Genomic DNA, 55,384 nt, shown 5'->3' on the forward strand with positions numbered 1-55,384 from the left:
TACGAACCCCAGCCCGCCCCATCAGCTTGACGAAACCCATAGGGGCACCCCCCCCACGAAGCGCCGCCGCGCGAAATGACCTGGCGCGCAACGACGTCGGACGCAATGACCCTGAACGCGACGAACGAATGGCGGATGCTCACGTGCCCGGACAGTCCTCTACGCCGCCCGCCGACGTCGCCGCACCCGCGGCGGCCCGGACACCGCATCGCATGAAGGCCTGGACGACCCGGGGCGACGGCATCGACCGGCTGCTCGCCGCCGAGGTTCCGGTTCCGGCGCCCGGTCCGACCGAGGTGCTGGTGAGGATCTCGGCGGTGTCGCTCAACTACCGCGACCTGCTGGTCGTGGGCGGTGTCGACCACTGGTCGCCGACGCGGGACGTGGTCCCCGTCTCCGACGGCGTGGGCGACGTCGTCGCGATCGGCGCCCAGGTGACCCGCTGGCGTCCGGGCGACCGGGTCTCGGCGGGATACCTGCCCCGATGGCGGTCGGGCCGCCTCACCGACGACACCTATGTGTCACCGGTGGGCGGGCCGGTCAACCGCGGCATGCTCGCCGAGTACGTCCTCGTCGAGCAGGACGAGGCGGTGCGGACCGCCGAGAGTCTCGACGACGTCCACGCGGCCACGCTGCCCGTCGCCGGGGTGACCGCCTGGCATGCCGTCGGGCGGCGCAGCCGGGTCCGGCCGGGCGAGACCGTGCTCATCCACGGCACCGGCGGAGTCGCCCTGTTCGCCGCGCAGTTGACCCTCGCGCTGGGCGCCACCCCGATCGTCACCTCCAGCAGCGACGAGAAGCTCGGCAGGCTTCGCGCGCTCGGCGTCAGCCGCACGATCAACTACCGCGCCACCGCGGACCTCGCGGCCGAGGTGCTGCGGACGACCGGCGGCGAGGGCGTGGACCACGTCGTCGAGACCGTCGGCGGGGACAACCTCAACCGCTCGCTGGAAGCGGTCAAGGTGGGCGGGACCATCAGCTTCATCGGCCTCATCGCGGGACGCGCGGCGAACATCGACGTCTACCGGTTCGTCACCAGGAACGTCACCGTCCACGGCATCGAGACCGGCTCCCTGGAGATGCTCGAAGAACTGGCCGCGTTCGTCGACGAGCACGGCATCACCCCGGTGGTCGACTCCGTCCATCCCGCCGAACGGATCCAGGAGGCGTTGCGCCACCTCGAACGCGGCGGGCACTTCGGCAAGATCGTCGTCACCATGCCACGGGCCTGAGGGGGGTACCCGTAGGCCGCGCGCTCGGGACGCGCCGGGCGCCCGGAGCGGGTCGGCCGCCGAAGGGGGAGGAGCCCCGGGCCGCGAGACATAACGACCGGTCGGTAACCTGCTGGACATGACTCCTTCCCCGCTCGAACCGCGCGCGGTCGACGCTGTCACGCCCCGCTCAGCTCAGGTCGGCCACGCGACCGTGCACCGCGCCGAAGACATCCTCGCCGAGTGGGACGCGAAGGTCGCCCGCCCCATTCTGCGTACGCCCGGAGAGGTCCAGCGCGACGAGACAATCGCCAAGCTCCGCAAGCAACTTCGCGAGGCGAGGGAGCAGGCGGCCCAGACCCAGAACGAACTTGAGGCCCTCGCCACCGTGACGGCGAACCTGTACGCCGAGAACCTCACTCTGAAAAAGCGCCTCGGACGCCGACGGGTGACGGCTCTGCCCGCCCAAGACCGCGACTAGCCGAGCTCGGTCTTCCCGTAGTCGCCGGCCACGGCGTTGATCGCGGGGAGGCCTACCGCTCGATCGAGCGATGACGGAGGCTTCAAGATCATCGTGTGGCCACTTTTGGGCTTACCTCGGCGATCCCCCCTGGAGGGCCGCGTCGGTGTCCGCGGTGGCCAGCATCCTGTTGATGTCGGCGCCGGCCAGTGCGCCGGCCGCTGCGGAGGCCCCGACCTGGGCGACCAGATCGGTGGCGTTGCCGGCCACCCACACACCCGGCACCTCGGTGGTGCCGGCCATGCCGGAGGCGAAACCGCGGCCCATGTTCGGCAGGTCCTGCACCGGCAGGCCCAGGCCTTCCAGGCCCTGGGTGCGGGCCTGCAGCTGCGCGGCGACCGCGACGACGCGGCGGGCCACGACCTGGCCGTCGGCCAGGCGCACCCCGGCGAGGGCACCGCCCTCGTCGTTGACGACCTCGGTGACCGGGGTGTCGATGACGCGGATGCCGCGGGCGGCGAAACGGGCGCGGCTGTCCTCGTCCAGGTCGGTGCCGTGGGTGAAGTAGGTCAGGTCCTCGGTCAGCTGACGGAACAAAAACGCGTGGCCGATGGAGGCCGGGCCGGTGGCGAGGATGCCGATGGGCTCGTCGCGCACCTCCCAGCCGTGGCAGTACGGGCAGTGCACCACACTGTGTCCCCAGTGCTCGGCGAGCCCGGGCACCTCCGGTAGCACGTCCGTGAGGCCGGTGGCCACCAGGATGCGGCGGGCGGTGAGGTGGCGGCCGTCGGCCAGGGTGACGGTGAACCGCAGGTCCCCGTCCGCCGACGGGGCGGCGGACTCGGCCGAGACCACCTCGCCGAACACGACGCGTCCGCCGTACTGGCGCACCTGCTCCCGGCCCCGTCGAAGGATCTCGGACGGCGGGGTGCCGTCCAGGGCGATGAGGCCGTGCACGGCCTCCGCGGGCGCGTTGCGCGGGGAGCCGCTGTCGATCACGACGACCGAGCGGCGGGAGCGGGCGAGGATCAGTGCACCGTTCAGCCCCGCGGCGCCTCCGCCGATCACCACCGCGTCGACGGTTCCCTCGGCCAGTGCGTCGCTCGCGTACGGAGGAGTCGCCACAGCCATGGCCTCCTGCCTTTCCTTATCAGTCATGGTTGTTCAACCCTTCGAGTTCTGGGTGGTTGGAGGAGGGTCAGCTGTTCAGAAGCCCAGGATGTGGTCGGCGACCGTCTGGGCTGCTGTATCGGAGGAGAACGGCGGTCGCGTGTCGTCGCAGGGCGGCGTCTGCGGCGACCGCCGCTGTCACCTCACCGTCCTCGGCCTCCGGGCCGCCCCGGAGGCCGAGGACGGTGAGTGTTCCGGCAGAGGATCCGCGTGGCCGTCGACCGTGGACCACGCCCGCGCCCTGCGCGTCGCGCCGCCGGGCTCCTGGCCGACGCACCCGGCGGACGATCCGGCGGTGGCGGTGCCCGGCCACCCGGCGGATGCGTCCCCGGCGATCCAGTGGACGCCCCGTCGGCGATCTAGCGGGTGGACCCGGTGTGCTCCCGCACAGTCGCCGCCTCGCTCGCCGTCGTCCCGGCCCCCTGCTCGGCGCTCTGCCTCGCGAACCCGCGCCGGCCCGGCAGGACCGCGAGGACGATCAGTGTTCCGGCGGCCATGATGATCCCGCCGATGAGGCTGGTCTGGGCGACGCCGTGGGCGAAGGCCTGGTGGACGGCGTCCACGGCGGCCTGGGCCTGCTGGGGTCCGGCGGAGGGATCCTGCGCGACCCGCTCCGCGACGGCCAGGCCGGCGCCGACCGAGTCCTTGGCGGTCTCCATCGCCTCCGCCGGGAGCCGGTTGCCCACCAGGTCGGTCAGCTCGTCCCGGTAGGCCGTGCCCAGCAGCGAGCCCAGCACCGCGATGCCCAGCGCCCCTCCCAGCTCCAGCGCGGTGTCGTTGACACCGCCGCCGACGCCCAGCTCGGACTCGGGGAAGGAGCCCATGATCGTGTCGGTCGCCGGGGAGATGGCCAGTCCGAGCGCGAGGCCCAGCATCATCAGCGGGACCAGGAAGTCCCCGTACGTCGATCCCTTGTCGATCTGGGTGAGCAGGAACATGCCCGCCGTGCCGATGGCCATGCCGGTCACGACCATCACCTTCACCCCCAGCTTCGGGGTGAGCATCCCGGTCAGCGCGGACCCGAGGAACACCGCACCGCCCAGCGGCAGCAGCCGTAGGCCCGTGTCCAGGGCGCCGTAGCCGAGGACGAACTGCAGGAACTGCGTCGAGTAGTAGAGCACGGCGAACATACCGAAAAAGAAGAACATCACCGCGAGCATCGAGCCGGTGAAGGGCCGCAGCGCGAACTTTCGGACGTTCAGCATCGGGTGCGGGTGCCGCAGCTCCCAGGCGACGAAGGCGACCAGACCGGCACCGGCGACCACGGCGGCGGTGACGGGGCCGGCGCCCCAGCCGAAGTGCGGGCCCTCGATGGCGGCGTAGATCAGGGAGCCGACGGTGACGATCGACAGCAGACCACCGACGTAGTCGATCCGGCCCATGCCCTCCGCCTTGGACGGCGGTACCAGGGCGAGCGCGCCGAACACGGCGAGGACGGCGATCGGCACGTTGATCAGGAAGGTCGAGCCCCAGGCGTGGTCCTCAAGCAGCCAGCCGGAGACCAGCGGGCCGACGGCTACCGCCACCCCGGAGGTCGCGGCCCAGGCGGTGATGGCCTTGGCCCGCTCGCTCCGGGGGAAGGTCGCGACCACCAGGGACAGCGTGGCCGGCATCACGACCGCGGCACCGACACCCATGATCGCGCGGGCCACGATGACCAGCGAGGTCTCGTCGACCATGCTCCCCATCACCGAACCGCCGGCGAAGATCAGCAGACCCAGCACCAGCGCGCCGCGCCGGCTGTACTTGTCGCCGATCGAGCCCAGCACCAGCATCAGCGCCGCGTACGGAACGGTGTAGCTGTCGACGACCCACTGCAGATCACTGCTGCTCAGGCCCAGGTCGGTGGTCATGTCGGGGGCGGCGACGATCAGCGACGTGTTCGCCATCACCGTGATCAGCAGGCTCAGGCACAGAACGAGCAGCGCCCACCAGCGCCGCGCGTACGGCCCGGTCATCTTCTCCACGGGGGTGTTCGCAAGGAAGGGCATCGGTAGCTCCAGAGAGGGACGGGGCGGACGGGCGGGAGCACTTAATTGCCCATCGATGTGCAGACTAGTTTATTGCCCATCGATGTGCAACTATCGCGACGACTCCCTCCTCCCACCCGCCCTCGAGGTACCGACGTGACCAGCCGACCAGCACGAACACCGACGACGAGGCCGAGACGGTCTCCGGCCCGGCCCCACGAGACGCCGCCCCCTCCTGCTCCGACTTCGTCCCCCTCGCCGACTTCGACCGCGACTTCGACGCAGCGTCGGGACGCGCGGGCCACCCGTGCCCGGATCCTCGACGCGGCTCGGCGGGAACTGACCCGCGACCCCGACAGCCGCCTGGAGGACATCGCCGCCGCCGGTGTGGCCCGGCGCACCGTGTACGTCCACTTCGCCTGCCGGGCCGCGCTGGCTGAGGGCCTGGCCGCCGAGGCCGCGGAGGCGATCCGGCGCGCCGTCGCGGGTGCCCCGGCCCCGACCCCGACGCCGTCGCGGACCTGGCGCGATTCGTCCTCATGGTGTGGCCCGTCGGCGACCGCTACCGCGCCCTCATCAGGCTGGCCCGCGGCCATGACCTCGCACGCGCACGCGTCGACGACCTGCTGACCCCCGCCCGAAACATGGCCACGAGGGTCTTCGCCCACGGCCGCCGACAGGGCGTCTTCCAGACCACAGTCCCGCCCGACCCGCTCGGCCGAGCCATCGAGGCCCAACTGCTGGCCCTGCTCGACTGCGCCGACTGCGGCCTGTGGTCCGACGACGGCACCGGCGCCGCCACCCTCATCGCCGCCGGAGTCGCCCCGGACACCGCCGCCGCGAAGGTCGATCAGGTACGGAAGTCCGGGTCGACCCCGAGTCCCGTCTGAAACCGCGTGCCCGTACCCCACTCGCACTCACACATGTCCGCCCCCAACTCCCTGGCCCCCTGGAGCCCTTTGGAGGAGGGCCGATGTACCGCCCCCGCCCCGAGCACGACCGTGACCAGGAGGGCGAGTTCTCGTACGCGCACGAACCCGCCGACGGCTCGGACCGTCGGCTGCCGGTGACCGAACTCGCCCTGCGTATGGACGGGTTGACGAAGTCGGACGACGACAGCGAGGCCGGGCCCGCTCGGCGGAGGCGACCGTCTTCCTGTCGTACGCGGACCTGCCCGACGCCCTGGGCCTGGAACTGACCCGGGGCTACGGTTGCGACCGGATCCGCGCCCGCGTCCTGACCACCCTCGGCTTCGAGGCCACCGCGACGACAACCGTCTCGGCGGCCTCCGGCAACCGCGTCACCTTCAAGGACTTCAAGGTCGCGGGCCGCGTCGCCCGGCCCGAGGCCGGTGAGAAGTCGCTCGGCCAGGTCTTCGCCGAGCCGATCGCGCCGCGGAACATCCCCGACGGCCTCCGACTGCGCTCGGTCACCACCACGGAGCAGGGCCTCACCGCCCACTTCTCCGGCAAGTCGGTCGCCTTCCGCCGCGGCGACGCCCGGGACACCTCGTCGAACGGGTCGGCCGGAGAGAAATCAGGTGCCGTGGGCCGGAAGAGCCGTAGCCATCGCCGACGCAACCTCCTCGACCACCGCGCTCGCCCGATCCTCCGGCACGCCGGCCGCGATGAGGGTGGCCGTGGCGATCCGGTGCCCGTCGTCCTCCAGCGCGCCGGTGTTGACGGACTCCACCAGAGCTACGATCAACGCCATCAGGCCTGTGCTCTGCACGGTCGGCGGCAGATGGGAGTGGAAGACGCCGTCCCGCTGCCCGCGTTCCAGGATCCCGGTGACGGCCTCCCGGGCCGGCGCGAGCACATCGGCGACGCGCTCGGAGCCGAGGTCCCGCCGGGTGAGCGCCAGCAGCATGCGGTAGCGGTCGCCCACGGGCCACATCCGGAGTACGCACCGCGCCAACGCCCGCTCGGCCGACTCCCCCGGCTCCGGCCCGGCCTCCACCGTGTTCCGCAACGTCTCGGCGGCTTCCTCGGCGAGGGCCTCCACCAGCGCCGCCCGCCCCGGGAAGTGCCCGAAGAGGGTGCGCCGGACGACCCCGGCGGCCCGCGCCACCTCCTCCAGCGTGACATCGGGGTTCCGCCCCAGCTCCTCACGGGCCGTGGCGAGGATGCGCGCCCGGTTGGACCGCGCATTACGGCGCAGCGGCTCGCGGGCCACGTGCTTGCTCACGGAGAACCTCGCAGCATCAAAGGACGGACGAACGGCCCTTATTTTGTCACGCCGAGCCGAAGCCCCCGTATCACGCGCCCGTCAGTTGGTCCCAGGTGATGTCGCAGGTCAGACCTTCTGGTCCCTGTCGGGGAACGCCTTGTCGGCGTGAAAACATGATCGCGGCGCCCGTCCGCCCCCGGTAGCTCGTTGGGACTCCAAGCCCGCAGGTCAGTCTGGTGCAGGGGCCGCTGCGGGGCCTTGCCTTGTTGCCGTAGGTCACGAACGGGCTACGGTTCTTGGCGTGCTCTGAGACAGCAACCTGCGAGGTCCGATGGGCATCATCGTTGTTCCTCACCTGGAAGTTCGTGAGACAGGAGGGGGCCTGAGACATGCGAGCTGTTCGTAAGCCCACCCGGGGCGACGGACACCTGGCCGTGCTGATGGCCGCCGGCCTCGACGGGCTGGAGGCGATGGTGACGCACACCTCCACCGGCCGGGGCATGACGCCGACGTGGGTCCTGGCCACGCGCGGCTGGACCGAGGACGACTGGAACGCGGCGTCGGGTCGCCTGCGGGAGCGCGGGCTGCTGGACGGCGACGGTGAACTCACCGAGCGGGGCGTCGCGCTGCGCGAGGAGATCGAGCAGGAGACCGACCGTCTCGACCGGGCTCCCTACGAGCACCTCGGCGCCGAGGGCGTGGCCCGCCTGACGGTCCTCGCGTCCGCGTTCGCCCAGGCCGCCGTGGGCCGCGGGCGCCTTCCCCGGGGATTTGATCGGCAAGCAGTGACAGCAGTGACAGCAGTGACAGCAGCCGCAGTCGCAGTCGCAGTCGCAGCCGCAGCCGCAGTCGCAGTCGCAGTCGCAGCCGCAGCCGCAGCAGCGACAGCATCGGCGTGATCCGCCGGCGCGGTGGGCCGCGACCGCCTCGTCAGTTCGGGGCGGTCGTGCCGAGGGGGAGGGGCGGGGTGGAGCGCAGGTGTTCGCTCAGCGCCAGCGCGGTGTTGCTGACGTGCATCAGGGCGGCGGCCTGGCTCAGGGCGCTGTCGCGGACGGTGAGCGCCGCGTAGATCGCCTCGTGCTCGGCGAGGGTCCGGCCCGCGGCCCGGTCGTCGACGAGGCCGCGCCAGATCCGCGCCCGCAGTGTGCGGCCGGAGATGCCCTCCAGCAGGGTGAGCAGGCTTTCGTTGCCCGTCGCGGCGACGACCGCGCGGTGAAAGGCCGCGTCATGCGCGTTGAGCAGTTCGACGTCGTCACGCGCCTCCCGCATGGCGTCCAAGTGGCTTTTGACTTCGGCGAGTTGATCGTCGGAGATGCGGGTGGCGGCCAGTGCTGTGGCGGCCGGCTCGAGAAGCCGGCGCACCTCCATGAGGTCCTGAAGGGCGGCGGAGTCGCCCTGGAGCAGCTCCACCGCCCCGCCCAGTCCTGCCAGGAGCAGACGAGGCTGCAGGCTGGTGACGTAGGTGCCGTCGCCCCGGCGGACCTCCAGGACCCTGGCCACGGCCAGCGCCTTGACGGCCTCGCGGGCGAGGTTGCGGGACAGGCCCAGCTGTGCGGCCAGATCGGCTTCCGGGGGCAGTTTGGATCCCGGGGGGAGGGCGCCGGTGCGGATCAGCTCACGAATCCGTTCGATGGCCTTGTCCGTCAGGGACACCGCGCATTCCTCCTCCCGACCGCTCGCCCCGGGCACGGTCGATCCGATCGGGCGGCCCCCGGGTGTGGGGCCCGTCGCCGAGGCGGTTCGGCCCGGCCGGTGTGTGAAGTTCCTTGTCCGCCGGGGCAGTTCACGAGTCCGCGTGCCGCGCGTGACGTCGATGATACTGGCGTCGCGCGGGAGGAGACGCTCGCCAGCCTCTGGCCGTCTCAAAGTTGTGCATGCTGTTGACCGCCGTAGGAAAACTGCCTTACATTCCTCGACGCCTTCGTCCAGCGCACGAGACCGGTGCACCAGTGCGCCGGCCGACCGTTCCGGCCCCCGCCCCTTCCCCCCACCAGGAGCCGCCGCCATGCCTTCCGGCACCCGTCCTCGCGCCTCCCGCACCCGGCTGCGCCTCGCGCTGGCCGCGCTCGCGTCCGCGGCCCTCGTCGCCCTGCCCCTGCCGGCCGCTCAGGCCGACGCGACGGTCGCCGGCCACCTGACCGGCACCCTTTCCGACGGCGCCACCTGGATCGCGGACGTCCCCGACCGCTGGAACGGCACCCTGCTGCTGTTCAGCCACGGCTTCGGCCCCACCGTCGCCAGGAACGCCCCCACCGAGGCCGTACGCACCGAGTTGCTCGCCCAGGGCTATGCGCTGGCCGGCTCGTCGTACGACCCCCAGGGCTCGATGTGGGCCCTGAACAGCGCCGAACGGGACCAGTTCGCCACCCTCGACGCCGTCACCGCCAGGATCGGCGCGCCCCGGCGCACCCTGGCCGTCGGCCAGTCCATGGGCGGGCTCGTCAACGCGCAGCTGGCCCGGGACGGCGGCGGACGCATCGACGGCGCGCTGGGCCAGTGCGGCCTGGTCGCCGGCGGCACCGATCTGGACAACTACCAGCTCGACGCCGAGTACACGATCGCCCGGCTGCTCCTGCCCGGACAGGACGTGCCGCTCGTCCGGTTCCGCACCGCGGCCGAGGCCTCCGCCACCGCCGACCGGCTCACCGAGGCGGTCACCGACGCTCAGGGCACCCCGGCGGGCCGCGCCCGGATCGCGTTGGCGGCGGCCTTCCTCAACCTGCCGGCCTGGGCGCCCGGAGCGGACCGGCCCGCCCCGGGCGACTGGACGCGGCAGCAGGAGCAGCAGTACGCGTGGTTCGCGCAGGGCATCCTGTCGTTCGTCGAGGGCGGCCGGTACGCCGTGGAGCAGTCGGCCGGCGGCAACAACTCCTGGAACCAGGGCGTGGACTACGCCCGCCTGCTGGCCGGCTCCGCCCACGCGCCCCTGGTCCGCGCCCTCTACCGGGCGGCCGGTCTCGACCTGCGCGCCGATCTGCGCACGCTGACCGAGGGCGCCACGGTCACCGCCGATCCCGCCGCCGTCCGCACCGCGCGACGGACCTCCTCCGCCGGCCAGGGACTCGACGTGCCGCTGCTCGACGTCCACACCACCGCCGACAACCTGGTCCCGGTGGAGCAGGAGAACCGGTTCGCCGCCCGGGTGCGCGCCTCCGGCGACGGCGCGCTCCTGCGGCAGGCGTACGTCGAGCGGCAGGGCCACTGCGCGTTCACCACCGCGGAGACCGTGGCCGCCCTGCACGCGCTCGAACACCGCGTGAGCACCGGCAGCTGGGACGACGCGGCGACCCCCGCCGCGCTCCAGCGCTCCGCCACCGCCCTCGACCTGGACGGGGCGGCCTACGTCCCCTACCGCCCCGCGCCGCTGACGGTGGGCCGCGACTAGCGACGAGGCCGACGCGACCGTCGTCGCCCTGGGCGACTCCATCACCGACGGCGTCACCTCCACGTCCGGCGCCAACCGCCGCTGGCACCCGGCGCACCCCGCTCGCCAGGTCCCTCGACGCGAAGACCCCGCACGCGCCCGGAACTCATCGGTCCCTCGCCGGGAGCACGGGCACGGGCGGCGCATCCCGGGCGCGCCCGAGCCACCCTGCTGCAGACCGATCCCGACGACAAGCCCGACTCGCGCTCCCCGCGGGGCCGTCGGACGTCGAGGAACCCGGTGCGGGCGCGTCGGCCTCCCGCGGACGCGCCCGGCGACGGCCGCGGCGGACGACCGGCCCGGTCCCCGGCTCGGTCAGGACGCGGCGGACGGGTCGCCGGGCGTGGTGAAGGCCTCCAGGATGCGCTCGGCGGCCAGCGTCGCCGTGAGCTCTCCGTCCCGGACCCGTTGTTCGAGGACCGGCGCGAGGGCCCGCACCGACGGGTCGGCGTGCAGCCGCCCGAGGAGTTCGTCACGGACCATGGTCCAGGTCCAGCCGACCTGCTGCTCGCGCCGCTTGGCGGCGAGGCGGCCGGTGGAGTCCAGCAGGGTGCGGTGCTGCTCCAGACGCTCCCACACGGTGTCCAGGCCCGCGGACTCCCGGGCGCTGCAGCTCAGCACGGGGGGCGACCACGCCGCGTCCCTGCCGTGCATCAGGCGCAGCGCGCCCGCCAGCTCCCGGGCGGCGGCGCGCGCGTCCCGCTCGTGCGGCCCGTCCGCCTTGTTGACGGCGATCACGTCGGCCAGCTCCAGGACGCCCTTCTTGATCCCCTGCAGCTGATCGCCGGTGCGGGCGAGGGTCAGCAGCAGGAACGAGTCGACCATGTCGGCCACCGCCGTCTCCGACTGGCCCACGCCGACCGTCTCGACGAGGACGACGTCGTAGCCGGCCGCCTCCATCACCACGATCGACTCCCGCGTCGCCTTGGCGACCCCGCCGAGGGTGCCGGCGGTGGGGGAGGGCCGTACGAAGGCCGCAGGATCGACGGCCAGGCGCTCCATCCGGGTCTTGTCGCCGAGGATCGAGCCGCCCGTGCGGCTCGACGACGGATCCACCGCGAGCACCGCCACCCGGTGCCCGAGCGAGGTCAGCATCGTGCCGAACGCGTCGATGAACGTCGACTTGCCGACGCCCGGCACCCCGCTGACGCCGATCCGCCGGGCCCGGCCGCTGTGCGGCAGCAGCTCGGTCAGCAACTCCTGCGCCGGCGCCCGGTGCCCGGGACGGGTGGACTCCACCAGCGTGATGGCGCGGGCGATGATCGCCCGCCTGCCGTCGAGCACGCCCTTCACATAGGTGTCGAGGTCGATCGCCATGGGCTTCAGAGGTCGTGCCCGAGGTCGTCCGACAGCCGCTTGACGAGGTCGTACGCCGCGTCCGGGATGACGGTGCCAGGCGGGAACACGGCGGCCGCGCCCATCTCCAGGAGCGTGGGCACGTCCTGCGGCGGGATGACGCCTCCGACGACGATCATGATGTCCTCGCGCCCCTCCTCGGCGAGCTGTTCGCGCAGCGCCGGCACCAGGGTGAGGTGACCGGCGGCCAGCGAGGACACCCCGACGATGTGCACGTCGGCCTCGACGGCCTGCCGGGCCACCTCGCCCGGCGTCTGGAACAGCGGGCCGACGTCGACGTCGAAGCCGAGGTCGGCGAAGGCGGTCGCGATCACCTTCTGACCGCGGTCGTGCCCGTCCTGGCCCATCTTGGCGACCAGGATGCGCGGGCGCCGGCCCTCCGCCTCCTCGAAGGCGGACACCAGCTCGCGGGTGCGGTCCACGGACGGGGACTCGCCTGCTTCGTTGCGGTACACGCCGGAGATCGTACGGATCTGGCTCGCGTGGCGCCCGTACACCTTCTCCAGGGCGTCCGAGATCTCGCCGACGGTGGCCTTCGCCCGGGCCGCGTTCACGGCCAGCTCCAGCAGGTTGCCCTCGCCCCCGGCGGCACGGGTCAGCGCGTCGAGGGCGTCCCGGCAGGCGGCGTCGTCGCGCTCCTCGCGCAGCCGCCGCAGCTTCTCGATCTGCTGCGTGCGCACGGAGGAGTTGTCGACCTTGAGGACGTCGATCTCCTCGTCGGTCTCCACCCGGTACTTGTTCACGCCGATCACCGGCTGACGGCCGGAGTCGATACGGGCCTGCGTGCGCGCGGCGGCCTCCTCGATGCGCAGCTTGGGGATGCCCGCGTCGATGGCCTTGGCCATGCCGCCCGCCTGCTCGACCTCCTGGATGTGCTGCCAGGCCCGGCGGGCCAGGTCGTACGTCAGCTTCTCCACGTACGCGCTGCCGCCCCAGGGGTCGATGGTCCGGGTGGTGCCGGACTCCTGCTGGATCAGCAGCTGGGTGTTGCGGGCGATGCGCGCCGAGAAGTCGGTCGGCAGCGCCAGCGCCTCGTCGAGGGCGTTGGTGTGCAGTGACTGGGTGTGGCCCTGGGTCGCCGCCATCGCCTCGACACAGGTGCGCGTGACGTTGTTGAAGACGTCCTGCGCGGTCAGCGACCAGCCGGAGGTCTGCGAATGGGTGCGCAGCGACAGCGACTTGCTGTTCTGCGGGTCGAACTGCCTCACCAGCTTCGCCCACAGCAGCCGCGCCGCGCGCAGCTTGGCGACCTCCATGAAGAAGTTCATGCCGATCGCCCAGAAGAACGACAGCCGCGGCGCGAACGCGTCGACGTCCAGACCCGCCTCACGGCCCGCGCGGATGTACTCCACGCCGTCCGCGAGGGTGTACGCCAGCTCCAGGTCGGCCGTCGCGCCCGCCTCCTGGATGTGATAGCCGGAGATGGAGATGGAGTTGTAACGGGGCATCCGCTGCGAGGTGTAGGCGAAGATGTCGGAGATGATCCGCATCGACGGCTTCGGCGGATAGATGTAGGTGTTGCGGACCATGAACTCCTTGAGGATGTCGTTCTGGATGGTCCCGGCCAGCTTCTCGGGCGGCACGCCCTGTTCCTCGGCGGCGACGATGTAGAGCGCCAGCACCGGCAGCACGGCGCCGTTCATCGTCATCGACACGGTCATCCTGTCGAGCGGGATCCCGTCGAACAGCTGCCGCATGTCGTAGATCGAGTCGATCGCCACGCCCGCCATGCCGACGTCGCCGGTCACCCGCGGATGGTCGCTGTCGTAGCCGCGGTGCGTCGGCAGGTCGAAGGCGACCGACAGGCCCTTCTGGCCGGCCGCGAGGTTGCGGCGGTAGAAGGCGTTGGACTCCTCGGCGGTGGAGAAGCCGGCGTACTGGCGGATCGTCCAGGGCTGGTTGACGTACATCGTCGGGTAGGGGCCGCGCAGATACGGCGCGACGCCCGGGTAGGTGCCCAGGAAGTCCAGGCCCTCCAGGTCCTCGCCCGTGTACAGCGGCTTGACCCGGATGCCCTCCGGGGTCTCCCAGAGCAGGTCGTCCCCGCCCGCCGCCTTCTTCACGGCCGTACGCCATGCGTCGGCGCCGCCGTCGGCGGCCGGGGTCCCCAGCTCGATCCCGGAGAAGTCGGGGATACCCATCAGGACACAACTCCCATGCGGTCGAGGGTGGCGGACAGCACCGCGACGGCGTCACAGCCCGCGAACACGTACGCGTCGACACCCGTGTGCTGCCCCGGACGTCCGGCGAGGAACACGTGCGAGGCGCCGGCGGCCCTCAGCCGCGCGGCCTCCGCCTCGGCCCGCTCCTCGTACAGCGCGTCACTGGAGCACAGGCAGACCTCGGTGGCGCCGCTGTCCTCGAAGGCGCCCTCGGTGACCGGTTCGACACCGCCCGCCTGGAACAGGTTGGCGGCGAACGTCAGCCGGGCGGTGTGCGCGGCGGCCGGACCGATCGCCGCCAGGTAGATCCGCGGCCGGGCGCCGGTCGCCGCGAGGTGGGCGTCGGAGCGCGCCCGCAGCGCCTCGTAGGCCTCGTCACGGCGCACCCTGGGCAGACCGCCGGTCCGCGGCTGCGGCTTGCTCGCGCGCACCACCGGCTTCTCGGCGAGGAACGGGAACTCGCTGACGCCGGTGATGGGTTCGCGCCGCTTGGCGAGCTTCGCGCTGCGGGCCTGCCAGGTCTCGGCCAGGGCCTGCCGCAGACGGCCCGAGCGCAGGACGGCCGCCTGCCCGCCGTCACGCTCGATGCCCTGGAAGAACTCCCAGCCCGCACGGGCCAGTTCGTCGGTGAGGCGTTCCACGTACCAGGAGCCGCCGGCCGGGTCGATCACCCGGGCCAGGTGGGACTCCTCGATGAGGATGGTGGAGGTGTTGCGGGCGATGCGCCGTGCGAAGGCGTCCGGCAGCCCGAGGGCGTCGTCGAAGGGCAGCACGGTCACGGCGTCCGCCCCGCCGGTGCCCGCGGCCAGCGTGGCGATGGTGGTGCGCAGCATGTTCACCCAGGGGTCGCGGCGCGACATCATGACCGGAGAGGTCACGGCATGCTGGAGCTGCGCGCCGGCGCCCGGCGCCCCGCACGCCTCGGCGACCCGCGCCCACAGCCGGCGCGCGGCCCGCAGCTTGGCGATCGTCAGGAACTGGTCCGCGGTCGCCGCGTAGCGGAACTCCAGCTGCCCGCAGGCCTGTTCGACGCTGAGTCCGGCCGCCGTCAGCTCGCGCAGATACGCGACGCCGGTCGCCAGCGAGGCGCCCAGCTCCTGTGCGGCCGAGCCGCCCGCCTCGTGACAGGGCAGCGCGTCCACCGTCAGCGCCCGCAGCCCCGGGTACTCGTCGGCGCACCGTCGCGCGAGACCGGCGGCCGCGGCGAAGTCACTCGCCTCGCCCGTGCGGGCCTCGTGACCGAGCGGATCCGCGCCGAGGTTGCCGCGCGCCGCATCCGCGGCGACGCCCCGCTCCGCGTACAGCCGCAACAACTCCTCTGCGGCCGGCTCCACTTCGGCGCCCGCGTCGAGCACGACGGGCGCCAGGTCGAGAAGGACGCCGTCGAGGACCCGGCCGAGCGAGGTCACGGGGACGCCTCCCTCGCCGACGACCAGCCACAGGGAGGTGACGCCGTTCTCCAGGTCCGCGAGCACGGCGTCGCCGTCGGCGGCCGCGTGCCGCTGCCGCACGTCCCACCCTCCGGCGGTGTTCCCCTCCGGCCTGCCGCCCCGCACGAACGGAGCGAACCCGGGGTAGCCCGGCTCGGGCGCGCGATCGTGCGCGGTGTAGAGGGGACGGGTGCGCAACCCGTCCTCCAGCGCGGTGGACAGGGCTTCCTCGGCTTGAGCGTCCCCGACGTCCTTGCCCGACTTGCGCAGCACGCCCGCGATGAGGCGCTGCCACTGCTCGTGGGTGGCGTCAGGGAACTCGCCGGCCAGCTCAAGCCCGTCGTCAGGCAGGACCGTCATGCTCGGATGCTAGGCCAGATACGGAGAGGAACAGGAGAGGGCAGGGCTGTGACCTTGCCCTCCCGGCCGTTGTGACCTGGCCCTCGCGTGCCGTCCACGACCGGGAACAGGCCGCGGGCAGTACTCCTGGAGAGTCCCATGGATCCGCCGCCGGCCACTTGGAACCTCGATGACCGTTCGCCGTGTCGTGCCCGTCGCCTGTCGCCTGTCGCCTGTCGCCCGTGGCCCGTGGCCCGTGGCCCGTCGCCTGCCGCAGCGGTGGCCGGCGGGCGACGAAAACCCGGACGACCCGCGCGCGGCGGCCGGGTACCGTGAGACGGTGCCCGTCCTCGAGCAGCTGCGTGCCGACCACGCCCCCGCGGTCCTGGCCTTCGAGCTGGCCAACCGCGACTACTTCGCCGCTTCGGTCGGCGACCGGGGCGACGCGTTCTTCGCCCGGTACGCCGACCGCCACCGCGCTCTCCTCGCCGAGCAGACGACCGGCGTGTGCGCCTTCTACGTCCTGGCGGCCGGGGACGGCTCGGTCGTGGGCCGCTTCAACCTGTACGACCTGGAGGACGGCGGCGCCGCACTCGGATACCGGGTCGCGCAGCACGTCGCCGGCCGAGGCGTGGCGACGGCCGCCGTGATGGAGCTGTGCCGGCTGGCGCCGGCGAGGCACAGCCTGCGCACGGTGCGGGCGGCCGCGGCGGACGAGAACGCCGCGTCCCGGAAGGTACTGCTCAAGGCCGGGTTCGTGCCGGCCGGGCCGGCGGGCCCGGCCGACGTGGGCGGTAAGCCGGGCACCTGGTACCGGCGCGACCTGGCACCGTGGCGCCAGGACTGATCCCGCGCCCGGCCGGGGCGGCCGAAGACCGCACGACCGGGGCGCCGGGTCAGCGGTCGAGCCGGTAGTCGAACCAGATCCGGTGCGTGCCGTCCGGGTCGATCGCGATGCCTCCGGCGCCCGAGATCCCGGCCAGTTCTCCTGTTCCGCTGCCCGGAACGACGACGAAGTACTCGCTCTCCCGGCTCTCGCCCACCGTGGACGCGGCGTGCGCGAAGTTGAAGGAGCCCGCCCGGCCCTGGAGCGTCCCCTCGAAGGACTCCATGGCGACATAGGTTCCCGTGGCGGTGGCCGGGTCGTACGCGGCGGTGAACAACGTGGCCGAACGGCCGGCGACTTCACCCTCGTACGACTTGGTCATGGTGGCCACCCCGGCCGGCGCCGCGGTCTCGATCGGAGGGCTCGGCACCGGAGCCGGCGTGAAGTCGGCGACTGTGAACGTTCCTGAAGCTCGCATGCCCGGATGGTAGGGGGAGCCTCTGACATCGACGCCCCTCCGCCCGCCAGGGCATGTCACGGCGCAGGTGTCACGCGTCGGCGGTGGCGGGCTCCTTCTCGGTCTGCGCCGGGGCCGTCGCCTCGGGGGCGTCGGCCGCGGTGTAGAACACCGAGGAACCCTGCTTGCTGCGCTGTGCCTGGGCCTTGGCGACGAGGCCTTCCAGGGTGGTGCGCACCACAGTGGTCTTGACGTTGCGGTCCGGGTGCGTCTGGCCGAGGGCGGCGGCGATCTCGGCGGCCGAACGGGGCTCGCTCTGCTGGGCGAGATGGCCGCGGACCAGGTCGACCAGGGTCGGCTGCGCGACCTTCGCCGCCTCCTTGGGCGCCGTTTCCTTCTTCGCCGTGTCGTTCTTGGCGACGTCCTTCTTGACGACGTCCTTCTTCGCGGCGGTCCGCTTGCGGGCGGCCGGCTTCTCCGCCGACGCGGTGGGCTGCGAGGCGCTCTTCTTGGGCTGGGCGCGCTTACGCGTGCCGGACGCGGCCGCGGACTTCTTGCGGGGGGCGGGCACGGTGACGCCGGCGGCGGGCTCGACCGCCGGGGCGGACTCCGCCGTCACAGCCGGCGTCGGCGCGGAGTCGATGGCCTGCTGAATGCTGACCAGCACGCCGTGGTCCCGTTCGAGTGCCGTCAACTGCTCCTGCAGAGCGGCGATTTCCGCGCTGACGCGTTCCTGTTCCTTGGTGTTGCGTTCCAGATCGGCGGTCACCTGAGCGGTGTACTGAGAGGTGAGTTCGTTGGCGGAAGCGTTCTCGGACATGAAACACACGACCTTTCCTCGACGGGAGGCAGCAGACGGACGGGGCGCTGCTGGAGAGATAGTACGGACAACTGGAGTAAATGGTTCCTCGAGTGTGCCGTCGGCCCGCTCTCCGCCGTCAGCTGTCCCGTCCTTCAGGCCGTTCGCCCCGCCCCTCAGGCCGGTTTGCCCAGCGACCAGCCGGCCACGTCCGCGAGCCGACCACGCCACAGCGGCATGACGACGGGCCTGCCCGTTCCGGCCGCACCGGTGGCGTCGCGCAGATGGATCCACTGCGGAAGCCGTTGCGGGCCGGGGCGCCCCTGCTTGTCGGCGACGGCCTGGTCCACCTGTTCGGGGAAGCGCTTGAGGAGCTGCGCGCCGGGCCCGTCGAAGCTGCGCAGGCTGCGTGCCCACTCCGTCGTCCAGGCCTCGTGCGAGATCAGGTCCCCGTGGAGGAAGCCGCCTCCGACGACGAGGGTGATCGGCAGGGCCGCTTCCGGGTCCTGCCCGATCAGCCGTACGAGCATCTGGAGTTGGACGTCCGGCGTCGGTTCGGTCACGACCGGGGCGGCCGGCTGGTGGAGGGGGTCGTGCTCAGCGGTCATGACCAGCGGTCCTCAGGTGTCGGGGGCAGGGACGAACGTCTCCTTCCCGCGCTGCCCGCAGGCATGTCCGCACACCCGTACGCCGCCTGTCCCGGTCACAGCCGCAGGACGATCAGGGCCGTGTCGTCCGTGGTGCCGGTGGCGGGCAGCAGATCGGCCAGAAGCGCGTCCGCCAGGGTCTCGGGGGTGCGGTGCCGGTGGCGGACGAGGGAGTCGGCGAGGCGGGTCAGGCCGGTGTCGATGTCCTCGCCGCGCCGCTCGATCAGCCCGTCGGTGTACAGCACCAGGGTGCTGCCCTCGACGTAGGGGAGGCGGGCCTGCGGGCGGGGCAGGTGTTCGGGGCGGGCGGCGAGCGGGGGGTCGGTCGCCTGGTCGAGGAAGGTGACGGCGCCGTCGGGCCGCACCAGGACCGGCGGCGGATGGCCGGCGCAGCTGTAGGCGATGGTGTGGCTCGTGCGGTCGATGAACGTCGTCACGACGGTCGTCGCCTCGGCGCCCTCGACGAAGCGGGCGTACAGGCCGAGAGCCTCCAGGGCCTGGGCCGGGCCGGCTGCGACGCGGCAGGCGGCGCTCAGGGCGCTGCGCAGCTGGCCCATGGCGCAGGCGGCTCCCAGGCCGTGGCCCACGACGTCGCCGACGGCGACCGCGAGGTTGTCGTCGGGCAGGTCGACGAGGTCGTACCAGTCGCCGCACACGTTGAGCGCGCCGACGGCGGGCCGGTAGCGCACCGCTGCCTCGTGCGGCCCGATCGGACCGGGCGCCGGCAGCATCGCCGCCTGCAGGGCCAGGGCCACCTCCCGCTCGCGGGCGTGCGCCCGGCGCAGGCGTTCGTTGACCTCCTGCAGTTCCCGGGCCCGGGTGTACAGCTCGGCCTGCGGCACGCGGGCCCGGGCGCCGCCGTTAGGCCCGCCGCGGGCGTGAATGAGCTCGGTGACCTCCTCCACCCGGTGCACCACGAGCGCCACCTCCCCGTCCGGGCCGTGGACGGGCGCGTTCACCGGGCTCCAGTAGCGCTCCTGCCACACGCCGGGCCGCTGGGGGTCCTCGATGTCGTAACGCAGCAGCGCCATCGTGTCGCGCTCGCCGGTGTCGACCACCCGCAGCATCGACTCCCGGGTCTCCCGCATGCCGGCCGCGGCCGGGTCGTTCGGGTTCTCGGGGAAGACGTCGAAGATGTACCGGCCGAGCAACTGTTCGCGGGTGCGCCCGGCCAGCCGGAGGAAGTCGTCGTTGGCGTCGGCGTACACCAGGTCGGGGGTGAGCAGGGCCGCCATGCCGGGCAGGGCCCTGAAGACCTCCGCATAGTCGATCTGCGGTTTTGTCATGTCCTGCCCGCCTGCCTGGGTACCGAGCGACACTGTGCGTTTCCACCATAGAAGGGACGACGCCGCGGCACCCGGTCACCGCGTCCGCGTCCTGACTCAGGCGCCGCTGCGCGGCAGGCGGACGACCTGGACGAAGAAGTCGTCGATCTGGCGGACCGCGGCGATGAACTGGTCGAGGTCGACGGGCTTCGTGACGTAGGCGTTGGCATGCAGCCGGTAGCTGCGCAGGATGTCCTCCTCGGCCGCCGAGGTGGTGAGGACGACCACGGGGATGTGCGAGAGGTCCGGATCCGACTTGATCGTCTCCAGCACCTGGCGGCCGTCGTACTTGGGCAGGTTGAGATCGAGCAGGATGAGGTCGGGCCGGGGCGCGTCCGCGTGGCCGCCCCGCCGGTAGAGGAAGTCGAGGGCCTCTTCGCCGTCCCGCACCACGTGCAGGGTGTTGCCGATCTTGTTGTCCTCGAACGCCTCGCGGGTCATCAGCTCGTCGCCGGGATCGTCCTCGACGAGGAGGACGTCGACGGGGGTGCCGGAGGGGAGGGTCATGTCAGGCCTTCTTCTCGGTGTGCGCGTCGGCGGCGGCCGTCGCGGTGCCGGCCGCCGCCGGCGCGGTGGCGGGAGCGGCGGGGAGGGTGAAGCAGAATCGGGTGCCGTCGGTGTGGTCGGTGTCGAGCCAGATCCTGCCGCCGTGGTGTTCGACGATCTTCTTGCACAGGGCCAGGCCGATGCCGGTGCCGCCGTAGGCGTCGCGGCTGTGCAGCCGCTGGAAGATGACGAAGACCTTCTCCGCGAACTGGGCCGGGATGCCGATGCCGTTGTCGGCGACGGACAGCCGCCAGGCGTCCGGGGTCTCGGGGTCAGGCTCGCAGGTGACGCGCACGTGCGGGGCGCGGTCCGGGTGGCGGAACTTGAGGGCGTTGCCGGCCAGGTTCTGCCACAGCATGGTCAGCAGGGTCGGGTCGCCGACGATCTCGGGCAGGTGCTCCGGCCGGTCGATCCGAGCGCCGGACTCCTCGACGGCCGCCGTCAGGTTGGTCAGCGCCTTGTCGAGCGTCCGGTCGAGGGCGACAGGCAGTTGGGCGTCGTTGACGCGCCCGACCCGGGAGAAGGTGAGCAGGTCGTTGATGAGGATCTGCATGCGCTTGGCGCCGTCGACGGCGAAGTCGATGTACTGCAGGGCGCGTTCGTCGAGCTTGTCGCCGTACCGCTTCTCCAGGAGCTGGCAGAAGGAGGCGACCTTGCGCAGCGGCTCCTGCAGGTCGTGCGAGGCGACATAGGCGAACTGCTCCAACTCCGCGTTGGATCGCCGCAGTTCGACGGCCTGGGCGTCCAGGTCGGCGGCCTGTGCGGTGAGGGCGTCCCGCTGGCGGCGGGAGGCTTCCAGCTCGGCGACGATCTGCTGGCGCATGCCTTCGACGTCCGCGGCCACCGCGGCCAGGTCAGCCGGCCCGCCTATGGCGATGACATGGCCGAAGTCGCCGTCGGCCACCTGCCGGGACGCCCCGCGCAGCGCCTCCAGCGGACGGGTCACCAGCATCCGGACGAGGACCGCGAGGGTGAGCCCCGTCAGCAGGAAGACGGCGACCATGCCGCTCAGGACCGCGTTGCGGGTCTTGCGCTCGTGCGACAGCTTGGCCCGGCCCTCGCGGACGGCCTGCGCCAGGTCCGTGTTCTGCTTCGTCCACAGGGCGCGGAGGTGGTCGAAGGACTCCTTGCCGCGGTCCGCGGCGCGCTGGTCGACCGGCTGGGGCCGGCCGGGGGTGACCGAGGCGGCCAGCGGCTCGGCGTAGTCGGCCCGCCAGTCCGCGGCGCGCTGCTCGACCGCCTCCAGGTCGGCGAGGAGCGCGGGCCGGCCGGCGACCAGGGCGCGCAGGCGGTCGACCGCCCGCGTCTCGTCCTGCTTGCCCGCGGTGTACGGCTCCAGGAACTGCCGGTCCGCGGCGCTCGCGTACCCGCGGACCCCGGTCTCCTGGTTCACCAGGGCCGCCTGCAGCCGGTACGCCTCGGTCTGGGCCGGCTGGATCCGCTGGAGCAGCTCGTCGCTCACCTGCGCCGTCCGGTCCAGCATGTTCGCGCCCACCACGGTGCCGACCGCCACCACCAGCATCATCGCCGCCAGGACCAGGTAGAACCAGCTCTGCACCGTGAGGCGGCGCCCCGTCCAGGCCCTGCTCGTCACGTCCGTCATCCTTCGCTCCGGCACCGCTCGCCCCGCTCGTTCAGTTCCAGCTCAGATGGACCACGGCCACGTCGTCGGCCAGGCCGCCCTGGGACTCGGCCAGGCCTCCGACCCGCTCGATCAGCCGGTCGACGAACGGCTCGGGCGCCAGCCCGGCCTCCTCGCGGGCCAGCGCCAGCAGCCCGGCCTCCCCCAGTCGCTCGGCCCCGCGGCCGACGTGCCCCTCGAACAGGCCGTCGGTGAAGAGCACCACGCCCGCACCCGCGGGCACCTCCAGCTCCGCCAGCGGCCGGTTCGCCCCGCCGGGTATGACGCCCAGCGCCGGACCGCCGGGCGGCTCCGCCCACTCGGTCCCGTCGGCCGTGCGCACCAGCAGGCCGTGGTGGCCCGCCCGAACCAGCCGGGCGCGTCGCTCTCCGGGCACGGCGGTGAGGCTGACGAGCGTCGCGAAGACGTCGCTCCGGGCGCGTTCCGCCAGCAGGATCTCCTCCAGCCGCTCCACCTGCTCGGCGCCGGTGACGCCGCAGAACACCAGGGTGCGCCAGGCGATCCGCAGCGCGACGCCCAGGGCGGCCTCGTCCGGACCGTGCCCGGACACGTCCCCGACCAGCGCGTGCACCGTGCCGTCGGGGCTCTGCACGATGTCGTAGAAGTCGCCGCCGAGCAGCGCCTGCGCCCGTCCGGGAAGATAGCGGGCGACGACGTCGACGTCGTCGCCGCGCAGTAACGGGCGTGGCAGCAGCCCGCGTTCCAGGCGGGCGTTCTCCTGGGCCTGCATCTGGCTGGCCTGCAGCGCCACGGCGGCCTGTTCGCCCTGCTTGCGCTGGATCGCGTAGCGCACCGCCCGCCCAAACAGCTCGGGCTCCACCCGTCCCTTGACCAGATAGTCCTGGGCGCCGCCGGCGACCGCCGCCAGCCCGGTGAGCTCCTCGGCCTGCCCGGTGAGCACCACGATGGCCACCTGGTCGGCGTGCGTCTTGACGCGGGACACCGCTTCCAGGCCCTGCGCGTCCGGCAGGTGCAGGTCGAGCAGTACGCAGTCGGGTATCTCGGTCGCCAGCACGTCGGCGGCCTCCGCCATCGAGCGCACCCACCGCAGCCGCATCTTCAGCGCGCTGTCGGCGACCAGTTCCTCCACCAGCAGGGCGTCGCCGGGGTCGTCCTCGACCAGCAGAACGGACGGCTCCCACCACTCCCACTCGGCGACGCCGTCCCACGGTGCGCCCGGCGGCGGCTCCGCATCCCCCGCGTGCGACGACATCATGGCCCCGACCTTCCCACCCATCCGCGCCGCATCTCTCACGATGTTGTCCCATGACAACAGTCGAGAGGATACCCGTACGGGTGAGCCGACCCGCCCGGGGAGCGCGCTTCGGCGGTCACGCCGTCGGACGGTGAGGCCGTCAGGTGGTGCGGCCGGTCGGCCGGTCGGCCGGCCAGGGTGTCAGGGTCGCCCGCGCGAGGCCGCGGCCCGCCGCGCCAACGAGTCGAAGACGACCGCGACGTACAGCACCCCGCCGGTGACGACGAACTGGATCGGAGGCTCGACGCCCAGCAGCGCCATGCCCGAGGCGATCGACTGGATGATGAGCACCCCCAGCAGCGCCGACCAGGGCGAGCCGCGCCCGCCGAACAGACTGGTGCCGCCGATGACGGCGGCGGCGATGGCGTTGATCAGCAGCATCCCGGAGCCCGGGGCCTGGCTCGCCGAGGTGAGCCGTGAGGCGACGAACAGGCCGCCGACAGCCGCGAGCGTCCCCGACACCACGAACACCGAGATCCGCACCCGTGTCACGTCGACGCCCGCCCGCCGGGCCGCCTCCACGCCGCCGCCGAGCGCGAGGACCCGCCGGCCGTAGGGCGTGCGGCGCAGGAAGAGGTCGGAGACGACGACGACCGCGAGGAAGATCAGCAGCGCGAGCGGCACGCCCTCGAACCGTCGCAGCACGTGGACGGCGGTGAACGCGACCACCGCCAGGAGCGCGGTGCGCACCCAGATCCGGCTCACCGGCCGGTACGGCATCCCGGCGGCGCCGCGCCGTCTGCGGTCGTGCCAGGAGACCAGGAGGTAGGCGGCCGTGGCGAGCGAGGCGAGGCCGTAGGCGACGACCGCGGCGTCGAAGTAGCGGCTGGTCAGCGTGGCGACCAACCCGCTCTCGCTGAAGTTGATGGAGGTCTCCGTCCCCAGCAGGTAGAGCATCACGCCGTTCCAGGCCAGCAGGCCCGCGAGGGTGACGACGAACGCGGGCACGCCGATCCTGGCGAAGGAGAACCCGTGGACGGCGCCCGCGGCCGCGCCGCAGAGCAGGGCGATGAGCACGGCGAGCCACTCCGCCATCCCGAGGTTCACGTTGAGCGAGGCGAACACCGCCCCCGCCAGTCCGGCGAGCGAGCCCACCGACAGGTCGATCTCGCCGATGAGCAGCACGAAGACGATGCCGACGGCGATGATGCCGGTCCCCACGATGTCCACGCTGAGGACGGAGAGGTTGCGCGGCGAGAGGAAGTTGCGGTTGAGGCCCTGGAAGACCGCCCAGGTCACGGCGAGCGCGAGGAGGACGGGGACCGGGCCGAGATCGCCCTCGCGCAGTCTGCGGCCCACCGCTCGGGCGTGTTCCCCGAGCCGCTCCACGTGGCGACGGCGTCCGTCGGCCCCTCGCGAGTCGGTGGACGCGGTGCCGGCGGACGTGGTGCGGGCGGCGCGGGCCCCGGTGCGCCGGTCCGGCCCCCGTCCCCTCACGGCCATGTCTCTTCCGGAAGCGTGGTGCGCTGGGCCACGGAGTTGTCCGCCGCGCCGGTGATGGAGGAGATGATCTGTTCCTGGGGGGTCGTGTTCACGTCGAAGAGGCCGTTGTTGCGTCCCAGGCGCAGCACGGCGACCCGGTCGGCGACGGCCTTGATGTCGCCCATGTTGTGGCTGATGAGAAGGACCCCGAGGCCCCGGTCGCGCAGCTCCTCGATGAGGTCGAGGAGCTGTCCGGTCTGCTCGACGCCCAGGGAGGCGGTGGGTTCGTCGAGCAGCAGCAGCCTGGGCTCGCCGAGGAGCGAGCGGGTGATGGCGACGACCTGGCGCTGGCCGCCGGACAGGGAGGCCACCGGGACCCGCACGTCGGGGATGCGGATGGACAGGGTGTGCAGCAGCTCGCGGGTGCGGCGCTCCATCTCCACCTCGTCCAGGACGCCCAGCCGGTGGATCTCCCGGCCGAGGAAGAGGTTTCCGACGACGTCGAGGTTGTCGCACATGGCGAGGTCCTGGTAGACGGTCGCGATGCCCAGGACCTGGGCGTCCTGGGGGCGTCTGATCTGGATGGCGCTGCCCCGCCATTCGATGACGCCCCGGTCGGCGGGGCCCACCCCCGAGATCACCTTGACCAGGGTGGACTTGCCCGCGGCGTTGTCGCCCATCAGGGCCACCACCTCGCCGCCGCTGATCTCCAGCTCGACGTCCACGAGCGCCTGGACGGCAGCGAACCGTTTGGACACGCCGCGCAGCGTGAGCAGGGGCTGAGCCGGCACGGGGTCACCTCCTTCCGCCTGGGTGAGGCTCGCCGGACGTCCGGCGAGCCTCAGGACTGCCGGGGCCTACGGCTGCGGCCGACGACGCCGGTGTGCGCCGCCGTCGTACGGTTCGGCGTGCGGCCTGCCGCTCACGGAGTGAGTCCGGCTCTGGCGCAGGCGGGCCGCAGGTCGGGCGTGCATATCTGACCGACGGTGTACATGCCGTCCTTCACCAGAGTGTCCTTGATGTCACCGGCCGTCACCGGGACCGACGGGAGCAGGACGGCCGGGATGTCCTGGGTGGTGGCGTTGTCGACGGTCCCGGTCGCGATGGACGCCACCGGCCGGCCGCGTCCCAGGGCGACGGCCATCTCCACGGCGGCGTCGGCCGCCGGCTTGAAGGGCTTGTAGACGGTCATGTACTGATCGCCCTGGATGATGCGCCGCACGGCCGCCAGGTCGGCGTCCTGCCCGGTGACCGGGGGCAGCGGCCTGACCTGGGTGGCGTTGAGGGCGGAGATCACGGCGCCGGCGAGACTGTCGTTGGCGGCCAGGACCCCGTCGATCCGGCCCGCGCCCAGGGCGGCGACGGCGGCCCGCATGTCGACGAAGGCGTTCTCCGGCCGCCAGCCGACGGTGTCGTAGGACTTGCCGATCTTCACCTCGCCCGCGAGGACGGAGAGCGCTCCCCGCTTGAACCAGTCGGCGTTGGGGTCCGTCGTGGCGCCGTTCATCATGACGATCTGGCCGCCGTGGGCCTTCGCGCCCATCGCCTTGAGCAGCGCCGCTCCCTGCAGCCGGCCGACCTTCGCGCCGTCGAAGGTGACATACCCCGAGATCGGGCCCTGCGCGAGCCGGTCGTAGGCCACGACCGGGATGCCGGCCCGGTGGGCGTCCTCCACCGCGGGGCGCAGCAGCTGGGGGTCGACGGCGGCGATGATCAGCACATCCACCCCCCGGGTGATCAGGGACTCGAGTTGCTGCCGCTGGACCGCCGGGTCGGGGGTGGCGGCCACGGTCGCCAGGCAGTGCGGGCACAGTTCCCGGAGCTTCTTCTCGATCAGGGGCTTGTCGAACTGGCCGAAGCGGGAGGCTCCACCGCCGGGGAGCAGCACGCCGACGGTGGGCGTGTCGTCGCCCGCGCCCGCGCTCTCGCCGCCGCTGCCGTCGCCGCTGCCGTCGCCGCTGCAGGCGCCGGCCAGGGCGAGGGCGGCGGCGATCGCGAGGGCGGTGGACGCGCGGGCGCGCGTCCTGCCCTTGGCGGCCCGAAGACCGACACCGAGACCCATCACCGATTCCTTAGGGAATTGTCCGGTTCCATCCTGAAATGCGTGTCCGCTGCCCAGCGTAGCCAAGCCGCCGCCCTCGTTCCGTCCAGGGGCGTTCGCGCGGCGGTTCGCCCGGGCCGCCCCGCTCCGGCGGGCGGGCGGGCGATCCTTGACCCCGGCTCGCCGTACCGCCTGTTCCCGCAGGTGGTGCGGGCGTTTCGGGCTGCGTTCGGCGTCGCCTGCCCGGGCGGGCGACGCAAGGCTCCGGATGTCTTGACAAGGGTTCTGGGACGCCTACCCGTCGTGCACCTGCAGGATGGGCGCCGACGAACCGTCCGGGTGTGATGCTCGCCGCCTCGGCCCGTGCCCACGTCCACCGCTTCGGCGTCCTGCCGGGCCGTCTCGCGCGGTCGTGTTCACCGCCAACGACAGCGCGTACGCCGCCGCGCTGGACCTGGCCGGGGCCGGCGCGGACGTGGCGGCGATCGTCGACACCCGGCCCGAGCCGGGGGAGCGGGCGGCGCGGGCCCGGCAGGTGTGCGTCGGGGTCAGGCTCCGCTTTCCCTGAGGCCGGTGCGCACCAGCCCGACCACCTCGTCCTCGGAGAGCCCGAGGGTGCGCGCCTCGGACACCAGGGACCGCACCTGTTCCAGCAGGCGGGCGCGGGTCGGCGTGCCCGCGAGGACCATCGCCCCGCGCCCGCGGCGCAGCTCGATCAGCCCCTCGTCGCGCAGCTCCTGGTAACCGCGCAGCACGGTGTGGACGTTGACGCCGAGCGACTCGGCGAGGGCGCGGGCGGGCGGCAGCCGCTCACCCGGGGAGATCTCGCCGTCGGCGACGGCCCGCCGCAAGCGCGCGGCGATCTGCGCGCCGAGAGGCACGGGGGAGCCGGGGTCGATGCGGATCAGCACCTCAGCGCGCCTCTCGCCGGGCGATCAGGCTGTTGAGCAGGGCGGCCGCGGTGGCCGCGTCGTCGACCGTCACGGCGAACTCGCGTCCGCCCGCGCGCCGTACGACGAGCGCCGGTCCGGAACGCAGGATCACCCCTGACGCACCGGGGCGGATCCGGTAACCCCAGCCACCGAAGTCGCCGAGGGCGTCGACCCGCCGGTGCGAGGCGTCGGAGATCGACTCCAGGGGCAGGCGGATCCGCGGCCAGGGGAGCCTGCCCGGGCTCACCGTCAGCCCTTGAAGGCCCACGGTGACGGACACGCGGGCGAAGCAGAGGCAGGGCAGGCCGCCCAGCAGGAGCGGGGCGGCGGCGGCCGGGCCGGTGAACGGGAGCAGCGCGAGGGCCGCGGCCGTCAGCAGCACGCCCAGGGCGCCGATCGGCCAGGATCCGGTGGCGTGCGCCCAGGCCGCGAGTTCGCCGTCGGCGAGCCCGAGCGGTGCGGGGGACGCGGGAGCGGAGACCGGATCGGGGGAGGGGAGGCGACGCGCGAGCAGCAGCCCCGCCCCTGCGCACGCCGCCGCCACCAGGAACGCCACGGCCAGGTGCCACGGGCCGAGGCGGACGGTGGAGGCGTCGCCGTGCACGGGGCGGTTGACGAGCTGCACCGAGACGAAGAGCGAGCCCATGAGCCCGGCGACTCCGTAGGCCGTCACGAGGAGCCATCCGCTCCGGGTGGTCGCCCGGCCGACGAGAACGGCCATGACCGCGGCGACCCCGGCGAGCAGCCCCGCGCTCGTCGCCAGGAACGCGCCGCGCCCGGTGTGTCCGTCGGCCTCTCCGGCCAGGGTGAAATGGGTGGCCATCGGATCGGGCAGCCGGCGGTGCGTCGAGGCGGACAGGGCGGCGTCGGCGGCCAGGGCGACCAGAAAGGGGAGCGCGGCGAGGACCGGGCCAGGGGTCGAGCGCTTCACGGGGGGCTCCCGTCGGGTGACGTGTAGGCCGCCGCTGCCAGGAACGGCGGTATCCATTGTTCGCACAATACTAGAACAACTTCCTGACGAAGCGAATAGTAGCCATAGATATAGTAGCCATGTACTGTACTGTCATGGGCCCGGCGCCGAAGGGCGCGTGCGGGGGCGACGCCCCTCGTGCCCACGCGATTCCCGTCCTGGGCGAACCGAAGGAGAGCAGTCATGACAACCACCGCACCCACGGTCGACGGCAGGGTCGTCGCTCTGGCGCACTACGCCTCGCGGGCCCTTGTGGAGAACGTGCTGACCGCCCACGGCGCCACGTTCCACCAGAGCGTGGTGATCCGAGCCGTCGCGCTGGCGGCAGGGTCCACGAGCCGCGACGAGCTGGTCGCCGACGTCAGCGGGTCGCTGAAGGTCGACGAGTCGCTCGTGCACGGCGTCATCGAGGAGTTGACGGCGGCGAAGCTGCTGGACGAGACCCCCGGGCAGCCGTCGCGGATACGACTGACGGACGCCGGACGGGAGTTGTACGAGAAGACCTCGACCGAGGGCGCCGAGATCGCCGACCGGCTCTACGCCGGGATCCCGGCCGACGAACTGGCCGTCGCGGGCCGCGTGCTGACCCTCGTCACTGAGCGCGCGAACGCCGAACTGGCCGGTGCCTGAGGGGCGTTCGCGTCGGGCCCGCGATCCTCTCAGACCGGGTAGGCGTGGGTCTGCGCGGCCTTCACCGTCGCCCAGACCTCGGCGCCCGGGTGGAGATCGAGCTCGGCGGCGGCGGCCGTCGTCAGATCCGCGGCGAGCGGAAGCTCCCCCGTGAGATCGGCGCGGATCTGGTCACGGTGGGTCTCCAGGCCCGCCACCTCGCAGCGCCACAGGTTGCGGGCGCTGGCCCCGGTCGGACGCTCCCGGTAGAGCGTCACCGCGCTCGGCGGGAACGCCACGAAGACCGGGCCGGACAGTACCTCGGTGGTGGTGAGGGAAGGGCCGCTGTCGAGGCGGACGACATGGCCGTCGGACCGGCCGCGGTAGAGGTTCAGCCCGACCAGCCGGGCGATGTAGTCCGAGCGCGGATGGCGCGCGATGTCGGAGGGGACGCCCTCCTGGACCACCCGGCCGTCCTCGACGACGACCAGACGGTCGGCCAGTACCATCGCGTCCAGCGGATCGTGCGTGACCAGGACGGCGACGGCCTCGAACTCGGCCAGATGACGCCGGAGTTGGGCGCGCACCTCCAGCCGCGTGCGGGCGTCCAGCGCGGCGAGAGGCTCGTCGAGCAGGAGAAGGCGCGGGCGGGTGGCCAGCGCGCGGGCCAGGGCGACGCGCTGCGCCTGTCCGCCGGACAGCCTGCGCGGCTTGGCGCCGGCGTGGTCCGCGAGACCCAGCCGCCCCAGCCACTCGGCGGCCCGGGCCCGGGCCTGCGCCTTGGTCGCGCCCTGGCAGCGCGGTCCGAAGGCCACGTTGTCCAGGGCGCTCAGATGCGGGAAGAGCAGGTAGTCCTGGAAGACGACGCCGACCGGACGGGACTCCGGCGGCGTCCCCTCCAGCGCGGCGCCGTCCAGCCGCAGACGGCCGCCCGTGAGCTCGGTGAGGCCGGCGAGGGCTCGCAGGGCGGTGGTCTTCCCCGCGCCGTTCGGGCCGAGCAGGGCGACGACCTCGCCAGGGGCGACGCGCAGCGTCACGTCGAGGCGGAAGGCGCCGCGCTCGACGACGAGACGGGCGTCGAGACCCTCCGAAGGAGCCGGCGAGCGGAGCCGCGGGTCCGCGCGGCGCGGCCCGGTCGTCCTGCCGTCACCCATCCGACGCCCCCCATCGGCTGTCATCCACTCGTCGCCGTCCACCCGCCGTCGTCACCCGCCGTCCACCCGCCGTCATCCACCCGTCGTCATCCAGCGCTCGCGCAGCCCGGCCAGCACCGCGACGGACACGGCCAGCAGGACCAGGCTCAGGGCCATGGCCGCCTCCGGATCGCTCTGCAGCGCCAGATAAACGGCCAGCGGCATCGTCTGCGTACGGCCGGGGAAGTTGCCCGCGAACGTGATCGTCGCGCCGAATTCGCCGAGCGCCCGGGCCCAGGCCAGGACCGCGCCGGCCGCGATGCCCGGCGCGATCAGCGGGAGGGTGACCCGGCGGAACGCGGTGAAGCGGGACGCGCCGAGCGTGGCGGCGGCCTCTTCGTAGCGCGGGTCGGCGGCGCGCAGCGTCCCCTCGACGCTGATGACGAGGAACGGCATCGCGACGAACGCCTCGGCGATCACCACCCCGGCGGTGGTGAAGGGAAGGGTGATCCCGAACCAGGAGTCGAGCCACCTGCCGACGACGCCGTTGCGGCCGAGCGCCATCAGCAGGGCCACACCGCCGACGACCGGCGGCAGCACGAGCGGCAAGGTGACGAGAGCCCGTACGAGCCCGCGCCCGGGGAACTCGACGCGGGCCAGCAGCCAGGCCAGCGGCACGCCGACGACCAGGCTCACCGCGGTCGCCGCCGTCGCGCAGACCAGCGACAGCCGCAGCGCCTGCCACACCTCGGCGCTGGTCAGCTGCCCGGGCAGACTGCGCCAGGGGGCCCGTACCAGCAGGGCGACGAGCGGCACCGTCAGGAACGCCAGGCCGATCAGCGCGGGCAGCAGCAGGGGCAGCGGCGCTGCGCCCCCGCGGACGCGCCGGCGCAGGGCCGCACGCCCGCGGAACGCGCCGGACGCGGCGTCGGGCTCGTCGGAGGGGGTCACGGCTTGAGGAACCCGGCCCCCGTCAGGACCTTCTGGCCCTCGGGGGACCGCACGAGCGCGATGAACGCGTCGGCGGCGTCGGCGTTGTCGGCGCCCTTCAGCCGGACGATGGGGTACTCGTTGACGGCGTCGGCGGACTCGGGGAACTCCACGCCCGCCACCTTGCCGTCTGCGGCGCGCACATCGGTCCGGTAGACGACGGCCGCGTCGGCCTCCTTCAGCTCGACCTTCGTCAGCGCCGACTTGACGTCCTGCTCGTACGAGACCGGCTCGAGCGTGAGGCTGCCGGCGTCGAGCGCTTTCTGCGCGGCGGCGCCGCACGGCACCGTCTTGTCGCACAGCACGACCTTGAGGCCGGACTTCGTCAGGTCCGCCAGGGAGCCGATCCTGTCGGGATTGCCCGGCAGGGTGGCGATCTCCAGCTGGTTGCGGACGAACGTGGCAGGCGGGCCGACGGCGTCCCCGGCCTCGGTGACGATCTTCATCGTCTTGGGGCTGGCCGAGGCGAACACGTCCGCCGGGGCGCCGCCGGTGATGCTCGCCGCGAGGGAGTCGCTGCCCCCGAAGCTGAAGGTGACCTTCGTGCCCGGGTGGGCTTTCTCGAAGTTCTCGCCCAGGGCCGTGAAGCTCTCCTTCAGGGAGGCCGCGGCGAACACGGTCACGGCGCCGGACGGCTCGTCCGCCGAGGACGCGGACGCCGACGAGTCCGACGTCGTCGCCGAGGAGTCGCCGGAGGACGAGCAGGCGCTCAGGGCCAGCAGGGCCGCAGCCCCCGCACCGGCTGCCTGCAGGGCACGGCGGGTCCGGCGCGCGGTACGGATCATCACGGGTCAAACTCCCTGTTCGGTCCTCACGGACACGGACACCCCGGCCGACCGGGCGCCCGGCGGCGCGGCGCGGACACCGGACGACTCGCCGAGCAGGTGTGCGTGCGCTGATGATAATGCCGCAGATGCTAGGCGAAAAGCTGCGGTCGCTTCGCACAAGCCAGGGATGGTTTCGGAATGCGCGGCATGTGCGTTTGCACGGCACCCCGGGTCGGGTGCGGTCCGGTGCGCGGGAGCGGTCCGCCGGCGACCGGGTCCGGGAACCGGCGGACGAGGCGGTGGACACGACCCGGCGCCGGCCCGGGGGGACCGTGCGGAGTGTGCGCTCGGGGCCGAACTCGCCGCAGCGTTCTGTCAGGCCCGGTCGATGTGCACGTTCGTCGACTTCACCCGGGCGACGGCCTCCACCCCGACCTCCAGGCCCAGCTCCTCCACGGCCTCCCGGGTCAGCAACGACACCAGCCGGTGCGGTCCGGCCTGGATCTCCACCTGGGCCGCGACGTCGCCGAGCTTCACCGCCGTGACGATGCCGGGGAACGCGTTGCGCACGGAGGTGTAGGAGACCTCCTCGCCGGCGGCTCCGCTCGCGGCCAGCTCCGTGGAGAACGCGGCCAGGTCCCGGCCGTCGATGAGGCGCCGTCCGCCCTCGTCCCGGTGGGTGGCCACCCGGCCCGCGTCGGCCCACCGCCGTGCGGTGTCGGGACTCACGCCGAGGAGCCGAGCGGCCTGGCCGATCGTGTAGGACTGCATACGCGCCAAGATAGGCGATCACCGCCGAGCCGCTCGCGAGCGGCCCGCACCGGCTCTCGTGCCCGCACTGGCTCTCGTGCCCGCACTGGCTCTCGTGCCCGCACTGGCTCTCGTGCCCGCACCGGCTCCCGTGCTCGCGCGGGCCGTTGTCAGTGGTGGCGGGCAGGATGTCGGCCATGACAACACCGGGTGCAGTGATCGCGGACGCCGTCGCCTACGCGCAGGCCGTCCAGGACGCCGTGCGGGCGTCGGCCGCCTACTACGAGGGCGGCACGTCGGCCCTGGACGACGACTCCTACGACCGGCTGGTGCGCGCCATCGCGGACTGGGAGACCCGGCACCCGGACGAGGTGCGGGCCGACTCGCCGACCGGGAAGGTGGCCGGCGGCGCCGTGGAGGGCGACGTCCCGCACACGGTGGCGATGCTGAGCCTGGACAACGTGTTCTCCCCCGAGGAGTTCACGGCCTGGACGGCCTCGCTGGCCCGCCGCCTGGGCCGGGACGCCGAGCGCTACAGCGTGGAGCCGAAGCTGGACGGCCTGGCGATCGCGGCCCGCTACACCCGTGGCCGCCTGACACGGCTGGTGACCCGGGGCGACGGGTCGGCCGGGGAGGACGTCACGCACGCGATCGGGACGATCGAGGGCCTGCCGGCGGAGCTGACGGAACCGGTCACGGTGGAGGTACGCGGCGAAGTCCTGATGACGACCCGCCAGTTCGAGCACGCCAACGAGGTGCGCACCGCGCACGGCGGGGCGCCGTTCGCGAACCCGCGCAACGCCGCGGCCGGCACCCTGCGCGCGAAGGAGCGCGCCTACACGGTGCCCATGACGTTCTTCGGCTACGGCCTGCTGCCGCTGCCGGACACCGCGCCCGCGCTCGCCGGGGCCCTGGTGGAGAGCGCCCACAGCGACCTGATGGCCAGGGCCGCCGCCTACGGAGTGAACACCACGGCCGCCACCGCCGTGCCCGGCATCACCGCGGACACGGTCGAAGCGGTCCTGGAGCGGGTGGCGCAGATCGCCGCCCTGCGCCCGTCGCTGCCCTTCGGGATCGACGGGATCGTCGTCAAGGCGGACCTGGCCGCGGACCAGCGCACCGCGGGATCCGGTTCCCGCGCCCCGCGCTGGGCGATCGCCTTCAAACTGCGCGCCGTGGAGAAGATCACCCGGCTGCTGGCGGTGGAGTGGAACGTGGGCCGTACCGGCGTCATCGCCCCCCGGGCCGTCCTCGAACCGGTGGAGATCGACGGCTCCACCATCACCTACGCCACGCTCCACAACCCGGCCGACATCACCCGCCGTGACCTGCGGCTGGGCGACCGGGTCACGGTCCACCGGGCCGGGGACGTCATTCCCCGCATCGAGGCCCCCGTGGCCCACCTGCGCACCGGCGACGAACAGCCGATCGTCTTCCCCGAGACATGCCCGCGCTGCGGATCGGACATCGACACGGCCGAACAGCGCTGGCGCTGCGAGAACGGCCGCAACTGCCACCTCGTCGCCTCCCTCTCCTACGCCGCCGGCCGCGACCAGCTCGACATCGAAGGCCTCGGCCGCACACGGGTCGTCCAGCTCGTGGAGGCCGGGCTGGTCGCGGACCTCGCCGACCTGTTCACCCTCACCCGTGAGCAGCTGCTGGGCCTGGAGCGCATGGGGGAGACCAGCACCGACAAGCTGCTCGCGGCGCTCGCCACGGCGAAGGCGCAACCGCTGTCGAGAGTGCTGTGCGCCCTCGGCGTCCGCGGCACGGGCCGCTCCATGTCCCGCCGGATCGCCCGGCACTTCGCCACGATGGACCACGTGCGCGCCGCGGACGCCGAGGCGATCCGGCAGGTCGACGGCATCGGCGCCGAGAAGGCTCCGACGATCGTCGCCGAACTCGCCGAACTCGGCCCGCTCATCGACAAACTGACCGCAGCCGGCGTGAACATGACCGAGCCCGGCGCCACCCCGCCCGCCCCGCCGGCTCCCGCCCCGACCACACCCGCCGCGGACGGCGACGCCCCGAGCGCCGACGACGCTGCGCAGGCCGCGAGCGACGCGGGCGGCGGACCGCTGGCCGGCATGACCGTGGTCGTCACCGGCGCGATGACCGGCGCGCTGGAGAAGCTCAGCCGCAACCAGATGAACGAGCTCATCGAACGCGCCGGCGGTCGCTCGTCCTCCAGCGTGTCGAAGAGGACGACCCTGGTCGTGGCCGGAGAGGGTGCGGGAAGCAAGCGCGCCAAGGCCGAGGCCCTCGGCATCCGGCTCGCCACCTCCGACGAGTTCGCCGCGCTGGTCGCGGACCACCTCGAAACGGCGGCCGCCGTGTAGAAACGCCGTGGAGAAGAGGGACCGAGCCACCACCGTCCGGCGCGCCGCCCCGACAGGACGCCGCGCGCCCCGCACCGCGGACCGAGCAACCGAGCAGGGGAGACGACCGTGCAGCCGAACGAGATCAACGAGATCCTGAACCGACCCGTCAGCCAGGAACTCCTGGCCCGCGACCTGACTCGGCTGGCCTACGTCGCCAAGGACGGCACGCCTCGCAACGTCCCGATCGGGTTCTCCTGGAACGGCGCCCAGATCGTCATGTGCACTCCCAAGAACGCCCCGAAGCTGCCGGCCCTGCGCGACAACCCCATGGTCGCCCTGACGATCGACACCGAGGTGCATCCGCCCAGGATCCTGCTCATCCGGGGCCGGGCCGAGCTCGACGTCGTCGACGGCATTCCGGACGAGTTCATGGAAGCGAACAACACCTACGAGATGACGCCCGAGCAGCGGGTCGAATGGGAGGCCGAGGTCCATTCGCTCTACGACGGGATGGTCCGGATCGTCGTGACGCCGACCTGGGCCAAGCTGATCGATTTCGAGACGACCCTGCCGAGCGCGGTCGAGGAACTGGTCCGCCGACGGGAGGAGCGTCGGGGCGCCTGAGCTTCGCCGCGTCGCCCCTGCCGGCGCCTCCCCGCGCCGGGGGAGGTCAGGCGGCCCGGTCCACGCTCCACAGCGGCAGGAGCTCGAAGAAGGCGACCGCGTCGTCCCGCCACCGCGGCCGCCACCCGGCGGCGAGGGCGCAAGCCCGCTCGGCATGCCGCCGCATGTCCGCGCGCATCCTGTCCGCCGCACCGCTGCTCTCGGCGATCTCCCGGAGGGCGGAGACCGTCTCCGGCGTGGGGGACCGGTCCCCGAGCGCGGATTCCACCATGGCGCGCTCGGCGCCGCTCACGGCGGCCAGCAGAGCGCTGACGGTGTAGCTGCGCTTTCCGTCGCGCAGGTCGCCGCCGGTCGGCTTGCCCATGACGGCCGGGTCCCCGAACAGGTCCAGGTAGTCGTCGCGCATCTGCCCGCAGATCCCGACCAGCCGCGCGTAGCCGCGCAGTTCCCGTTCGAAGAGCGCGGGTCGTTCGCCGGCTGCCAGCAGGCCGAGCTGCAGGGGCGCGAGGATCGAGTACCGGGCGGACTTGTAGTCGGCCACGGCGTGCAGGACGTCCTCGTCCGGGGCCGTGGCGAAGTCGCGCTCCAGGTCGACGATCTGCCCCATGAACGTGTCGGCGGCCGCACGTGTCTGCGTCTCGACCATGGCCTGCCGCAGGGCGAGAGGTGCTTTCGCGTCAAGGAGGACCCGCAGGGACAGGGCGAGGGCGAGGTCGCCGGCGAGGACCGTGAGGCCGAGGGCCGCCTGCGGGTGACGAGGGAACCGGTCGCGGTAGGCGTAGTACGTGGACGGACCGCCCCGGCGCGTGGGGCTGTCGTCGATGAGGTCGTCATGGATCAGACCGTGGGTGTGCAGCAGTTCGATGCTCAAGGCGGCCGCGTCCAGCCCCTCGGCCGGCTCGTCGGTCACCAGCCGAGCCGCCTCGTGCAGGAGGACCACCCGCATCCGCTTGCCTCCGCGCAGGGCCAGATCCCGCACGAGCGCCAGGCACTCCGGGGTGAAGCGGCTGAGCGACGGCGTGTCGAGCCGCCCGCCCAACGTGTCGAAGTACTCCTCGAACAGCGCGGTGAAGCGCTTTTCGTATCCGGCGACACGCTGGAGCACCTGCTCGGTCATGGGGAGGGCTTCCTGGTCCGACGACGGTGGGGGGCTGGGCCACGCCAGCTTCCCACCCCGGGCGCGGGCCGGGCTCGCGAGGCGGCACGACAGCTCTCCTCAGCCGTTCGGACCTCGCCGTCCCGGCGTCATCGGATCAACGACAGGGCGGCGGCGGTCACCGAGGCCAGGCACGTGCCGGCGGCCACCGCCCAGCCCACACACCGCAGACGCAGTTCCCGGTAGCGCCGCTCGTACTCGCCGCGCAGTGACCGACAGCGGGCCGCGATCCGTTCCAAGTCCCGTTGGGCGTGGTGCAGGCTGTCGGCGACGTACCGCTGCCTGACGTCGGCGCGCTGGGAGGTGGTCAGCCACTCCATGGTCTCCACGAACGTCTCCGCACGGGCCTCGGCCACCGCGATCGTGGCCTGCCACAGCAGGTATCCCTCCACCTGGTCACCGAGCCCGCCGGCCTGTGCGGACCCTTGCTTCGCCACCTCGCTCATCGCTGCCTCCGGCGGATCGTCAACGGACCCCGTGGGCCTCGGCCTCGACCATGGCGATGTCGGGGTGGTGCAGGTCGAAGGCGGGGGACTCGCTGCGCACACGCGGCAGGGTGGTGAAGTTGTGGCGCGGCGGCGGGCAGGAGGTGGCCCACTCCAGGGAGCGGCCGTAACCCCACGGGTCGTCGACGCCGACCGGCTTGCCGTACCGGCCGGTCTTCCACACGTTGTAGAGGAACGGCAGCATGGAGGAGCCGAGGAGGAAGGAACTGATGGTCGAGATGGTGTTGAGGGTGGTGAAGCCGTCGGCGGCCAGGTAGTCGGCGTAGCGGCGCGGCATGCCCTCGGCGCCCAGCCAGTGCTGGACCAGGAAGGTGCCGTGGAAGCCGATGAACAGCGTCCAGAAGGTGATCTTGCCCAGGCGCTCGTCGAGCATCCTGCCGGTGAACTTGGGCCACCAGAAGTGGAAGCCGGCGAACATCGCGAAGACGACGGTGCCGAAGACGACGTAGTGGAAGTGCGCCACCACGAAGTACGAGTCGGACACGTGGAAGTCCATCGGCGGCGAGGCCAGGATGATCCCGGTCAGCCCGCCGAAGAGAAATGTGACGAGGAAACCCGCCACCCAGAGCATGGGTGTCTCGAAGGACAACGACCCCTTCCACATGGTGCCGATCCAGTTGAAGAACTTCACGCCGGTCGGGACGGCGATGAGGAACGTCATGAAGGAGAAGAACGGCAGCAGCACGCCTCCGGTGACGAACATGTGGTGCGCCCACACCGTCACGGACAGGCCGGCGATGGCGATCGTCGCGGCCACCAGGCCCATGTAGCCGAAGATCGGCTTGCGGGAGAAGACCGGGATGATCTCGGTGACGATGCCGAAGAACGGCAGCGCGATGATGTACACCTCTGGGTGGCCGAAGAACCAGAAGAGGTGCTGCCACAGCAGCGGACCCCCGTTGGCGGCGTCGAAGATGTGCGCGCCGAACTTGCGGTCCGCCTCCAGGGCGAACAGGGCCGCCGCCAGCACCGGGAAGGCGAAGAGGACGAGGACGGCGGTCAGCAGCACGTTCCAGGTGAAGATCGGCAGCCGGAACATCGTCATGCCGGGAGCGCGCATGCAGATGATCGTGGTGATGAAGTTGACCGCGCCGAGGATGGTGCCGAAGCCGGAGAAGGCCAGGCCCATGATCCACAGGTCGGCGCCCAGACCCGGGGTGCGGACGGCGTCCGACAGGGGGGTGTAGGCGAACCAGCCGAAGTCGGCGGCGCCCTGCGGGGTGAGGAAGCCACCCACCGCGATCGAGGACCCGAACAGGTAGAGCCAGTAGGCGAACATGTTCAGCCGCGGGAACGCCACGTCGGGCGCGCCGATCTGCAGCGGCATGATCCAGTTCGTGAAACCGGCGAACAGCGGGGTGGCGAACATCAGCAGCATGATCGTGCCGTGCATCGTGAACGCCTGGTTGTACTGCTCGGGGGAGACGATCTGCAGGCCCGGGCGGGCCAGCTCGGCGCGGATGAGCAGGGCCATCACGCCGCCGACGAGGAAGAACCCGAAGGACGTCGTCAGGTACAGCGTGCCGATGGTCTTGTGGTCGGTGGTCGTCAGCCACTTCACCACGACGTTGCCGGGCTGTCTGCCCCTGACCGGCACCTCACGGTCGTAGTCGGCGTCAGCCGATCGCTCCGGGTCGTTCAGAATCGTCACAGCCGGTTTCTCCAGGTGTCCGCGGCCGGTGCGCCGCCCATGCGTGAGTCAGGGCCATCCTGGCGATTCGCGGCGGCGGGCGGGCCCCGGCGGCGGCGACACGCGCCCGAACGGGCGGTTCTCACACACGGTCGGAGTAACAGGCCCCGGCGTGTGGCGCGTCGGCTGCCTGAGCGGCCGGGTCGCGGTCGCTCGTTGATCCACATCCGAAACGGGTAGACGGGTCCACATGGCTGAAGTGGTACAGGCAGGACTGTGGGGGCTGGTGGCGGGCTCGGCACTGCTCATCGGAGCCGCGCTGGGGTACGGGCTGCGGGTGCCGCAGAAGGTGATCGCCACGGTGATGGCCTTCGGCGCGGGCGTGCTGTTGTCGGCGGTCTCCTTCGAGCTGGTCGGGGAGGCGTACGACGAGGCGGGACTGACTCCCGCGGCCGTCGGCACGCTCGTCGGCGCGCTGGCCTACACCGGGGGCAATGTGTGGCTGGCCCGCCGGGGGGCGCGGCATCGCAAGCGCTCCGGCCACGCACAGGCGCGGAAGCAGCCCTCGGAGACCGAGCAGAGCGGGTCCGGGACGGCGCTCGCGCTGGGCGCCCTGCTCGACGGCGTGCCCGAGTCGGCGGTCATCGGGGTCAGTCTGCTGGACGGCGGCGCGGTCAGCCTGGTCACGGTGGCCGCGGTGTTCATCAGCAACGTGCCCGAGGGGCTGTCCAGTTCGGCCGGGATGAAGAAGGCGGGCCGCACCAAGAAGTACGTCTTCGGCGTCTGGGCGGCGATCGCGGCGGCCAGCACGGTGTCCAGCGTCCTCGGCTACACCGTCGTCGGTTCCTTCTCTCCCGCGGTGATCGCCGCGGTGACCGCGGTCGCGGCCGGGGCGATCCTCGCCATGGTCGCGGACACGATGATCCCCGAGGCGTTCGAGGACGCCCACCTGGCGATCGGACTGATCACCGTGTGCGGCTTCCTGGTCTCTTTCGCTCTCTCCCACTCCTGACCGCCGGAGACGAGGGCCGGAGTGCCGGCGATGTCCCTGCGGACCTGCGGAGGGGGTGGACCGGGCGGACCCGGTGGTCGTCAGGGCGTCCCGCCCTCGCGGAGGGCGTCCCGCAGCCGTCGCAGCTCGTCCGCCGGCCTGCCCAGGCCGTTCACCTGCAACCGGGCCGCCTCGGTACGGGCGTCCGCGTGCACCCGGTACGCGAGGTCGGCCGACTGGCGCACCATCCATTGGTGGTAGGAGAGCAGCCGCCCCGCATACGCCTGCGCCCGCACGAGGTCGGCGTCGGCGAGCGGCAGCTCCAGCAGCCTGGCACGCAGGCGCAGCAGAGCCGAACCGGCGTCGTTGCAGGCCCGGGCGGTCTGTCCCGGGACGGGGCCGGGCGCACCGCACGCGGCCACCGCCGCGTCGGCGGGCCGTTGGACGGCCACCGCCTCCTCCAGCACCGCGAGCAGCGCCCGCACCTGGGCGGCGCGCGGCGGACGGACCGGAGCGGGAGGACGGGCCAGCGGGCGCAGGCGCAGGCGTTCGAGGAGGCGGACGCCACGCCGCCACGCGTCCCGGCCGGAACGGGACGACGCGGGGACGGGCACGGGAACGCTGGTCGAGGTCATGACCACTCCGGACAGGGGCAGGGGCGTGCGCTGCCTTCCAGTGTCCCGCTCCGCAGCAGGTCGGCTCGGAACCCGGCGGCCGGTGATCCCAAGGGGCGGTATGACAGCGTCCTCGAACAGCCGGAGCGTGTGCTCGAGGCCGGTGCGCGGATCGTCGTCGGCGAAGTCGCCCGGGGTCGGAAAGGCCGGCGAGCCGATCGCGGGGATGCTCATGCGGTATCCGTCCCTCCTGGTCGTGGTCGTCTTCTCGTCCCGTTCGGCACGGCTGCTCAGGCTCCGCCTCGTTCGTGCGGGAGCTTCTCCCCGGCCTCGACCGCCACGGGCAGCCGGTTCTCGGCCGGCGGCAGCGGGCAGGTCGCCAGATCGGTGTAGGCGCAGGGCAGGTTCGCCGCCCGGTTGAAGTCCAGGACGACCGTGCCGTCGGCGGCGGGCGCGTCCAGGGCGAGGGCCCGGTTGGCGGCGTAGGTGGTGACCCCGGAGGTCGCGTCGGTGAACAGCACCAGCAGTCCGTCCGGTCCGTGGCCGGGGAACGCGGTCAGCGACAGGGACCGTCCGTCGAGTTCGAACTCGACCCGGCCCGGTGCGTCGTACACGTGCTCGAGACCCTCGACGGCGGCCCCCACGGTCGTCGGCCGCGGCGCGTCGAACGGTGTGTAGCGGCCGGTCACCGCCCAGCGGGGGTCCGGCGCGTAGGCGGGGGTGCCGGTGAAGCCGGTGCGCAGCGGGGCGTCGGGGTGGCGGGGGCGGACGATGTCCTGACCGCCGCGCTTGGCCACCTCGATCACGGCGTCGCCCCAGACCGCGTTGACTCCGCCGCGCTCGGGCAGGACCCCGAAGCGGTGCTCGCCGCGGACGGCGACGCCGTCGACGACCAGTTCCTCGCCGTCGTCGAGGACGACGACGACCCCGTCGGGGCCGGTCGACCAGGCGCCCGGGGCGTCCGGGAAGCGCTCGGGCTCGACGCCGAGCCAGTGCAGGCCGGTGACGGCGAGGAACCCGTGCGGGTCGGCGAGCCGTTCCTCCTGCCTGCTGTGCCATTCCTGCCAGTCGCGGGTGAACGCGGCCAGGTCTGCGGTGGTGTCCTGAACGGTCATGTGTGCTCCTTCGAGATCAGCGGCCGGGACGGTGCTGGGGGGCGGCCGTCGTGTGACGGCTGCCGGGGATGGCCGCGAGCAGTTCACGGGTGTAGTCGTGGCGGGGGCGGGCGAAGAGATCTTCGGCGGCGCCCGTCTCGACGATGCGGCCCGAGCGCATCACGGCGACCTCGTGGGCGATCTGGCGCACGACGGCCAGGTCGTGCGAGATGAACAGGTACGCCACCCCGGTCTCGGCCTGCAGCTCGGCGAGCAGGTCGAGCACCTGGGCCTGCACGGACACGTCGAGCGCGGACACCGGCTCGTCGCAGACCACCAGCTCGGGGGAGAGGGCCAGCGCGCGGGCGATCGCCACGCGCTGCCGCTGGCCCCCGGACAGCTCCGCGGGCCGGCGCTCCAGCGTCGACGCGGGCAGCGCCACCCGGCCGAGCAGTTCCCGGGCCCGGGCGAGCCGGGAGGCGCGGTCGCCGACCCTGAACGCGCGCAGCGGTTCGGTGATCACCTCGCCGATGGAGAACCGGGGGTCGAGCGAGGCGTAGGGGTTCTGGTAGACGAGCTGGGCCCGGCGGCGCAACTCCCGCGCCGATGCCCCGCGTGCGGTGGTGACGTCGACGCCGTCGAACAGGACGCGCCCGGCGGTCGGGTCGGTCAGGCGCAGCACCAGGCGGGCGGTGGTGGACTTCCCCGAGCCGGACTCGCCCACCAGGGCCAGCGTGCGGCCCCGGTGCAGGGTGAAGCTGACGTCGTCGACCGCGCGCACGGCGCCGGCCGAGCCGGCGGTGCGGGGAACCCGGAACTCCTTGACCGCGCCCCGGACCTCGACCAGCGGCGGCGCGTCGGGAGCTGCCGGCGCCACGGCCGCGGGCCGGGGGCGTGCGGTGGCCCCGGACCGGGCGACGGCCAGGCTCGGGGCGGCGGCCAGCAGCCGGCGGGTGTACTCGTGCCGGGGGTCGTCGAGGATCTCGCGGGTGGGGCCGGCCTCGACGACGCGGCCCTCGGACATGACGACGATCCGCTGGGCGCGGTCGGCCGCGACGCCGAGATCGTGGGTGACCAGCAGCACCGCCGTGCCGGACTCCTCGGTGAGGTTGTGCAAGTGGTCGAGGACGACCCGCTGCACGGTGACGTCCAGGGCGCTGGTCGGCTCGTCGGCGATGATGAGCCGCGGTCTGCCGGCGATGGCGATCGCGATCAGGGCGCGTTGGCGCATCCCGCCGGACAGCTCGTGCGGGTACTGCCGGGCGCGGGTGGCCGCGTCGGGCAGCCCGGCCTGTTCCAGGACGGCGATCGCGTCCGACGGGGCGGAGCGGCGGGTCGTCAGCCGGTGGATGCGCAGGACCTCGGCGACCTGTTCGCCGATGCGTTTGACCGGGTTGAGGGAGACCGTGGGGTCCTGGGGCACCAGGCCGATCTGTGCGCCGCGGACGGCGCGCAGCTCGCGTTCGGACAGCGAGGCGAGGTCGTGCCGGCCGAAGCGGACCGTCCCGGCGTCGATGCCGCCGTTCGCGGCCAGGAGCCGGACGATGGCATGGGCGGTCGTGCTCTTGCCCGAACCGGACTCGCCCACCACGGCGGTCACCTGACCCGGCCACACGTCGAGGTCCACGCCCCGTACGGCCCGTACGGCGCCGCCGCGGGTGCGGTAGGACACCGACAGGCCCCGTACCGCCAGCAGCGGGTGCTCGGATGTGGTCACGTTCTCGCCCGTTCCGGGGTCGTTCGTCGTGGTGGCGGTCATCGGCGGCCTGCCCCCTCGCCGTCCAGCGCTCGCGCGATGCGGTTGGTGGCCAGCACGGTGGCGGCGATGACCAGCCCGGGCAGGGCGGTGAGCCACCAGGCGTTGGCCAGGTAGTCGCGCCCGTCGGAGATCAACGTCCCCCACTCCGGCGCGGGCGGCGGCGCCCCGTAGCCGAGGAAACTCAGCGACGACACGGCCAGGACGGAGGTGCCGAAGTCGAGGGTCGCCAGGACGATCAACGGTCCCGCGGCGTTCGGCAGGACGTGCCGGCCGAGGACCGAGTACCAGCGGCTCCCGCACGAGCGGGACGCCTCCACGAAGACGGCCTGCCGCACGCGCAGCACCTCCGCACGCGTCACCCGGGCGAAACCGGCGACGCTCGCCGCCCCGACCGCGAACGCGACCTTCACCGTTCCGTAGCCCAGCGCCGTGACCAGCGCCAGGGACAGGAACAGCGCGGGGATCGACAGCAGGACGTCGACGAAGCGCATCAGCACGTCGTCGACCCAGCGGCCGACGAAGCCGGCGATCAGGCCGATCAGACCGCCGACCACGAAGGCGACCGCCACCGCGATCAGCGTGGCCTTCAGCGACAGCTGCGCGCCGTGCACCACCCGGGAGAACAGGTCCCGTCCCAGTTCGTCGGTGCCGAACCAGTGGGCGCCGTCGGGACCTTGGAAGTTCTGCGACGGCACTCCCCGCAGCGGGTCCTGCGAGGTGAACAGACCCGGCCAGAACGCGGCCGGCACCACGAGGAACACGACGAGCACCGAGACCGGCAGACCCGGCCGGCGCACCAACAACCGCAGCGCCCGCCGTGGTTCGAGCCGTCGCCGCGGGCCTGCGGCGACGCCGGACGCCTCGGGACGCGCCGGGCTGAGCGCGACGCCGGCGGCGACCTCGTCCACCAGTGGCTGGGTCATGCGAGCCTGCCCTTCCTGCCGGTGGCCATCACGATCCGCGGGTCGAGGAGCGGATAGACGAGATCGACGATCAGGTTGGCGAGCACGAAGACCACCGCTGCGAACACCACGACCCCCTGCACCAGCGGGATGTCCTGGGCCGTCACCGCGGCGGCCGTCACCCGGCCCAGCCCGTCGCGGGAGAACACGGTCTCGACGACCACCGAGCCGGCGATCAGCTGCCCGGCCAGCAGGCCCACGACCGTGAGTGCGGGCAGTGACGCGTTGCGCAGCGCGTGGCGCAGATGGATCCGCACCCTGCCCGCGCCCTTGGCCCGGGCGGTCTCCGTGTAGGCCTGGTCCAGCGCGGTGAGCAGGCTCTTGGCCAGCACCTGGGCGACCAGCGCGCCGGTCGGGATCGCCAGGGTCAGCGCGGGCAGCACCAGGCCCCGCAGCCCGTCGTCGCCGAACGCGGGGAACCACCGCAGCCGGAAGGAGAACAGTTCGACGAGCAGCAACCCGACCCAGAAGGTCGGTACCGACACCCCCAACGGCGGTAGGGAGAGCAGGAGTTGTCGCAGCCATCGGCGCGAGGTGTAGGTGGCGAGCAACGCGAGACCGCCGCCGAGGACGACGGCGAGCAGGAGCGCCGTACCGGTCAGCGTCAGGGTCTGCGGCAGCGCGTCGCCCAGCGTCGACGTCACCGGACGGCCGGTCGAGACCGAGTCGCCGAAGTCCGCGCGCAGCGCGTCGCCGAGGTGGTCGGCATACTGCACCGGCACCGGTTTGTCGAAGCCGTACGCGTGCCGGAGCCTGGCCAGCTGCGCGGGATCGACCGTGCCGGACTCCGCGCCGGCGCCGGCCATCGCCGACACCGGGTCGCCGGGCAGGAAGTCGAGCACCAGGAAGGAGACGGTGTAGGCCGCCCACAGCACCCCGAGCGCCTGCGCGACGCGTTTGATCACATAGCGGCGCACGGTCAGCCGATCCAGGTGTCGTGCAGCTGTATCCGGCTGGAGGCCTCGAAGTCGAGGTCGTGCACCTTCTTCGCCGCCCCGAGCTGTGTCTGCAGCTCCACCACGGGCACGACGTAGGCGTTGCGCACGATCAACCGCTGCGCCTGCGCGACCAGTTCGCTGCGCTCGGCCGGGTCGGTGGTCGCCGCCTGCCGGGTCAGCAGCGAGTCCAGCGGGCTCGCCGGCAGATGGTAGAAGTTGGTCAGCCGCGTGGAGTAGGAGCTGCGCAGGATGTCAGGGTCGGCGCGGGTCACGTTGCCCCATACGGCGTCGAAGTCACCGGACTGCAGCGTCGTCGCGAACTGGCTGATCTGCCGTTCCCTGAGCACGACGTCGACGCCGACCGCCTTGAGCTGCTGCTGGATCAGCTCCAGCGCGGGCTGGTTGGTGGCCGCGTTGGCGAACCAGGTGACGGCCAGGCTCAGCCGTGCGCCGCCCTTGGTCCGGATGCCGTCCCCGCCGGTCCTCCAACCGGCGGCGTCCAGCAGCGACTTGGCCTTGGCCTCGTTGTGGGACAGGTCCTTGCCGAGGTTCGCGTAGTCCGGGGTGGTGTGCGCCAGGATGCTCGTGGCCGGCCGCGTCCCGGTCGGGAACACGGCGTCGACGATCTGCTGTCGGTCGATGGCGAACAGGATCGCCTGCCGTACGTTGGCGTCCTTGAGCGCCGGCCGGGAGTTGTTCAGCCCCAGGTTGAACACGTTGCCCGGGTTGGCCCGCCCCAGCAGGTTCACCTGGCCGCCCTTGAGCGCCGCCTCGTCGGCCCTGCCCACACTGCCGATCGCGTCCACCTGGCCGGACTGCAGGCTGCCGGTGCGCACCCCCGCCTCGGGCACCACCTTGAAGACCAGCCTGTCGAGGTACGCCTCGCCCTTCTTGTTCCACAGCGCGGAGCCCCAGGCGTACCCGGCGCGCCTGACCAACGTGATCGAACGATTCTGCACGTACTGCTTCAGGGTGAACGGACCGCTGCCGACGGCTCCCTGGCTGCACCTCTGCTGCGGCGTCCTCTTCACGCTCGCGGACGACTCGATGCCCAAGGAGAACGTGGAAGTGGCTTGCAGGAACTGGGCGTTGGGCTGCTTGAACGTCACCCGCACCGTGAGCGGGTCGACCACGGAGGTGGTCCGCACGCCGCTGAGATACCCCTGGGCCAAGGTCGCCAACGCACCGAGCCGGGGCACCGCGTCGAAGTTGTCCTTGACCGTCTGCGCGGTCAGCGGGGTGCCGTCGCTGAAGGTGACGCCCGGTCTCAGGTGAAAGGTGAACGTCGTGGCGTCCGCGCTGACGTCCCAGCTCTTCGCCAGCCACGGCACGATCCTGCCCGTCCTGGGGTCCTGGTCGGTCAGGGAGTCGACGAGCTGGCGCACGGAGTAGATGGTGTCGTTGCTGCCGACCTGCTGCGGATCCGAGCAGCCGGCGTCGGATCCCACGGCGAAGGTCAGGGCGCCGCCGGACCTGGCCTGTCCGCCGCCGTCGCTCGAAGCGCTGGCGCCGGACGAGCAGGCCGTCAGCAGCGCGCTGGTCGTGAGAAGTGCGGTGAGCGCCGACCACCGGGGGCCACGGCGGGAATCCGGATGCGCTGTCACGGAAATGGTTCTCCTACTCGAAAGTCGGCGCGCCGAAGCACGCGCGGACGACGGAGATGCGGGGGAGGGCGTCGCTCCCCCGGGCACGACGACGGTTCGGGGGAGGAGAGCGAGAAGGGGTGGAGGAACGCGCCGGCGGGTCAGCACCGACGGGTCAGCACCGACGGGTCAGCGGCGGGACGTGGTCAGCCGTGACACAGACAGCTGGTGGTGCGCCGCAGATCGATGTGGCGGCGGCGGGAGAACCGGGAGAGGGACGCCGCGACCGCGGGGAACGAGCTCGGGACGCTGCTGGGCCGCATGCTCATCCCTCCGTCCTCGGGACCCCTGTCGCGGGGCCGCGCGCTTGCCGGATCGGCGATCCGGCCGGGCTTTCACCTGGAGCACCCCACCGCGTCGGAGGGTTGCCGGTCAGCGAGCCAGGGCTTGACGCTGACACTCAATGCCAGTCGAAACGTTAGCCATCGCCGCCGTGATCCGTCAACGGGCCCCGGACGGGGGGACCTGACGATCGTCCGCCCGAAGCGGTCACGACCCTTCCGGCATCCGAGCCGTGGTTGACGAGGAGCGAGATGTCCTGCTCAATTACTCATATGTATGCCGAGCAGCGCCTGGTCACCCGCGACCACATCGACTTCGGTCGTGTGTGGTCCGCCGCGTGTTGCGCCTGACGCGGCGTCGGGCGCGCTGACCGGCCCTTCCCTCCCTCGGCGGACCCGGCACGAACCGGACCGGTCGGACCGGACCGGCCCTGTGCCGGCGCAGTCCCCCGTCGGCGCCGAAACACACCCCGGACCCCGCACTGACCGCCGTCACGGCTCCCGCCGGACCTGACGCGAGCCGCCGCCCGTGCCCGCGTCGTGGCCTGGTCCCCGACGTCGTCACCCCTGACGGCCCACCGGCGCCGGCACCTGCCGAGCGCCGCCGCCCCGACCCGCCCCGGGCCGGCTTCGCCGTGCCCGCACACCGCCCACGGCACCGCCCCGAGGACCTGAGGAAAGGCAACCGTTCATGCCCGTGGAGTTCCTCGGCATCGCCGCCACCAACGACGGCTCCGAGACCACCCCGCGCTCCGGCGCGGCCTTCGACAAGGAGTACACGCTCCGGCTCGCCCGGGCGCACGAGGACCACGGCTGGGACCGCGTGCTCTTCGCGTACGGATCGGGGTCACCGGATCCCGCGCCCGCCGCCGCGTACATCGCGAGCCGACTGGAACGCCTGCAGATCCTGCTCGCCCACCGGCCCAACGTCTCGTACCCGACCTTCGCCGCCAAGACGTTCGCGACCCTCGACCAGATCAGCGAGGGCCGGCTCACCGTGCACTTCATCACCGGCGGCAACGACCGGGAACAGGGCCGCGAGGGCGACACCCTCACCAAGGACGAGCGCTACGCCCGCACCCGCGAGTACATCGGCCTCGTCAAGAAGATCTGGACCACCCACGAGCCCTTCGACCACGAGGGCGAGCACTACCGCTTCCACGACTTCGTCAGCGACGTCTTCCCCGTCCAGCGGCCGCGCCCGAACGTGTCGTTCGGCGGCTCGTCGCCCGCCGCGGTCGCGGCCGGGGCCGCCGAGGCCGACGTCTACTGCCTGTGGGGCGAGCCGCTCGCCCGGACCGCCGAGCAGATCGAGGCCGTGAAGGCCGCCGCGAAGGCCGCGGGCCGTGCCGAAGCCCCCCGCTTCCAGGTGGCGTTCCGCCCGATCATCGCCCCGACCGAGGAACTGGCCTGGGAGAAGGCCCATCGCACGGTCGGTGCGATCAAGGCCCGCAAGGAGAAGGGCGAGCCGGTCACCCGGCGCCACAACGGCAGCGCGCAGCCGCAGAACACGGGCTCGCAGCGGCTCATCGCCATCGCCGAGGCCGGGGAGCGCTACGACCGCGCCCTGTGGACCCCGACGGCCGCCGCCACCGGCGGCGCGGGCAACTCCAACGCCCTGGTCGGAACCCCGGAGACGGTCGCCCGGGCGCTCCTCGACTACTACGACCTGGGCGTCGACATCCTCTCCGCGCGAGGCTACGACCTGCTCGGCGACGCGATCGACTTCGGCAGGCACGTGATCCCCCTGGTCCGCGAGGAGGTGGCCAGGCGCGACGCCGAGCGGGCGGTCCGCGGCACGCAGAACCTCGCGGCGGTGGGCGGATGACGTCCGTCGGGCCACCGCCGTCCATGTCGACCGGGCCGGCGGTCGTCGAAGTCCCCGTGTCCGACCCACGGGTGCGGCCACTGCTGCGCGAACTCGGCGAGGAGTACTCCGCCCGCTACGGCCGGGACGCCCACGCCGAACTCGCCCGCTACCCCGACGAGGAGTTCACCGCCTCCCACGGCGGGGTGCTCCTGCTGCTCCTGGAGGACGGCGAGCCGGTCGCGGGCGGGGCCTTCCGCCGGTACGACGGCGACACCGCGGAGCTGAAGCGCATCTGGACCCACTCCGCCCACCGGCGGCGCGGCCTGGCCCGGCGCGTCGTCGCCGAACTGGAGCGCACGGCGGGCGAGCGCGGCTACCGCAGGGTCTGCCTCACCACCGGTCCGCGCCAGCCCGAGGCGCGGGCCCTGTATCTGACGACCGGCTACACCCCGCTCTTCGACACCGAGGCCGACCCGGAGACCATCGGCCCGCTGCCCTTCGAGAAGAACCTGCCGCCCGCTCCGCACCGGGAGGAGGCGACCGGCCGGTGAGCCTGCGCACGGCCGTGACGACGCCCGGCGGCCCCGCGGGAGCGGCGACGCCCGCCGCGCGGGGCGCGGGGCCGGCCCCGTCACCGTCGCGCCCTCGCCAAGGGCGCCCCTCGCCGGGCCGCGGCCGCCACGGGGGCACGGTGCCGCAAGGGGCCGTGACCCCGGCCGCCCACCGCGATCTCCCACCGCTCCCACGTTCCCCGAAGGGGCCGCCATGGCCACCGTCCTGTCCGTCTCCGGAAGCCCCTCCGCCACCTCTCGTACCGCGTGTCTGCTGCGCCACCTGGACCGGCGGCTCACGGACCAGGGACACGAGGTCGTTCCCCTGGACGTCCGCACCCTCCCCGCCGACGCCCTGCTCGGCGCCGACCTCCGGCACCCGGCGATCGTCAGGACGGCCGCGCTCTTCGACCGAGCCGACGGCGTCGTGATCGGCACGCCCGTGTACAAGGCCGCTTGCTCGGGGCTGCTGAGATCGCTGCTCGATCTGCTGCCCCAGTACGCCCTGGCGGGCAAGACGGTTCTGCCGCCGGCGACCGGCGGCAGCACGGCGCAGGTCCTGGCGATCGACTACGCGCTGCGTCCGGTGATCAGTTCCATGGGCGCCGCCCACATCGTCCAGGGCTGGTTCACGCTGGACAAGGACATCACGGTGGGCGACGACGGGGCCCTGACCGTCGCCCGGGGCGCGGCCGAGGCTCTCGCACAGGTCGTCGACCAGTTCTCCGACGCCCTCGGCAGCCGCACGGCCCTGCTGGCGGCCGCCGGATGAGCACCGTGACAGCGGGCGGCGCACGAGCGCCCCTCGGGCACACCGTGCTGCACGTGCACGCCGACGCCGACGGACTGACGCATCGTCAGCCCCGATGAGTCGCTGATCACCACGATCACGCACGGGCACGCGGACCGGGTGCGGTCCTACGAACTGCTGGCCGAGGAGTGGCGCAAGCGGTGAGGTGCGTGACGCCCGGGGCCGGGGCGTCGGCAGGCCGCGCCGTTCGCCGGCCGCCGCGCCGTGGCTCTCGTCCGCGGGGCCGGCCCGCCGTGCCGGACGGCCCCTGACCGCCCGCCTCCGGCGGCCCTTCCGACGCTCCACCGATCCTGTGTTCGCCTCTGCTAGTTGTGTACGTCGCGCCGGAAGCGCCGGAAAGTCGGCGGCCCCGGCGCGCCGACCCGTCTCGCGCTGTCGCCCTCCACCACGACGAGGACCGCCATGACTTCGACCGTCCCCGCCGGCCACCGCCGGGAAACCGACTACGACCGTCACCGGCTGCGTCAGTGGCTCGCCGGTGAGGCCAGGGCCGACGGGGTCTCCCGCCGTCGGCTGCTCACCCTGCTGGCCGCCACCGCCGCCGGAACCGCACTGGGCGCCCCGAGCCCCGCCCACGCCGCGCCCGGGCCGATCGTCAAGCCGGTCCCGCCCGAGTGGTTCATCACGCGCGGCACCAACGCCGAGACGCGCTGGGAGGCGCTGCGCGGAACCGGTCACCACACCCCCAACGAACGCTTCTTCGTGCGCAACCACACCGCCACGCCGGTCCTCGACGCACAGGACTGGCGGCTGCGGCTGTGGGGGAGCGGTCTGCGCGGCGCCCCGGGCGAGGAGCGGCCGGTGGAGTTCGGATACGACGATCTGCGCGCCCTGCCCGCGGTCACCCGCACCGCCTTCGTCGAGTGCGCCGGAAACGGCCGCTCCTTCTACCCGACACAGCAGGGCGAGACCGTCCCCGGCACCGCGTGGACGCTGGGGGCGATCGGCGTCGCACACTGGCGCGGAGTGCGCCTGTCCGACGTGCTGCGCAGGGCCGGGCTGTCCCGGGACGCCGTGGACGTGCAGCCGCGCGGCCTGGACGCCGAGTACCTCAGCGGCGGCGAGAGCCTGGGCCGGGTACGGCGTCCGCTGCCGCTGGCCAAGGCGCTGGACGACGTCCTGCTCGCGTACGAGATGAACGGCGAGCGGCTTCCCCCCGACCACGGTCATCCGGTGCGGGTACTGGTGCCGTCCTGGGTGGGGATCGCCTCGATCAAGTGGGTCGGCGACATCGAGGTGTCCGCACAACCGCTCTACTCGCCCTGGAACACCACGTTCTACCGGCTGTTCGGCGCCGCCTACCCGCCGGGCGGCAGCGCGCCGCTCACCCGTCAGACCACCAAGAGCGCCTTCGAGCTGGCGAGCGGGGCCACGTTCGCCGCGGGGCGCCGGCATGTGCTGCGCGGACGCTCGTGGTCGGGGGCGGGCGGCGTCTGCCGGGTGGACGTCAGCACCGACGGCGGGGCCACCTGGCGGCCCGCGCGCCTGCACGACCGGCCGCGTGCCGGCACCTGGACCCGCTGGTCGGTCGACTGGCGGCCCGACGCCCCCGGCGCGGCTCACCTGCTGGCCCGCGCCACGGACACGGCCGGCCGCACCCAGCCGGACGTCGCCGTGCCCAACGAGCAGGGCTACCTGTTCGACGCGGTGGTACGGCACCCGGTGACCGTCGTGTGAGGTCCGGCCGCCGCCGGGCGACTCGCGCGAAGGCCCCCCGGCCCCGTGCCGGGAGGGCGCCGCGCGGAGCAGCCGAGGGCCCGGAGCCCGGCGAGCCGCCCCCACGTCTCGACGGAAACGTCGGGCGTCCTCGGCGCGGACGAGCCGACCGGCACGGCACAGCTCCGCCGGTAGGTCCGTACGGGTGAAGGCGACGGCCCGGCGGCGAAACCCTGATCACTGAAGGCGGCCGGTCGGGGTAGACGGTTTCGGCAAGGTCCCCTCGTACGGAAGTGAAGCCGGTTCCCATGGCCCAGACACGAGACGTCGTCGAACTCATTCTTCAGGACCACCGGAGAATGGAAGATCTCTTTCGCCTGATGCGCAGCGTGGAAGCCGACCGGGCTGCCGCCCTGAAGGAGTTCTCCGACCTGCTGATCGCGCACGCGCTGGCGGAGGAGGCGAAGGTCTATCCCGCCCTCAAGCGCTACAAGAAGATCGAGGACGAAGAGGTCGAGCACGGCGAGGAGGAGCACGAGGAGGGCAACAAGGCGCTCCTCGCGCTCCTGGAGGTGGACGAGGTCGGCTCCGAGGAGTGGGACGAGAAGCTGGAGGAGCTCGTCGAGGCGGTGACCCACCACGCCGACGAGGAGGAGCGCACCATCCTCAACGGCGCCCGCGAGAACGTCGCCATGGAGCGACGCGAGGAGCTCGGCGGGGAGTTCCTGGCCGAGCGGGAGCGTCAGCTGAAGGCGGCATGCGGCTCGGTGGACAAGGTGCGCCGTATCGTCCACTCGTGACCCGCGCGCGTCGCCGCGCGGCGCGGACGGCCCGCACCGCGGGGGAGAAGCGGTAGGGAACGTTCCGCAGCCGGGAACATCCCGCGGGCCGCGGGGATCCCCCCACGAACGTCCCGCACGATCGAAGCCCGTCCCTCGATGCGAGGGACGGGCTTCCGACGTGTCGGCCGCGTCGGCGGTCGCCGGGCCGATCTCTCCGGCGCAGCGTGCGGGTCAGTCCCGGGTGGGCGCCCGCACGGCGAGAAGGGCGACGTCGTCGTCGTTGGCGGCGGGGCGGACCCGGCGCAGCAGCTGGTCGGTGAAGGAGGCCAGCGGGCGGTGCGCGAGGGCGGCCGCGTGCTGCCGCAGCCGGTGCAGACCCTGGTCGAGGGTGTGGCCGGGTTCTTCGATCAGACCGTCGGTGTACAGCACGAGGGTGGATCCCGGAGGCAGCAGGACCGTGGCGTCGGCGCGGGGCCGGCGTGCTCCGGTGCCCAGCAGGATGCCGTGACCGTCGGTGAGGTATTCGGCCAGACCGTCGTGGCTGATCAGCAGGGGCGGTGGGTGGCCGGCGTTGGTCCAGGTCAGTTTCCAGCGGCCTTCGTCGGCCTCCTCGACCTTGGCGAGGATGAGGGTGGCCATGGCGACGTCGGTGATGTGCATGACCGCCTCGTCCAGGCGGTCGACGATCCGGCTGGGGGGCTCCGGCAGCGCCCAGGCGTAGGCGCGCAGCATGTTGCGGACCTGGGCCATGCCGGCCGCCGCCTCGAGGTCGTGGCCGACGACGTCGCCGACGGCCAGCGCGGTGGACCCGTCGGACAGCGAGAAGGCGTCGTACCAGTCGCCTCCCACCTGCGAGGCGTCGGGCGCGGGCAGGTAACGGACCGTCATCTGCAGTCCGGGCACGCGCGGCATCTGGGGCAGCAGGTGGTTCTGCATGGTCTCGGCGACCTTGCGCTGCCGCTGGTAGAGGCGGGCGTTGTCCAGGGCGAGGCCGGCGCGGCGGGCGATGTCCTCGATCAGGGGGAGGTCGACGGTGTTGAAGTTCCCGTCCTGCTTGGCACGGCCCAGGGTCAGGGCGCCCAGGACCGCGCGGGTGCTGCGGATGGGGGCGATGGCCGCGGAGTGGATGCCGGTGGCGTCGAACAGGCGGCGCTGCTCGACCGCGATGCCGGAGTCCGGCGGCCCCTGGTAGGTCTGCGGCCCGGCCAGCGTCGAGGCGACCCCGCGCAGCGCCCTGGACAGGGGCATCGGGGACTCCTCGGGGACCGGCGGCATCGGCCCCTGCAGCTCGTCGTGGCGCACCAGGGCGGTGCCGTCCGCCTCGACGACGACGGTGCGCCACACCTCGTCGCGCTCGGTGATGAGATCGATGATGACCCAGTCCGCCAACCGGGGCACGACCAGGGTCACCAGCCGCCGCAGCGCCTCGTCGACGTCGAGGGTGGACGTCAGCTGGGTGGTGGTCGCGGCCAGCAGGGCGAGACGTTCGAGTTCTGGCAGCAGCGTGGCGGCGGGCTCCGGCGGCGAGTCGGCCTCCGCGGGGTGCCAGGCGTGGAACAGGACGAGCGTGCTGCGTTCGAGGCCGACGAGGTCGAAGGGGGTTATCAGCCATGAGATGGGCAGCACGGAGCCGTCTCTGCGTGCGAAGTGGTCCTCCTCGGCCTGGGCCGTGCGCCGGGCGTGGAAGGCCTGCCGCATCCGGCACTGGGTCCTCGGCAGGGGGTGACCGTGTGGGTCCCGGTGCAGCAGGTCGTGCGCGTCATGGCCGAGGAGGTCTTCGGGGGCCCAGCCCAGGAGCTCCCGCGTCAGGGAGTTCATCGCGATGACACGGCCCTGCTCGTCCACGACGTAGGCCCCGGTCCTGATGGCTTCGAGCGCGTCGGTGAGCGCGTTGGCAGGCGTCGCCGCCGGACGCCGCGTCCCGCGGGTCCCCGAGTGCTCCAATCCTGCCATGCTCATGATCTCCCTGATCGACTGGTCGCACCCCGGTGGGCGGTGTCCGCTTTCCGACTGCCCAGGAGCCCGCAAACGAAGCCGCCGGGCCCGGCGGCCGTGCCGGCCGGGGCCGGGGCGGGTGTCACGGACCCCGGTCTCGATCATGACGTATTCAGGGGCAGGGACGTATTCAGGGGCAGGAGGGACACGCGCGCCCCCGGGACACGCGCGCCCCCGGGACGGGCGTTGCCCCGGGACGCCGACGTTCCCGCACGCCGGGAATTCACTGAACCGGTCGGGGGCCGGTGCTCTCGCGCACCACCGGTTCCGTCGCCACCTCCACACGCGTCGTCTCGGGCCGCTCCCAGGCCGCCGGTCAGTCCCTGACCGTCGACCTCGGCGAGAGCAAGACCTTCGACCGGCTCTCCCTGGACGCGCCGCGACACCGGCGGCCGGCAGCCGTACGGCTTCACGGTCTCGGTCAGCGGCGACGGCACGCGCCGGGGCAGGCCGCGGTG

The 55,384-nt window shown here is 72.8% G+C and carries 49 protein-coding genes, 4 pseudogenes and 1 riboswitch (1 of these 54 cut by a window edge); of the genes and pseudogenes, 18 read left to right on the forward strand and 35 right to left on the reverse strand.

Annotated features, from left to right (window positions below; translation table 11 throughout):
• Positions 1–212 precede the first annotated feature (212 nt).
• Together ACFVYK_RS20530 and ACFVYK_RS20535 are read left to right on the forward strand one after the other, a co-directional pair.
• Positions 213–1,232: an NAD(P)-dependent alcohol dehydrogenase gene (locus tag ACFVYK_RS20530; protein WP_389775859.1), complete on the forward strand. Its 1,020-nt coding sequence runs from the start codon at positions 213–215 to the stop codon at positions 1,230–1,232.
• Positions 1,233–1,350: 118 nt separating this feature from the next.
• Positions 1,351–1,692: a hypothetical protein gene (locus tag ACFVYK_RS20535; RefSeq protein ID WP_389775862.1), complete on the forward strand. Its 342-nt coding sequence runs from the start codon at positions 1,351–1,353 to the stop codon at positions 1,690–1,692.
• 111 nt (positions 1,693–1,803) lie between these two features.
• Here the strand turns inward: ACFVYK_RS20535 and ACFVYK_RS20540 are convergent, their stop codons facing one another.
• Positions 1,804–2,802 (reverse strand): NAD(P)/FAD-dependent oxidoreductase, encoded by a 999-nt coding sequence (locus ACFVYK_RS20540; protein ID WP_389775999.1) that lies wholly within the window; start codon positions 2,800–2,802, stop codon positions 1,804–1,806.
• Positions 2,803–3,200: 398 nt separating this feature from the next.
• Positions 3,201–4,832 (reverse strand): MFS transporter, encoded by a 1,632-nt coding sequence (locus ACFVYK_RS20545; protein WP_389775865.1) that lies wholly within the window; start codon positions 4,830–4,832, stop codon positions 3,201–3,203.
• Positions 4,833–5,350: 518 nt separating this feature from the next.
• On the opposite strand from ACFVYK_RS20545, the gene ACFVYK_RS20550 reads away from it, so the two are divergent.
• The 3 genes and pseudogenes from ACFVYK_RS20550 to ACFVYK_RS20560 form a co-directional block, all read left to right on the forward strand.
• Positions 5,351–5,701: a hypothetical protein gene (locus tag ACFVYK_RS20550; RefSeq protein WP_389775868.1), complete on the forward strand. Its 351-nt coding sequence runs from the start codon at positions 5,351–5,353 to the stop codon at positions 5,699–5,701.
• 83 nt (positions 5,702–5,784) lie between these two features.
• On the forward strand, positions 5,785–6,009 hold the full coding sequence (locus ACFVYK_RS20555) for a hypothetical protein (RefSeq protein ID WP_389775871.1): 225 nt from the start codon (positions 5,785–5,787) through the stop codon (positions 6,007–6,009).
• Positions 5,967–6,212: pseudogene (locus tag ACFVYK_RS20560) on the forward strand (DUF2993 domain-containing protein); the annotation flags it as partial. The gene ACFVYK_RS20555 and the pseudogene ACFVYK_RS20560, both read left to right, overlap by 43 nt.
• A gap of 135 nt (positions 6,213–6,347) precedes the next feature.
• Here the strand turns inward: ACFVYK_RS20560 and ACFVYK_RS20565 are convergent.
• Positions 6,348–6,998: a TetR/AcrR family transcriptional regulator gene (locus ACFVYK_RS20565; RefSeq protein WP_389775873.1), complete on the reverse strand. Its 651-nt coding sequence runs from the start codon at positions 6,996–6,998 to the stop codon at positions 6,348–6,350.
• A gap of 395 nt (positions 6,999–7,393) precedes the next feature.
• On the opposite strand from ACFVYK_RS20565, the pseudogene ACFVYK_RS20570 reads away from it, so the two are divergent.
• Positions 7,394–7,769 (forward strand): annotated as a pseudogene (locus ACFVYK_RS20570) (hypothetical protein); the annotation flags it as partial.
• A gap of 141 nt (positions 7,770–7,910) precedes the next feature.
• Here ACFVYK_RS20570 and ACFVYK_RS20575 read toward each other — a convergent pair.
• Complete coding sequence (locus ACFVYK_RS20575; RefSeq protein ID WP_389775876.1) at positions 7,911–8,633, reverse strand: FadR/GntR family transcriptional regulator; 723 nt, start codon at positions 8,631–8,633, stop codon at positions 7,911–7,913.
• Between the two features lie 352 nt (positions 8,634–8,985).
• On the opposite strand from ACFVYK_RS20575, the gene ACFVYK_RS20580 reads away from it, so the two are divergent.
• The gene (locus tag ACFVYK_RS20580; protein ID WP_389775879.1) at positions 8,986–10,365 is read left to right on the forward strand and encodes an alpha/beta hydrolase; all 1,380 of its coding nucleotides are present in this window, start codon (positions 8,986–8,988) and stop codon (positions 10,363–10,365) included.
• Positions 10,366–10,719: 354 nt separating this feature from the next.
• Here ACFVYK_RS20580 and meaB read toward each other — a convergent pair whose 3' ends face one another.
• The 3 genes from meaB to ACFVYK_RS20595 are packed head-to-tail and all read right to left on the reverse strand — an operon-like array spanning position 10,720 to position 15,712.
• Entirely contained in the window at positions 10,720–11,721 is a 1,002-nt protein-coding gene (gene meaB, locus ACFVYK_RS20585; protein ID WP_389775882.1) for a methylmalonyl Co-A mutase-associated GTPase MeaB, read from the reverse strand.
• 5 nt (positions 11,722–11,726) lie between these two features.
• The gene (scpA, locus tag ACFVYK_RS20590) at positions 11,727–13,901 is read right to left on the reverse strand and encodes a methylmalonyl-CoA mutase (RefSeq protein ID WP_389775885.1); all 2,175 of its coding nucleotides are present in this window, start codon (positions 13,899–13,901) and stop codon (positions 11,727–11,729) included.
• Complete coding sequence (locus ACFVYK_RS20595) at positions 13,901–15,712, reverse strand: methylmalonyl-CoA mutase family protein (protein ID WP_389775888.1); 1,812 nt, start codon at positions 15,710–15,712, stop codon at positions 13,901–13,903. Before ACFVYK_RS20595 ends, scpA begins: the two co-directional genes overlap by 1 nt.
• A 319-nt stretch (positions 15,713–16,031) precedes the next feature.
• Between ACFVYK_RS20595 and ACFVYK_RS20600 the strand changes: the two genes are divergently transcribed.
• Positions 16,032–16,538: a GNAT family N-acetyltransferase gene (locus tag ACFVYK_RS20600; protein ID WP_389775891.1), complete on the forward strand. Its 507-nt coding sequence runs from the start codon at positions 16,032–16,034 to the stop codon at positions 16,536–16,538.
• Between the two features lie 49 nt (positions 16,539–16,587).
• Here the strand turns inward: ACFVYK_RS20600 and ACFVYK_RS20605 are convergent, their stop codons facing one another.
• From ACFVYK_RS20605 to ACFVYK_RS20650, 10 genes are all read right to left on the reverse strand, one after another.
• Positions 16,588–16,995 (reverse strand): DUF3224 domain-containing protein, encoded by a 408-nt coding sequence (locus ACFVYK_RS20605; RefSeq protein ID WP_389775893.1) that lies wholly within the window; start codon positions 16,993–16,995, stop codon positions 16,588–16,590.
• Positions 16,996–17,065: 70 nt separating this feature from the next.
• On the reverse strand, positions 17,066–17,794 hold the full coding sequence (locus tag ACFVYK_RS20610) for a hypothetical protein (RefSeq protein ID WP_389775896.1): 729 nt from the start codon (positions 17,792–17,794) through the stop codon (positions 17,066–17,068).
• A gap of 155 nt (positions 17,795–17,949) precedes the next feature.
• Entirely contained in the window at positions 17,950–18,381 is a 432-nt protein-coding gene (locus tag ACFVYK_RS20615) for a hypothetical protein (protein ID WP_389775898.1), read from the reverse strand.
• A 95-nt stretch (positions 18,382–18,476) separates the two neighbouring features.
• Entirely contained in the window at positions 18,477–19,706 is a 1,230-nt protein-coding gene (locus tag ACFVYK_RS20620; protein ID WP_389775901.1) for a PP2C family protein-serine/threonine phosphatase, read from the reverse strand.
• A 96-nt stretch (positions 19,707–19,802) separates the two neighbouring features.
• On the reverse strand, positions 19,803–20,252 hold the full coding sequence (locus tag ACFVYK_RS20625; RefSeq protein ID WP_389775903.1) for a response regulator: 450 nt from the start codon (positions 20,250–20,252) through the stop codon (positions 19,803–19,805).
• Between the two features lies 1 nt (position 20,253).
• Positions 20,254–21,894: a CHASE3 domain-containing protein gene (locus ACFVYK_RS20630; RefSeq protein WP_389775906.1), complete on the reverse strand. Its 1,641-nt coding sequence runs from the start codon at positions 21,892–21,894 to the stop codon at positions 20,254–20,256.
• Between the two features lie 31 nt (positions 21,895–21,925).
• The gene (locus ACFVYK_RS20635) at positions 21,926–23,149 is read right to left on the reverse strand and encodes a PP2C family protein-serine/threonine phosphatase (RefSeq protein WP_389775908.1); all 1,224 of its coding nucleotides are present in this window, start codon (positions 23,147–23,149) and stop codon (positions 21,926–21,928) included.
• 180 nt (positions 23,150–23,329) lie between these two features.
• Positions 23,330–24,631: a sugar ABC transporter permease gene (locus tag ACFVYK_RS20640; RefSeq protein ID WP_389775910.1), complete on the reverse strand. Its 1,302-nt coding sequence runs from the start codon at positions 24,629–24,631 to the stop codon at positions 23,330–23,332.
• A complete protein-coding gene (locus ACFVYK_RS20645; RefSeq protein ID WP_389775912.1) occupies positions 24,622–25,401 on the reverse strand; it encodes an ATP-binding cassette domain-containing protein in 780 nt (259 codons plus the stop codon). The genes ACFVYK_RS20640 and ACFVYK_RS20645 overlap by 10 nt, the downstream gene beginning before the upstream one ends.
• A gap of 131 nt (positions 25,402–25,532) precedes the next feature.
• Positions 25,533–26,672, reverse strand: coding sequence for a sugar ABC transporter substrate-binding protein (locus ACFVYK_RS20650; RefSeq protein ID WP_389775914.1), 1,140 nt, complete (start codon positions 26,670–26,672; stop codon positions 25,533–25,535).
• A gap of 296 nt (positions 26,673–26,968) precedes the next feature.
• Here ACFVYK_RS20650 and ACFVYK_RS20655 point away from each other — a divergent pair.
• Positions 26,969–27,201 (forward strand): annotated as a pseudogene (locus tag ACFVYK_RS20655) (hypothetical protein); the annotation flags it as partial.
• Here the strand turns inward: ACFVYK_RS20655 and ACFVYK_RS20660 are convergent.
• Both ACFVYK_RS20660 and ACFVYK_RS20665 read right to left on the reverse strand, forming a co-directional pair.
• Complete coding sequence (locus ACFVYK_RS20660; RefSeq protein ID WP_389775916.1) at positions 27,200–27,562, reverse strand: GntR family transcriptional regulator; 363 nt, start codon at positions 27,560–27,562, stop codon at positions 27,200–27,202. The pseudogene ACFVYK_RS20655 and the gene ACFVYK_RS20660 sit on opposite strands and share 2 nt — an antisense overlap.
• Before the next feature lies 1 nt (position 27,563).
• Entirely contained in the window at positions 27,564–28,514 is a 951-nt protein-coding gene (locus ACFVYK_RS20665; protein WP_389775918.1) for a DUF1648 domain-containing protein, read from the reverse strand.
• A gap of 222 nt (positions 28,515–28,736) precedes the next feature.
• On the opposite strand from ACFVYK_RS20665, the gene ACFVYK_RS20670 reads away from it, so the two are divergent.
• Entirely contained in the window at positions 28,737–29,183 is a 447-nt protein-coding gene (locus tag ACFVYK_RS20670) for a MarR family winged helix-turn-helix transcriptional regulator (protein WP_389775920.1), read from the forward strand.
• 29 nt (positions 29,184–29,212) lie between these two features.
• Here the strand turns inward: ACFVYK_RS20670 and ACFVYK_RS20675 are convergent, their stop codons facing one another.
• From ACFVYK_RS20675 to ACFVYK_RS20690, 4 genes are all read right to left on the reverse strand, one after another.
• A complete protein-coding gene (locus tag ACFVYK_RS20675) occupies positions 29,213–30,316 on the reverse strand; it encodes an ABC transporter ATP-binding protein (RefSeq protein WP_389775923.1) in 1,104 nt (367 codons plus the stop codon).
• A gap of 72 nt (positions 30,317–30,388) precedes the next feature.
• The gene (gene modB, locus ACFVYK_RS20680) at positions 30,389–31,246 is read right to left on the reverse strand and encodes a molybdate ABC transporter permease subunit (protein ID WP_389775926.1); all 858 of its coding nucleotides are present in this window, start codon (positions 31,244–31,246) and stop codon (positions 30,389–30,391) included.
• The gene (gene modA / locus ACFVYK_RS20685; protein ID WP_389775929.1) at positions 31,243–32,070 is read right to left on the reverse strand and encodes a molybdate ABC transporter substrate-binding protein; all 828 of its coding nucleotides are present in this window, start codon (positions 32,068–32,070) and stop codon (positions 31,243–31,245) included. Before modA ends, modB begins: the two co-directional genes overlap by 4 nt.
• A 357-nt stretch (positions 32,071–32,427) precedes the next feature.
• Positions 32,428–32,823: a molybdopterin-binding protein gene (locus ACFVYK_RS20690; protein ID WP_389775930.1), complete on the reverse strand. Its 396-nt coding sequence runs from the start codon at positions 32,821–32,823 to the stop codon at positions 32,428–32,430.
• Between the two features lie 176 nt (positions 32,824–32,999).
• Here ACFVYK_RS20690 and ligA point away from each other — a divergent pair, with 176 nt between their 5' ends.
• Together ligA and ACFVYK_RS20700 are read left to right on the forward strand one after the other, a co-directional pair.
• Positions 33,000–35,141 carry an NAD-dependent DNA ligase LigA gene (gene ligA, locus ACFVYK_RS20695; protein ID WP_389775932.1) on the forward strand — a complete coding sequence of 714 codons (2,142 nt, stop codon included), beginning with the start codon at positions 33,000–33,002 and terminating at the stop codon, positions 35,139–35,141.
• A 108-nt stretch (positions 35,142–35,249) separates the two neighbouring features.
• On the forward strand, positions 35,250–35,747 hold the full coding sequence (locus ACFVYK_RS20700; protein WP_389775934.1) for a pyridoxamine 5'-phosphate oxidase family protein: 498 nt from the start codon (positions 35,250–35,252) through the stop codon (positions 35,745–35,747).
• Between the two features lie 46 nt (positions 35,748–35,793).
• On the opposite strand, the gene ACFVYK_RS20705 is transcribed toward ACFVYK_RS20700, so the two are convergent.
• The 3 genes from ACFVYK_RS20705 to ctaD form a co-directional block, all read right to left on the reverse strand.
• On the reverse strand, positions 35,794–36,864 hold the full coding sequence (locus tag ACFVYK_RS20705; protein WP_389775937.1) for a polyprenyl synthetase family protein: 1,071 nt from the start codon (positions 36,862–36,864) through the stop codon (positions 35,794–35,796).
• 128 nt (positions 36,865–36,992) lie between these two features.
• On the reverse strand, positions 36,993–37,349 hold the full coding sequence (locus ACFVYK_RS20710) for a cytochrome C oxidase subunit I (RefSeq protein ID WP_389775940.1): 357 nt from the start codon (positions 37,347–37,349) through the stop codon (positions 36,993–36,995).
• A gap of 19 nt (positions 37,350–37,368) precedes the next feature.
• A complete protein-coding gene (gene ctaD, locus ACFVYK_RS20715) occupies positions 37,369–39,060 on the reverse strand; it encodes a cytochrome c oxidase subunit I (RefSeq protein ID WP_389775942.1) in 1,692 nt (563 codons plus the stop codon).
• A 229-nt stretch (positions 39,061–39,289) separates the two neighbouring features.
• Here ctaD and ACFVYK_RS20720 point away from each other — a divergent pair, with 229 nt between their 5' ends.
• Positions 39,290–40,051, forward strand: coding sequence for a ZIP family metal transporter (locus ACFVYK_RS20720; protein WP_389775945.1), 762 nt, complete (start codon positions 39,290–39,292; stop codon positions 40,049–40,051).
• Positions 40,052–40,131: 80 nt separating this feature from the next.
• Here the strand turns inward: ACFVYK_RS20720 and ACFVYK_RS20725 are convergent, their stop codons facing one another.
• The 7 genes from ACFVYK_RS20725 to ACFVYK_RS20755 all read right to left on the reverse strand — a co-directional run bounded on the left by ACFVYK_RS20725 (position 40,132) and on the right by ACFVYK_RS20755 (position 47,309).
• Positions 40,132–40,878 carry a hypothetical protein gene (locus ACFVYK_RS20725; RefSeq protein WP_389775948.1) on the reverse strand — a complete coding sequence of 249 codons (747 nt, stop codon included), beginning with the start codon at positions 40,876–40,878 and terminating at the stop codon, positions 40,132–40,134.
• A 56-nt stretch (positions 40,879–40,934) separates the two neighbouring features.
• Positions 40,935–41,759, reverse strand: a complete 825-nt coding sequence (locus ACFVYK_RS20730) for a DUF1684 domain-containing protein (protein ID WP_389775951.1) — start codon at positions 41,757–41,759, stop codon at positions 40,935–40,937.
• 16 nt (positions 41,760–41,775) lie between these two features.
• Positions 41,776–43,497: a dipeptide ABC transporter ATP-binding protein gene (locus ACFVYK_RS20735; RefSeq protein WP_389775953.1), complete on the reverse strand. Its 1,722-nt coding sequence runs from the start codon at positions 43,495–43,497 to the stop codon at positions 41,776–41,778.
• On the reverse strand, positions 43,494–44,420 hold the full coding sequence (locus tag ACFVYK_RS20740) for an ABC transporter permease (protein WP_389775955.1): 927 nt from the start codon (positions 44,418–44,420) through the stop codon (positions 43,494–43,496). The genes ACFVYK_RS20735 and ACFVYK_RS20740 overlap by 4 nt, the downstream gene beginning before the upstream one ends.
• Positions 44,417–45,376, reverse strand: a complete 960-nt coding sequence (locus ACFVYK_RS20745; protein ID WP_389775957.1) for an ABC transporter permease — start codon at positions 45,374–45,376, stop codon at positions 44,417–44,419. Before ACFVYK_RS20745 ends, ACFVYK_RS20740 begins: the two co-directional genes overlap by 4 nt.
• Before the next feature lie 2 nt (positions 45,377–45,378).
• A complete protein-coding gene (locus ACFVYK_RS20750) occupies positions 45,379–47,001 on the reverse strand; it encodes an ABC transporter substrate-binding protein (RefSeq protein ID WP_389775959.1) in 1,623 nt (540 codons plus the stop codon).
• Between the two features lie 185 nt (positions 47,002–47,186).
• The gene (locus ACFVYK_RS20755; RefSeq protein ID WP_389775960.1) at positions 47,187–47,309 is read right to left on the reverse strand and encodes a putative leader peptide; all 123 of its coding nucleotides are present in this window, start codon (positions 47,307–47,309) and stop codon (positions 47,187–47,189) included.
• 29 nt (positions 47,310–47,338) lie between these two features.
• Positions 47,339–47,448: riboswitch (SAM riboswitch) on the reverse strand.
• Between the two features lie 564 nt (positions 47,449–48,012).
• On the opposite strand from ACFVYK_RS20755, the gene ACFVYK_RS20760 reads away from it, so the two are divergent.
• The 5 genes from ACFVYK_RS20760 to ACFVYK_RS20780 all read left to right on the forward strand — a co-directional run bounded on the left by ACFVYK_RS20760 (position 48,013) and on the right by ACFVYK_RS20780 (position 52,949).
• Complete coding sequence (locus ACFVYK_RS20760; RefSeq protein ID WP_389775962.1) at positions 48,013–49,149, forward strand: LLM class flavin-dependent oxidoreductase; 1,137 nt, start codon at positions 48,013–48,015, stop codon at positions 49,147–49,149.
• Positions 49,146–49,682 (forward strand): GNAT family N-acetyltransferase, encoded by a 537-nt coding sequence (locus tag ACFVYK_RS20765; RefSeq protein WP_389775964.1) that lies wholly within the window; start codon positions 49,146–49,148, stop codon positions 49,680–49,682. Before ACFVYK_RS20760 ends, ACFVYK_RS20765 begins: the two co-directional genes overlap by 4 nt.
• A gap of 214 nt (positions 49,683–49,896) precedes the next feature.
• Positions 49,897–50,454, forward strand: a complete 558-nt coding sequence (ssuE, locus tag ACFVYK_RS20770; protein ID WP_389775966.1) for an NADPH-dependent FMN reductase — start codon at positions 49,897–49,899, stop codon at positions 50,452–50,454.
• Positions 50,455–50,895: 441 nt separating this feature from the next.
• Positions 50,896–52,170, forward strand: coding sequence for a sulfite oxidase (locus ACFVYK_RS20775; RefSeq protein ID WP_389775968.1), 1,275 nt, complete (start codon positions 50,896–50,898; stop codon positions 52,168–52,170).
• 287 nt (positions 52,171–52,457) lie between these two features.
• Positions 52,458–52,949 carry a hemerythrin domain-containing protein gene (locus tag ACFVYK_RS20780; RefSeq protein ID WP_389775971.1) on the forward strand — a complete coding sequence of 164 codons (492 nt, stop codon included), beginning with the start codon at positions 52,458–52,460 and terminating at the stop codon, positions 52,947–52,949.
• A 213-nt stretch (positions 52,950–53,162) separates the two neighbouring features.
• Here the strand turns inward: ACFVYK_RS20780 and ACFVYK_RS20785 are convergent, their stop codons facing one another.
• Together ACFVYK_RS20785 and ACFVYK_RS20790 are read right to left on the reverse strand one after the other, a co-directional pair.
• On the reverse strand, positions 53,163–54,884 hold the full coding sequence (locus ACFVYK_RS20785) for a SpoIIE family protein phosphatase (RefSeq protein WP_389775973.1): 1,722 nt from the start codon (positions 54,882–54,884) through the stop codon (positions 53,163–53,165).
• Positions 54,885–55,369: 485 nt separating this feature from the next.
• Positions 55,370–55,384: pseudogene (locus ACFVYK_RS20790) on the reverse strand (hypothetical protein) (its annotated part continues 366 nt past the right edge of the window); the annotation flags it as partial.

Origin of the sequence: Streptomyces sp. NPDC058291 (assembly GCF_042880855.1) — a bacterium.
Classification (GTDB): domain Bacteria; phylum Actinomycetota; class Actinomycetes; order Streptomycetales; family Streptomycetaceae; genus Streptomyces.

Excerpts from the sequence above, each read along its gene's own strand:
- ACFVYK_RS20530 (WP_389775859.1), top strand. The coding sequence starts at position 213 with ATGAAGGCCTGGACGACCCGGGGCGACGGCATCGACCGGCTGCTCGCC.
- ACFVYK_RS20535 (WP_389775862.1), top strand. The coding sequence starts at position 1,351 with ATGACTCCTTCCCCGCTCGAACCGCGCGCGGTCGACGCTGTCACGCCC.
- ACFVYK_RS20540 (WP_389775999.1), bottom strand. The coding sequence starts at position 2,802 with ATGGCTGTGGCGACTCCTCCGTACGCGAGCGACGCACTGGCCGAGGGA.
- ACFVYK_RS20545 (WP_389775865.1), bottom strand. The coding sequence starts at position 4,832 with ATGCCCTTCCTTGCGAACACCCCCGTGGAGAAGATGACCGGGCCGTAC.
- ACFVYK_RS20550 (WP_389775868.1), top strand. The coding sequence starts at position 5,351 with ATGGTGTGGCCCGTCGGCGACCGCTACCGCGCCCTCATCAGGCTGGCC.
- ACFVYK_RS20555 (WP_389775871.1), top strand. The coding sequence starts at position 5,785 with ATGTACCGCCCCCGCCCCGAGCACGACCGTGACCAGGAGGGCGAGTTC.
- ACFVYK_RS20580 (WP_389775879.1), top strand. The coding sequence starts at position 8,986 with ATGCCTTCCGGCACCCGTCCTCGCGCCTCCCGCACCCGGCTGCGCCTC.
- meaB (WP_389775882.1), bottom strand. The coding sequence starts at position 11,721 with ATGGCGATCGACCTCGACACCTATGTGAAGGGCGTGCTCGACGGCAGG.
- scpA (WP_389775885.1), bottom strand. The coding sequence starts at position 13,901 with ATGGGTATCCCCGACTTCTCCGGGATCGAGCTGGGGACCCCGGCCGCC.
- ACFVYK_RS20595 (WP_389775888.1), bottom strand. The coding sequence starts at position 15,712 with ATGACGGTCCTGCCTGACGACGGGCTTGAGCTGGCCGGCGAGTTCCCT.
- ACFVYK_RS20605 (WP_389775893.1), bottom strand. The coding sequence starts at position 16,995 with ATGCGAGCTTCAGGAACGTTCACAGTCGCCGACTTCACGCCGGCTCCG.
- ACFVYK_RS20610 (WP_389775896.1), bottom strand. The coding sequence starts at position 17,794 with ATGTCCGAGAACGCTTCCGCCAACGAACTCACCTCTCAGTACACCGCT.
- ACFVYK_RS20615 (WP_389775898.1), bottom strand. The coding sequence starts at position 18,381 with ATGACCGCTGAGCACGACCCCCTCCACCAGCCGGCCGCCCCGGTCGTG.
- ACFVYK_RS20620 (WP_389775901.1), bottom strand. The coding sequence starts at position 19,706 with ATGACAAAACCGCAGATCGACTATGCGGAGGTCTTCAGGGCCCTGCCC.
- ACFVYK_RS20625 (WP_389775903.1), bottom strand. The coding sequence starts at position 20,252 with ATGACCCTCCCCTCCGGCACCCCCGTCGACGTCCTCCTCGTCGAGGAC.
- ACFVYK_RS20630 (WP_389775906.1), bottom strand. The coding sequence starts at position 21,894 with ATGACGGACGTGACGAGCAGGGCCTGGACGGGGCGCCGCCTCACGGTG.
- ACFVYK_RS20635 (WP_389775908.1), bottom strand. The coding sequence starts at position 23,149 with ATGATGTCGTCGCACGCGGGGGATGCGGAGCCGCCGCCGGGCGCACCG.
- ACFVYK_RS20640 (WP_389775910.1), bottom strand. The coding sequence starts at position 24,631 with ATGGCCGTGAGGGGACGGGGGCCGGACCGGCGCACCGGGGCCCGCGCC.
- ACFVYK_RS20650 (WP_389775914.1), bottom strand. The coding sequence starts at position 26,672 with ATGGGTCTCGGTGTCGGTCTTCGGGCCGCCAAGGGCAGGACGCGCGCC.
- ACFVYK_RS20670 (WP_389775920.1), top strand. The coding sequence starts at position 28,737 with ATGACAACCACCGCACCCACGGTCGACGGCAGGGTCGTCGCTCTGGCG.
- ACFVYK_RS20675 (WP_389775923.1), bottom strand. The coding sequence starts at position 30,316 with ATGGGTGACGGCAGGACGACCGGGCCGCGCCGCGCGGACCCGCGGCTC.
- modA (WP_389775929.1), bottom strand. The coding sequence starts at position 32,070 with ATGATCCGTACCGCGCGCCGGACCCGCCGTGCCCTGCAGGCAGCCGGT.
- ACFVYK_RS20690 (WP_389775930.1), bottom strand. The coding sequence starts at position 32,823 with ATGCAGTCCTACACGATCGGCCAGGCCGCTCGGCTCCTCGGCGTGAGT.
- ligA (WP_389775932.1), top strand. The coding sequence starts at position 33,000 with ATGACAACACCGGGTGCAGTGATCGCGGACGCCGTCGCCTACGCGCAG.
- ACFVYK_RS20705 (WP_389775937.1), bottom strand. The coding sequence starts at position 36,864 with ATGACCGAGCAGGTGCTCCAGCGTGTCGCCGGATACGAAAAGCGCTTC.
- ACFVYK_RS20710 (WP_389775940.1), bottom strand. The coding sequence starts at position 37,349 with ATGAGCGAGGTGGCGAAGCAAGGGTCCGCACAGGCCGGCGGGCTCGGT.
- ACFVYK_RS20720 (WP_389775945.1), top strand. The coding sequence starts at position 39,290 with ATGGCTGAAGTGGTACAGGCAGGACTGTGGGGGCTGGTGGCGGGCTCG.
- ACFVYK_RS20725 (WP_389775948.1), bottom strand. The coding sequence starts at position 40,878 with ATGAGCATCCCCGCGATCGGCTCGCCGGCCTTTCCGACCCCGGGCGAC.
- ACFVYK_RS20730 (WP_389775951.1), bottom strand. The coding sequence starts at position 41,759 with ATGACCGTTCAGGACACCACCGCAGACCTGGCCGCGTTCACCCGCGAC.
- ACFVYK_RS20735 (WP_389775953.1), bottom strand. The coding sequence starts at position 43,497 with ATGACCGCCACCACGACGAACGACCCCGGAACGGGCGAGAACGTGACC.
- ACFVYK_RS20740 (WP_389775955.1), bottom strand. The coding sequence starts at position 44,420 with ATGACCCAGCCACTGGTGGACGAGGTCGCCGCCGGCGTCGCGCTCAGC.
- ACFVYK_RS20755 (WP_389775960.1), bottom strand. The coding sequence starts at position 47,309 with ATGAGCATGCGGCCCAGCAGCGTCCCGAGCTCGTTCCCCGCGGTCGCG.
- ACFVYK_RS20760 (WP_389775962.1), top strand. The coding sequence starts at position 48,013 with ATGCCCGTGGAGTTCCTCGGCATCGCCGCCACCAACGACGGCTCCGAG.
- ACFVYK_RS20765 (WP_389775964.1), top strand. The coding sequence starts at position 49,146 with ATGACGTCCGTCGGGCCACCGCCGTCCATGTCGACCGGGCCGGCGGTC.
- ssuE (WP_389775966.1), top strand. The coding sequence starts at position 49,897 with ATGGCCACCGTCCTGTCCGTCTCCGGAAGCCCCTCCGCCACCTCTCGT.
- ACFVYK_RS20775 (WP_389775968.1), top strand. The coding sequence starts at position 50,896 with ATGACTTCGACCGTCCCCGCCGGCCACCGCCGGGAAACCGACTACGAC.
- ACFVYK_RS20780 (WP_389775971.1), top strand. The coding sequence starts at position 52,458 with ATGGCCCAGACACGAGACGTCGTCGAACTCATTCTTCAGGACCACCGG.
- ACFVYK_RS20785 (WP_389775973.1), bottom strand. The coding sequence starts at position 54,884 with ATGGCAGGATTGGAGCACTCGGGGACCCGCGGGACGCGGCGTCCGGCG.